This is a genomic window from Xanthobacter aminoxidans (assembly GCF_023571765.1).
Classification (GTDB): domain Bacteria; phylum Pseudomonadota; class Alphaproteobacteria; order Rhizobiales; family Xanthobacteraceae; genus Xanthobacter; species Xanthobacter aminoxidans.
In genome coordinates, this window is sequence record NZ_JAMJXC010000014.1 from 112,449 (window position 1) to 154,373 (window position 41,925).

A 41,925-nucleotide genomic window follows, 5' to 3' on the forward strand; every position below is an offset into this window, starting at 1 on the left:
GCCGCGCAGGGCGTGCGCGTGCTCGGCGTGGTGGAGCACCTCACCCCCGGCTGCGCCCATGAGGACGTGCTGCTGCTCGATCTCGTCTCCGGCGAGACCAATCGCCTGCATCAGGATCTCGGCCCCGGCGCGGCCGGGTGCAGCCTCGATCCGGCGGGCCTCGCCGCCGCCTCGGCGGGGGTGGAGCGGGCCATCGCCGATCGCCTCGCCGAGGGCGGCGACCTGTCCGACACGGTGGTGGTGCTCTCCAAGTTCGGCCGGCAGGAGGCCGAGGGTCGCGGCCTCACCTCTGCGTTCCATGCGGCGGTGGCGGCCGAGCTGTGCGTCCTCACCTCGGTCTCGCCCAGCATCACCGCCGAATGGGCGGGCTTCGCCGGCGACCTCGCCGAGCTGCGCCCGGCGGTGGCTGCGTCCATCGATGCGTGGTGGGGCGTGCCCGTTCCCGAACCGGCGGAATAATCAAACCCCGATATCGTCCAGGCTGCGCCCGCGCGTCTCGATGCGGTAGTGCCAGGTCACGACCGCGCCCAGCAACGAGGCGGCGATCAGCACGAACAGCAGCGTGCGTGTGCCGAGGTCGGCCAGCAGGATCGGGAACAGGAAGGCGGTGAGCACCGCCCCGATCTTGGCGAAGGCCGCGGCGAAGCCCGCGCCCATGCCGCGGATGCGGGTGGGGAAGACCTCGCCGGCGATCAGGTAGGTCTGCGCGTTGGGGCCGAGATTGGTCATGAAGTTGAACAGCATGAAGCCGATGACCACCATCGTGACGGCGCGGTCGCCGCTGTAATAGGTGGAGAGCGCGGCCACCAGCAGGCCCGCCGCGCAGCCGACGAAGCCGGCGATCTGCAGCGGGATGCGGCCGATGCGGTCGGACAGCGCCACCGCCGCGCCGATGCCCACGAGCAGCAGCAGGTCGATCAGCGCCGCCCCCTCCGAGGCGAGCAGGTCCGCCGAGACGAGATCACTCAAATTGCGCCCGACATCCGTCTGATGGCCGAACGCCGCGGCGAGGATGGTGGGGGTGAAGATGCCGATGCCGTAGGTGGACAGGTCCTGCAGGAACCATGGCACCGCGGCGAGCACGGTCGCGCGCCGGTTGTGCGGGGTCTTGAACAGGGCGGCCGGGGTGCGATCGTGGCCCTGATCGTGCGCTGCCCCACCGGCATGGCCGTGGTGGCGATGGCTGAGCGCGATGGATTTCGGATATTGCGGCGAGCGGGCGAGCAGGCGCTGCGCCGCCTGCTGGGCCTCCTCCACGCGGCCGTGGGCGAGCAGCCAGCTCGCGCTTTCCGGCACGAACAGCCGGGCCACCGCCACCGCCACGGCGGGCAGGATGGCCGCCGCATACATGAGGCGCCAGGCGGAGACGGCCTCGATGTTGGACAGGACGAGATAGCCGAGCAGGGTGCCGGTGAGCGCCCCCACCGCCTGGAAGCCGAAGGCGCTGAGCACCAGCCGTCCGCGCGCCACGGAGGGGATGCTCTCGGAGATCACGAGATGGGCGGTGGGATAGTCGCAGCCGAGCGCGATGCCGATGCCGAACAGGAACACCACGGTCCAGCCGAAGGAGGGGCTGACCGCCAGCAGCGCGAGGAAGATGATGAAGATCACCATCTCCGCCACGAACATAAGCTTGCGGCCGAACTGGTCGGCGAGGCCGCCCAGCAGCAGCGCGCCGAAGAGGATGCCGGCGAGGCTCGCCGCGCCCACCAGGCCGTGCTGGAAGGCGTCCATGCCGAATTCGCGGGCCATGAGGGGCAGCGTCACGCCCGTCATGAACACCACGAGGCCCTCGAAGAACTTGCCCGCAGCCGCCAGCCACCAGATGCGCCACTGCATGGCGGTCATGGGGGTGGCCGCCACCCGCGTGCCGTCGCGCCAGATCGGGGTCTCGTCGATATAATCCTGCACCGAGCGCTTGTGGTCGAACCCGCGTAGGTCCCGCATCTCGTTCATGGCCTTCCCCCACGCTCCAGCGTGACAGAAAGCGTGCGAGCCGTGAATTGCCTATGACGGTCGCGGGGCCGGCTACCGTCCCGGGGGCTGGCGGGCAGAAAGGGGAGCGGCTAAGAAAGGCGTTCACCGGCGTGCTGCCCGGCCGTTCCCGCGGCCTCTCAGCGCAAGGCGCGCCCCCTCCCGTCCGGCGCCGCAGGTTCCCATGGTCTTTTCCCGCGTCTCTGCTTTGTCCCTCGCGGCCCTCGCTGCGGGTCTCGCCCTCGCCGCCTGCCAGGGCAATCCGGATAGCTGGGGCACCGGCGTGGTGAAGCAGACGGACGCCTTCGGCGACTATTCGGAGACGGTGGTCTCCGTCCCCAAGCCCACCGCCGGGCCGCGCCAGTTCGAATGCACGGGCCCCTTCGCGCCCAACAGCACCGCCATCAACATCGCCGCCGACTTCGGGCAGGCGAACGTCATCACCGGCAACATCATGTCGCCGGACGGCAGCACCGCGCCGGGCATCATCCTCCTGCCCAACGATCCCGCCTTGAGCCTGGAGATCGCCTGGAAGGACCCGGCCAACATGGCCGCCCCGCGCCGGGTGGCCTTCACCGAAAGCTCGGCCTGGACCGTGAACGGCATCGGCATCGGCACCAGCCTCGCAGACCTTGAACGGGCCAATGGCAAGCCGTTCCGCATCCAGGGCTTCGGCGGCAATGCCGGCGGCGTGGTGGCCGACTGGCGCGGCGGGCGGCTGGGCAATCTGGGCGGCGGCTGCGTGCTCGGGGCGCAGCTGGCGCTTTCGGCCGGCGCCTCGGACGGCGCGCAGGCGCGCGTTTCCGGCCCCAAGGTCTACAGCTCGAACGATCCCGCCATCCGCGCCGCCAACCCGAGCGTGGGCGTGTTCTGGGTGAATTACCGGTAGGGGGAAGGGCGCCGATCGTCGCGAATTGCGAAACCAGCGCCGGCATTAAGATTAACGCTCTCTAAATACCGCTGAGCCCGCGCCGTCGCCTTTCCAAGAAGCGTGGCGGTTGTAGAGTGCCACTGCGCGCCGCGAACCTTGCTGCGCGCAGGAGACTTTGCCAATGAAACGCCTGATCCTTGGAGCGCTGCTGGGGGCCGTCTGCGCCGTCGGCGGGGCTTTCGCACAGGGGGCGCCCGCCAACGCCCCCATGGCCGGCGGACCCGCCGGCGGCATGAACGGTCCGCCCGCAAACATCGAAGAGTTGAAGGGCGTCCAGTGGCTGTTCGTGCAGGTGGCGGATTCCATCACCGTCACCGACAAGACCATCACGCTGAAGGGCGTCGCGCCGCAGGTCATCATGTTCGCCGACCGCCCGGAGCGGATCACCGGCGATGCCTCGACGGCGACCTTCATCAAGATCTGGAACGAGGGCAAGGACAGCTTCCAGAAGGACCCGCCCAACGCCACCCTCTCGGTGACGGTGAATGGCGAGCCCAACCTGTCGGTGATCAAGCTGTCGAATCCGGTGCTCACCGGCGACACGCTGACCTACGACTACAAGCTCCTGAGCGAGGACAAGCCCCTCGCCGGCACCAATGCCAGCCTGTTCATCGACTGGTGGCACTATCACCGCTGGTGGGGTCCCGGACCCGGCCGCTGGGGTGGTGGCGGCTGCTGGCGCGGCCCGCTGGGCGGCCTGCACTGCCGCTGGTGAGCCTGATCTTCCGCCGTTAGACGTTCGCCCCGCCCGCACCCCGCGGCGGGGCGTTCGCGTCTGTGGCCGTCTGCCATGATGGTGCCGTCTTGATGGTGCCGTTTCACCCCTGCGTGCCAGCACCCCCGCTGCCGCCGGACGTCGCTCCTCGAAGCCGTGAGAGACATCATGATCCGCCCCAGGGCCGCCCTGCGCCCGTTGACCCTCGCGCTGACCTTCGCCGCGGGCCTTGCGACTGCCGGGCTCGTGCAGTCGGCCTTCGCCGACCAGCCCAACATGCAGCGCGCGCTCGAGGCGCTGCGCACCGCGCGCGCCTTCCTGCAGCAGGCGGAGCCCAACAAGGGCGGCCATCGCGAGCGCGCCATCGACCTCGTGGACCGGGCCATCGGCGAGACCGAGGCCGGCATCCAGTTCGCGCGCTGACCCCGGCGCCGCCTTGTTTTCGGAAAGTTGCTGATGGCTGATTGGATCTCGTTCTGGAATGGTAGTCACGCCATCTATGTGAATGACCGGCACAAGGCGGTGCATTATGCGGCCATCGCGACCGATCTCGTCGGCTTCCTGCCGGGGCCGCACGCGCGGGTTCTGGATTTCGGCTGCGGCGAAGCCCTCGCCTCGGCCGAGCTGGCGCTGCGCTGCGCGCACCTCGTGCTCACCGATGCCGCGCCCGAAGTCCGGCGCCGCCTGAAGGGGCGCTTCGTCGCCGCCCCCAGCATCGACGTGCTGGCCCCCGAGGAGGTCTCGGCCCTGCCGGACGGCAGCTTCGATCTCATCATCTGCAATTCGGTGGCGCAGTATCTCTCGCGCGACCTGTTCGCCAGCCTCGTGCTGGAATGGCGGCGGCTGCTGGCGCCGGGGGGACGGCTGCTGATTGCCGACGTCATCCCGCCCCATGTGAGCGCGCTGGCCGACGCCGAGGCGCTGCTCAGGCTGGCGGCGCGGGAGAAGTTCCTGCTGGCCGCGGTCGCCGGCCTCGCCCGCACCGCCATCTCCCCCTATCGCAAGCTGCGCGCGGAACTTGGGCTGACCACCTACGAGGAGGCGGATGTGCTCGCCTTGCTCACCAAGGCCGGCCTCGCGGCGCGACGGGTCGAGCCCAATATCGGCCACAACCAGCAGCGCATGGCCTTCATCGGCGAACGCGGCGCCTGAAGCCCGCGCGGCGTCTGAGCGTCGGCAGTGCAAAAAGCCCGCGCGGCGCTTGAGCGTAGGCAGCGCATCGAGAGCCCGCGCGGCGCTTGAGCGTAGGCAGCGCATCGAGAGCCCGCGCGGCGCTTGAGCGTAGGCAGCGCATCGAGAGCCCGCGCGGCGCCTGAGCGGAGACAGCGCAAAAAAAGCCCGCGCGGCGCTTGAGCGTGGACAGCGCAGCAAGCCCCTGCGGCGCCTTAGCCGCGCACGGTGCTCCGGTGGGCGAAGGCCCAGACGCGGTAGCCGGTGAAGGTCCACATCATGGTGATGCCCGTGGTGAGGAACTGGGCGAGCAGATAGAACAGCCCCACCTCGTGCACGAACAGCCACATGAGCGTTTCGTTGAGCACGAACGCCACCCCCGCCACCACGATGAAGCGCGGCACCGCCCCGGCATGGGAGCGCGTGGCGTCGAAGGTGAAGCGGCGGTTGAGGACGTAGGACACGATGCCGCCCATGACGAACCCCACCGCCGAGCCGAGCACGGGGCCGACGGCATCCATCTCCACCAGAATGGCGAGCGTGGAGAAATGGGCCACGGCGGCGGTGAGGCCCACACCGACGAATCGGGCGAACTGGCGGATCAGGTCGCCATGGCGCGCGCGGTATTCATTGACCGTCCGGGCGAGGGAAGGCGGCAGCACAGGCGTCTCCGGCAGGAAAACGAACAGGAATCCTTCAGGCCGAGGCAGCGCGGGCGGGCGCCGGACACCCCGCGAGGATGTGTATTCCGGGCGCGGCGTCATCTCGGTGACATGGCTTCCGTCGCCGCAAATTATGGTCTAAGGAAGCCCATCAGCGCCAAGGGCCCGGGAAATTGCGCAGGTGTGACATCCGTGAGGTGTGACATCCGCGCCGCGTCCCGCCCGCGCGCAAGTCTGGGAGCAGGCCCCGGCCAAGCTCGTACCTTTCTGGGGCGCGTGACCCGCGGCCCTTTTTTTGCGCCCGGCGGGCGCTAGGAAGGGGCGGGCGCTGCGACGGGGCGGCTCCTGATGGAAACGGATCCCGTTGTCTTCGCCGGCTCAGCGGCGCGGGTGGCGGCGGTCGAGAGCTCAAAGACGGATATGCCGAAACGCACCGATATCGAAACCATCCTCATCATCGGCGCCGGTCCCATCGTGATCGGGCAGGCCTGCGAATTCGACTATTCCGGAACGCAGGCGGTCAAGGCGCTCAAGGAGGAGGGATACCGGGTCGTCCTCGTGAACTCGAATCCCGCGACCATCATGACCGACCCGGACATGGCGGACGCGACCTATATCGAGCCCATCACCGCCGAGATCGTCACCAAGATCATCGAGAAGGAGCGCGGCGACCGCTCCAAGGGCTTCGCGCTGCTGCCCACCATGGGCGGCCAGACCGCGCTCAACTGCGCGCTGTCGCTCAAGAAGATGGGCACGCTCGAAAAGTATGACGTCGAGATGATCGGCGCCACCGCCGAGGCCATCGACAAGGCCGAGGACCGCGAGCTGTTCCGCGAGGCCATGACCAAGATCGGCCTCTCGACGCCCAAGTCCCGCCAGATCAAGACCCTGCCCCAGGCGCTCGAGGCGCTGGACGAGGTGGGCCTGCCCGCCATCATCCGCCCGTCCTTCACCATGGGCGGCACCGGCGGCGGCATCGCCTACAACAAGGCCGAGTTCATCGAGATCATCGAGCGCGGCATCGATGCCTCCCCCACCAACGAGGTGCTGGTCGAGGAGAGCGTGCTGGGCTGGAAGGAGTATGAGATGGAGGTTGTCCGCGACAAGGCGGACAACTGCATCATCATCTGCTCCATCGAGAACATCGACCCGATGGGCGTCCACACCGGCGATTCCATCACGGTGGCGCCGGCGCTGACGCTCACCGACAAGGAATACCAGATCATGCGCGACGCATCGCTTGCGGTGCTGCGCGAGATCGGCGTGGAGACCGGCGGCTCCAACGTGCAGTTCGCGGTGAACCCCGAGGACGGCCGCCTCATCGTCATCGAGATGAACCCGCGCGTGTCGCGCTCCTCGGCGCTGGCGTCGAAGGCCACGGGCTTCCCCATCGCCAAGGTCGCCGCGCGCCTCGCGGTGGGCTACACGCTCGACGAGATCGAGAACGACATCACCGGCGGCGCCACCCCGGCCTCCTTCGAGCCCACCATCGATTACGTGGTCACGAAGATCCCGCGCTTCGCCTTCGAGAAGTTCCCCGGCGCCGAGCCGACGCTGACCACCGCCATGAAGTCGGTGGGCGAGGCCATGGCCATCGGCCGCACCTTCCAGGAATCGCTCCAGAAGGCGCTGCGCTCGCTGGAAACCGGCCTGTCCGGCCTCGACGACATCGAGATCGAGGGCCTCGGCCAGGGCGACGACAAGAATGCCGTGCGCGCGGCGCTGGGCACGCCCACGCCCGACCGCCTGCTCTACGTGGCGCAGGCCATGCGCCTCGGCCTCTCCGACGAGCAGATCCACGCCGCCTGCAAGATCGACCCGTGGTTCCTTGCGGAGATCCGCGGCATCGTGGAGATGGAGCAGAAGGTGCGCCGGCTCGGCCTGCCGGAGACGGCCGGCCAGTTCCGCCGCCTCAAGGCCATGGGCTTCTCCGACGCCCGCCTCGCCGCCCTCGCCGGCCTCCACGAGGGCGAGGTGCGCGCGCGGCGCCACGCGCTGGACGTGCGCCCCGCCTACAAGCGCATCGACACCTGCGCGGCCGAGTTCGCCTCGCCGACGGCTTATATGTACTCGACCTACGAGACGCCCTTCGCCGGGACCCTCGCCGACGAGGCGCAGCCCTCGGAGCGCGAGAAGGTCATCATCCTCGGCGGCGGTCCCAACCGCATCGGCCAGGGCATCGAGTTCGACTATTGCTGCTGCCATGCCGCCTTCGCCCTGAAGGATGCCGGCTATGAAGCCATCATGGTCAACTGCAACCCGGAGACGGTCTCCACCGACTACGACACCTCGGACCGGCTCTATTTCGAGCCACTGACCGCCGAGGACGTGCTGGAGCTGATCGCCCGCGAGAAGACCCGGGGCACGCTGAAGGGCGTCATTGTGCAGTTCGGCGGCCAGACGCCGCTGAAGCTCGCCAAGGCGCTGGAGGATGCGGACGTGCCGATCCTCGGCACCTCGCCCGACGCCATCGACCTCGCCGAGGACCGCGACCGGTTCAAGACGCTGCTCGACCGCCTCAAGATCCGCCAGCCGGCCAACGGCATCTCCTACAGCGTGGAGCAGGCCCGCCTCGTCGCGGCGGAGCTGGGCTATCCCATGGTGGTGCGCCCCTCCTACGTGCTGGGCGGCCGGGCCATGCAGATCATCCGCGAGGAGCGCGAGCTGGGCGACTACCTGCTGGAGACCCTGCCGGGCCTCGTGCCGCAGGAGATCAAGGCGCGCTATCCCAACGACAAGACGGGCCAGATCAACACCGTCCTCGGCAAGAACCCGCTGCTGTTCGACCGCTACCTCTCCGACGCCATCGAGGTGGATGTCGACGCTCTTTGTGACGGCAAGGACGTGTTCATCGCCGGCATCATGGAGCACATCGAGGAGGCGGGCATCCATTCGGGTGACAGCGCCTGCACGTTGCCGCCCTATTCGCTCTCGCCCGATACCCTCGCGGCGCTGGAGAAGCAGACCGCCGCCATGGCGCTGGCGCTGGGCGTCGGCGGCCTGATGAACGTGCAGTACGCCATCAAGGGCGACGAGATCTACGTGCTCGAAGTGAACCCGCGCGCCTCGCGCACGGTGCCCTTCGTCGCCAAGGTCATCGGCCTGCCCATCGCCAAGATCGCGGCGCGGGTGATGGCCGGCGAGAAGCTGGCGAGCTTCAACCTGGTGCAGCCCAAGCTCGGCCACATCGCGGTGAAGGAGGCGGTGTTCCCCTTCGCCCGCTTCCCCGGCGTGGACACGGTGCTGGGCCCCGAGATGCGCTCCACCGGCGAGGTGATGGGCCTCGACACCGATTTCGGCGTCGCCTTCGCCAAGAGCCAGCTGGGCGGCGGCACCAAGGTGCCGCAGTCCGGCACGGTGTTCGTCTCGCTGAAGGATGGGGACAAGATCCGCATCCTGCCCACCATGAAGATGCTGGTGGACCTCGGCTTCAAGATCATCGCCACGTCAGGCACCCAGCGCTTCCTGGAGGAGCACGGCGTGTCGGCGGCGAAGATCAACAAGGTGCTGGAGGGCCGCCCCCACATCGTGGACGCCATCAAGAATGGCGGGGTCCAGCTGGTGTTCAACACCACCGAGGGCGCGCAGGCGCTGGCGGACAGCCGATCGCTGCGCCGCGCCGCCCTCTTGCAGAAAGTGCCGTATTACACCACGCTGTCCGGAGCCATCGCTGCGGCGCAGGGGATCAAGGCCTATGTGGGCGGCGACCTGACGGTGCGTCCGCTGCAGGGCTATTTCGGTGCCGGGGGCGACAGCGCTCCCGTCAGCCCGCGGGGCGAAGCCTCCGTCGCCTGATCCCGCAAGGGAACACCAGAACGCGCAGGCTGCGGGAGCCTGCGCGCAGTCGTCGCGGCCGTCCGGCGTCTCAAGGCGCGGGGCGGGTGCATCGCCCGGGGGCCGCAGAGCGCCCGAACCGGGACAGTCGCCGCAGCCGGGGCGCCGAAAGGCACCGCGGGGCGGCTTTCTTTTCGGCGCCGGCACCACCTGAGGTGGGGCTCCGGCGCACCGAACCGTTTCAGGAGGTCTGACAAGGACCCATGGAGAAGATTCCGATGACGGCGGGCGGCTTTGTCGCCCTCGAGCAAGAGTTGAAGCAGCGTCAGCAGGTGGAGCGTCCGCGCATCATCAATGCCATCTCGGAGGCGCGCGCCCATGGCGACCTGTCCGAGAACGCGGAATATCACGCCGCCAAGGAGCAGCAGTCGCTGAACGAGGGCCGCATCGCCGAGCTGGAGGACAAGATCTCCCGCGCCGAGGTGATCGACGTCTCGAAACTCTCCGGCGACATCGTCAAGTTCGGCGCCACGGTGACGCTGGTGGACGAGGACACCGAGGAAGAGAAGGTCTGGCAGATCGTCGGCGACAGCGAAGCCGACGCCAAGGCCGGCCGCATCTCCATCTCTTCGCCAGTGGCCCGCGCGCTCATCGGCAAGAAGAAGGGCGCCTCAGTGGAGGTCGTCACCCCCAAGGGCGCCCGCTCGTTCGAGATCGCGGACGTGCGCTGGGCCTGAGCGGGGTTGGGAGTTTCGCGCCGCCCTCGTGCCTCGGCCGACTGGAGCGGAGCGGAAGGAGAGCCGTGGCCCAGCGCAACATGTCGCCGAAGGCGGCTTTATTCCGCGGCCTGGGGGCAATTGCCGGCTTCGCCGACCTTTCCCCTGGACCCCGGATCGGCGCTCCACCTGCGGTGGAGCTTGTCCGGGGAGCGGCGGAGATTCCTCACGCCTTCGGCAATCCGGCTTCCAGCGGCACGATCGGCGCGTCCTTGGACTGCTTGAGGGTGAGGGCCGTCTTCACGTTGCGCACGTTGGGCGCGGCGGTGATGTCCAGAACGAAGGTCTGGAAGGTGCGAAGGTCCGGCGCCACGCACAGCATCAGGAAATCCACGTCGCCCGAGAGCATCCAGGCGCTGCGTACCAGCGGCCAGCCGGCGATGCGCTCCTGGAAGGCATCAAGGTCGACTTCCGCCTGGCTGATGAGATGCACCATGGCGAAGGCCATGAGGTCATAGCCGAGCCGCTTCTCGTCCAGCAGCGCGCGGTAGCCCTCGATGATGCCTTCCTCCTCCAGCGCGCGCACGCGCCTGAGGCAGGGCGGGGCGGAGATGCCGACGCGCCGGGATAATTCCACATTGGTCATGCGACCGTCCCGCTGCAGCTCGTCGAGGATTTTCCAGTCGACAGCATCGAGGCGAACGGTCAAGGCACGGCTCCTTGGGGGCAAGGCTTGGGGCAGGGTGAGGCGCCGCCGCCGGCGCGGCGGACAGGGGCATTACGTCCGCGCACCTTAGTCTCCGTATGCGGCAACGCAACGAAATAATATTGCGTCGGTTGCGCTGCGAAGGGACAGAAGCTGCCGCCTTGTGGGCGGGGGAGGGAGCCCCTACATTCGGGCATAGCTCACGCTGCGGCCATCGGGCGGCCTGCCACACGGCCCGTTCCTTCTCTTGTCGCGGTTTCCAGCCTTTCGAGCTTCTGGTTTTCGAGGACGTCATGACCACCCACAGCGCCAAGGTCGTCATCATCGGGTCGGGTCCGGCCGGCTATACCGCGGCCATCTATGCGGCCCGCGCAATGCTGGAGCCGGTCCTGTTCGAGGGCATCCAGCCCGGCGGCCAGCTCACCATCACCACGGATGTGGAGAATTATCCCGGCTTCGCCGATCCCATCCAGGGCCCCTGGCTGATGGAGCAGATGCGCGCCCAGGCCGAGCACGTGGGCACGAAGATCATCGCCGACCATGTGAACACGCTCGATCTGTCCAAGCGGCCGTTCCGCCTGGAGACCGAATCGGGCGACACGTGGCTCGCCGACGTGGTGATCCTCGCCACCGGCGCCCAGGCGCGCTGGCTCGGCCTCGAATCGGAGGCGGCGTTCCGCGGCTTCGGCGTCTCGGCCTGCGCCACCTGCGACGGCTTCTTCTATCGCGGCAAGGAAGTCGTGGTGGTGGGCGGCGGCAACACGGCGGTGGAAGAGGCGCTGTTCCTCACCAATTTCGCCTCCAAGGTCACGCTGGTGCACCGCCGCGATGCGTTCCGCGCCGAGCGCATCCTGCAGGATCGCCTGTTCGCCAATCCCAAGGTGAGCGTGGTGTGGCATTCCGAGGTGGCCGACGTGGTGGGCGAGAGCGGCGACATCTCCAAGGTCACCGGCGCGCGCCTGCGCGACGTTCGGACCGGAGCCCTCACCGAGCTGCCCGCTGACGGCATATTCATCGCCATCGGTCATGCGCCTGCCACAGAGCTGGTCAAAGACCAGTTGAAGCTCAAAGAGAGCGGATACGTGTGGACTGCGCCGGATTCGACGGCAACGTCGGTGCCGGGCGTGTTCGCGGCCGGCGATGTGGCCGATGATGTCTATCGCCAGGCGGTCACGGCCGCCGGGCGGGGCTGCATGGCGGCGCTGGAGGCGGAGCGGTTCCTCGCCCACCACAGCGTGGCGCAGGCGGCGGAGTAGATCACCCGGGCGCGGCAGCCGCCCGGCACGGATCTAAATGGGTTCAAGGAAGGCCGCGGGGCTGGGGAGCCCGCGGCTTCTCCCGAGACAAGCGAAAAACAGCACCACCTCGCCGGCCGGACGCCGGTGATGCTCAAGGGGCTCGGGCCGGATGGATTGGGACAAGCTGAAGGTCTTCCACGTCGCCGCGGAGGCGGGCTCCTTTACCCATGCCGGCGAGACGCTGGGGCTCTCCCAGTCGGCGGTGAGCCGGCAGGTCTCGGCGCTGGAGGCGGAACTGAAGGTTCCGCTGTTCCACCGCCACGCCCGCGGCCTCATCCTCACCGAGCAGGGCGAGCTGCTCTACCGCACCGCCCATGAGGTGTTCCTCAAGCTGGAATCGGCGCGCGCCCAGCTCACCGACAGCCGCGAGAAGCCCAACGGCGACCTGCGCGTCACCACCACCATGGGCCTCGGCACCCACTGGCTCACCGCGCGGGTGGGCGAGTTCGTGGAGCTGTTCCCGGACATCCGCATCCAGCTCATCCTCACCGACGAGGAGCTGGACCTTGCCATGCGCGAGGCGGATGTCGCCATCCGCATGCGCCAGCCGGTGCAGCCGGACCTGGTGCAGCGCAAGCTCTTCACCGTGCATTTCCACGCCTATGCCTCGGCCGACTATCTCAAGCGGCATGGCCATCCGCGCACGCTGGACGAGCTGGACAAGCACCGCATCCTGCTGCTCGGCGGGCCGATCCCCTCCTATTTCCAGGGGCTGAACTGGCTGGAGCATGCCGGTCGCGACGGCTCCACCCCGCGCATTCCCGCCTTCGAGGTCAACAATGTGCTTGGCCTCAAGCGGGCGGTGGAGCGGGGCGTGGGCATCGGCACCCTGCCGGACTATCTCTCGGACGATTCGACCTCGCTGGTGCAGCTCTTCACCGATCGCGAAACGCCCAAGCTGGAGGCATACTTCACATATGCTCAGGAAATGCGCTCGGTGGCCCGGATTCAGGTCTTCCGCGACTTCCTGATTTCCAAGGCGCAGCGCTGGAATTACTGATTTATGACGTTCGATGGTGTCTTGGTAGGGCGGGCATTGCCTAGCCAAGCGCTGGGCACATGCCTGATATGCGGTCAGTATACATTGCATTCTGCCTATTCAGGGAGCATCTTTCCCTTGCGCTGATTGCACCTTGTGCGGTGCATCAGCTGTTCCCCTCTGGAAGGTTCGCTGCTCTGCAGCGATACTTGCCGGGTCCCCTCCAGGACCCGGCATTTTTCTTTTGGGCGGTTCATTTTTGAGGGTGCCGCAGCGGCTCTTTTCCCCCAATGTCGGTTGCCGGCCTCAAGGCCGGGGCAACTGGACCGGGGTGTGTCATGGCACTTCTCAAGCGTGGGCTCGCGGGCGAGCCGGTGAAGATCCTTCAGGCCAAGCTCGGGGTGACTGCGGACGGCCAGTTCGGCCCCGGCACCGAGGCGGCCCTCAAGGCCTACCAGACCCAGCACGGCCTTTCGGCGGACGGCATCGCCGGCCCGGACACCTTCACGGCGCTCGGCCTGCCGGAGCTGGTGCTGCTCACCGTGGGCACCAACGGCGAGGCGGTGAAGAAGCTGCAGACGGCGCTGGGCATTCCCGCCGACGGCGCCTTCGGCCCCGCCACCGCCAAGGCGGTGAAGGAGTTCCAGGAAAAGAACGGGCTGGACGCGGACGGCATGGCCGGCCCCGACACCCTCGCCAAGCTCCCGGCCTTCGCCGGCGTGTTCTCGCCGGAGGCGGTGGCCAAGTCCCAGACCGCGCCGGGCACCATTTCCATCGATGCCAAGCCCGCCGAGGCCGGCGCCACCGCCGCACCGAAGAAGAGCATCTGGCAGACCATCACCTCCTTCTTCTCCTGATCTGCGGAGAAGACGCGCGGGGAACAGGGGCAGGTCCCGGGCGTTGGCCCGGGATGAACCTTGCCCCTCTCCACCAGATGCGCTCCGGCGTTGAATCCCATACGGCCGCCCCCATGGGCGGCCGGTCCTCCTCTTCAGGCTTGGCCGCCCTCGCGGGCGGCCCGTTCCCCCCGACCGAGCCCGGCCGTCCGCCGGAGCCGCCCATCCTGCCGCCGGACCCGGTGGAGGACCCGCCGGATTTTCCCGAGCCCGGCCCGGACCTGCCCCCGCTTCCCGAGGGCGATCCCTCCCGCGAACCGCGCCGCGATCCCGACCCGGAGCCGCCGCCGCTGAGCGATCCCGTCGATCTGCCGGAGCCGCCGGCGCGCATGGCGTGAGGCCCGCTCTGGCGGGTGTCCGCGGCGGGGCTTATGCTTGGGCCTCACCACCCGACGCGAACGCGACATGCTCAGAGCCCTGATGGATCGACTGGTGAAGCCCGCCGCCCAAGCCCTCACACTCACCCTCACCATTGCCGGCCTGCCACTCGCCGCGGATGCGCGGACCGATCGGCCGGACCTGTTCGTGGACGTGGCGGGCGTGGTGCCGGACGCGGTGTTCGACGTGCGCTATTTCTCCACCGACAATTTCGTCGGCACGCGGGTGGACGGCTATGGCGCCGCCCGCTGCTTCCTCACCCGCCCGGCCGCCGAGGCGCTGGCGAAGGTGGCGGCGGAGGCGAGGAAGAAGGGCCTCGGTCTGCGCATCTTCGATTGCTACCGTCCGGCCCGCGCCGTCGCCCATTTCGCCCGCTGGGCCAGCGACCTCGCGGACGAGAAGACCAAGCCCACCTATTATCCCGATGTCGCCAAGAAGGACCTGTTCGCGGAGGGCTACATCGCCGCCCGCTCCGGCCATTCGCGCGGCTCGACGCTGGACCTGACCCTGTTCGATCTCTCGACGCGGCGCGACCTCGACATGGGCACGCCTTTCGATTTGTTCAGCCCACGCTCCTGGCCCGATTCCCCCACCGCCACCGCCGCCCAGCGCGCCAACCGCCGGCTGCTCGCGGGCCTCATGGCGCAGAACGGCTTCAAGCCGTTCGACAAGGAATGGTGGCACTTCACCCTGAAGGACGAGCCCTTTCCGGACACCTATTTCGATTTCCCCATCGAGTAGGGGCGGGGGAGCGAGTCAAACGGTCGTCATGCCCGGCCTTGTGCCGGGCATCCACGTCAGGCCGACGGGATGATGGCCGACGACGGATACCCGGCCGGTCCACGTGGATGGCCGGGACAAGCCCGGCCATGACGGCGGTTCGTGACCCGTCGAGGGCCGGCAGGGTGAGCGCCAAAGGGCGGGCCATGACCGCCGCGGCGTCCACCCCCCTCAGTGCGACGCGATCTCCTCCACCTTCAGTCGGCGGCCGAGGGTGTCGAAGAAATCGCCTTCGTTCAGCACCAGCCGGTTCTCGCGGATGCGCTGTTCCAGCGCGCGCAGGCGGCCGCGCGCCTCGGCGTTTTCCAGGGGACCCGTGTCCTCCACCTGCGCGAAGAAGGCGGCGCCGTCCCACGCCTGCCGGGAGCCGGCGAACAGGGCGATCATGCCGGCCCAGTCCACCTCGTCGCCGATGATGTTGAGGAAGGTGGAGGCGAGCGGCTTCACCTCCGGCTCGGCGATGCGCACCAGCACCACCAGCGCGGTGAAGCCGCCGTGGTCGGCGAAGGTGGCGGCGAGCCAGTCGTCGAAATCGGTGGCCATCGGCGTTCAGAAGTCCACGAGGGGCGTGTCGGGAAGATAGTGCTCGAACAGGTACCAGAAGGCGCTCTGCCTCGTCGTGGCATACCAGTCCTCGAAGGCCGCGAGGGCCGCAAGGGCGGCCTCGGGCGCCGCCTCGCTCTCCATCTCGAACAGCGCCACGGCGACCGGGGCAAAGCGCGCGAGCACCTCGGCGCGGGCCTCGCTGTCGTCGGACCAGCCGAGGCGGGCGCGCAGCAGGGCCTGTCCGGCGGCAACCGCCATCTCGGCATCGCCGATGCCGTCGAGGGCGGCGGCCAGCGACCGCATCAGGTCCGCCCGGCGCCAGGCATGGGCGCGCTCCCGCGCCAGTTCCTCGGCGCGGCGGGCGGCCTCGGCGCGATAGGCCGTCTCCGCCACATCGGCCGCGACCTTCGCGGCGTCGAGGCGCGCCAGCACGACGGCGCGGGCGCCGATGCGGGCCGCAGCGGCAGGATCGGGCGCGGCTTCGGGGGCCGGGGCGGGGAGGTCGGTCTCGGGGCTCATCGTCCCTTCCCGTAGCTGCGGGGGCGCGCCTCGGGCGCGGGGGGCTTCGGATTTGGCGCAGTGGAATTTGGCGCGAGAGGATTTGGCGGAAGAGAGTGGGAGTCGAACCCACCAAGGACCGGCTCGCGGCCCCTCCCGGATTTGAAGTCCGGACGCCCCACCAGGGACGCTTCTCTTCCCCGCGACGGCGCCGCCGCGGTCGTCTCCGGCGCATCGTCCGCCGCTCCGGCGAACAGGTCCAGCCGGAAGGGATTGATGCGCCTCAGATCGCCGCGACGCAAGGTGAGGCCGTGGCGGTCGAAGAATTCGAGGATCTGGATCGCCACCTTGCGCCCGTTGGCGACCTCGTCGCGGAAGGCGGCGGCGGTGAACTCGTCCTTCATGCGTTCGCCGGAGAGGCGGGTGATGATCTCCACCATCTCCGACACCACCGGGCGCAGGAAGAAGTGGTCGTGGGCCACCTCGTCCACCCGGCCCATGCGTCCGAGCAGCTTCATCAGGCGGCGCACCTCCGGCTCGGGCACGGCGAGGAGGCCGGCCATGTCGCGCACGCGGGGCGGGCGGAAGCGCTCCTCGCCCGTGAGCAGCGGCCTGATGCGCGCCCACAGCGCCTCGTCGGCGGCGGCGAGCTTCACCGAGAAGTCGGCCCGGCGCACCCAGGCGCCCTCCTGCCGGATGGTGCCGGCGGGCAAGGCGGCGAGCGCGGCGAGGAAGGCGGCGGCCGGCAGACGTGTCTCCAGCATCATGCGCAGCCGCTCGCGGCCGAGGCCGGGCAGGTCCGGGTTCTCCGCATGGAAGGCGTCGAGCGCGGCCATCACGCTGGTGGAGAAGGTGGAAAGCGTCGCCTGCGTCAGCGCCAGCGTGGTGGGGCCTGCGGCGAGGCGGGCGAGATCGAGCCGCTGCGCCAGCGCTTCCATTTCCTCAGTCGAGAGCGCCCGGTCGCGGCCGAAAGCGTCGAGATCGACGAAATGCGGCGGCACGGCGAGGAGCGCGGCCAAAGCCTCGGCCGGATCGCGGTGCGCCAGCGCATCGAGCTGGGCGATGCGCTCGGGCGTGCGGCGCTTGCGGCGCGGGCCGCGCAGATCAAGGAAGCGGCCGCCGCCAATGGTGCGCTGGGCGGAGGTGTCGCGGATGACGAAGCGGTCGCCCGCCGCCGCCGCGATGGGCGCCTCCAGCACCAATTGCACCTTGCCGGTGCCGCCGGGGGGGATGGCATCGCCGAGCAGCACGAGGCGCGCCCCCACCTCCCGCGCGGCATGGTGCAGGCGCACCGGCAGCCACTGGGCGATGGGCCGGGGCTCGCTGGCCAGTACCTTCAGCTCGGCGTCGATATGGTCGGCCGGGGCGTGCAGGGCAGGGTCCAGCACCACGTCGCCGCGGGAAATGGCGTCCTTGGAGATGGCCTCGCCGGCGAGGTTGATGCCGCAGCGGTCGCCGGCGACGCCGGTCTCGGAGACCCGATCCTGCGCGCGGATGGAGCGCACGCGGGCGGAGAGGCCGGAGGGGCTCACCGTCACCCGGTCGCCCGCCTTCACCGCGCCGGACAGCACCGTGCCCGTCACCACCGTTCCGGCGCCGGACAGGGTGAAGCTGCGGTCCACGGCGAGGCGGAAGCGCCCGCCGCCCGCCCGCCGGCCGAGGCTCCGCGCGGCGTCCACCAGCATCTCGCGCAGCGCATCCACCCCGTCGCCCCGCGCCGCCGCCACGGGCAGGATGGGCGCGCCGGCCAAGCCGGTGGGGGCGAGGAGGGCGGCGATCTCCGCTTTCACCGCCGCGAGGCGGTCGGCATCGGCAAGGTCAGCTTTGGTGAGGGCGACCACGCCCTTGTCGATGCCCAGCAGGTCCAGAATGGCGAGATGCTCGCGGGTCTGCGGCATCACGCCATCGTCGGCGGCCACCACCAGCAGCGCGAAATCGATGCCCCCCGCGCCGGAGAGCATGGTGTGCACGAACTTCTCATGCCCGGGCACATCCACGAACCCCAGCACGTCTTCGCCCACCGGGAGATAGGCGAAGCCGAGGTCGATGGAGATGCCGCGGGCCTTCTCTTCCTTCAGGCGGTCGGTATCGACACCGGTGAGCGCACGCACCAGCGTGGTCTTGCCATGGTCGATATGTCCGGCCGTCCCGATGATCACCTAGGGTAGCTCTCCCAGCGGAATGGCAGCGCGGCGCTGGGCGGCGGCGGCTTCTTCCGGGCTCAGCGTGGCGCTGACCGCGTCGAAGAAGCGGTCGGCGAGGGCGCTGTGGCCGGCCCGGGCGCGCAGCAGCCAGGCGAAGGCGGCGATCTTGTCGTGGGGCACGCCGGCACCGAGATGATAGGCGGCGCCGAGCATGGCCTGCCCGTCCGCGTCGCCCGCCTCGGCGCCCTTGCGCCACCAGCGCGCGGCCTCCACCGGATCGCGATCCGTGCCGAGCGCATTGTGGGCGATCATGCCGAGGCGCGTCATGGAGGAGCCGACGCCCTGCTCGGCCGCGGCCAGCGCCCAGCGGCGGGCCTCGGTGGTGTCGGGCGGCATCACCTCGCCCTCCAGCAGCATCCAGCTCAGCATGTCCTGCGCGGGGGCGTCGCCGTCCTCGGCTGCGGCGCGGTAGAGCTCGGCGGCGCGGGCATAGTCCTGCGCCACGCCCTGGCCCTTGAAATAGAGCGTCGCGAGGTTGCGCCGGCCCACCGGATCGCCGCCCTCGGCGGCCAGCTCCAGCCAGCGGCGGGCGAGGTCGAGATCCTGATCGACGCCGAGGCCGTCCACGAAGCAGGCGCCGATATTGTTCTGGGCGCGGGCATTGCCGGCGCGGGCCAGCGGCTCCCAGATGTTGAGCGCGGTCTCGTACTGGCCGGCGGTGGCCGCCGTCAGCGCCTCGGCCATGAGCTCCTCGGGGGAGCGGGTGTCGGCCACCGGCTCTTCCGGCGCCTCCTCGGTGAAGGCGGGCTCGGTGTAGGAGACCGCGGCATAGCTCGCCTCGGCGACGTAGGTCTCGACGAAATCGGGCGCCGCGACCTCGGGTGCCGCGACATGCGGCGCAGGTTCGGGCGCGGGGGCCTCGACGGCGGGTGCGTCCGACGTGCTGGGCGCGCGGGCGAACACGATCTCCTCGAAATTCAGCTCCACCGCCGGGGCTTCCGGCTCGCGCGCGGGCGGCTCGTGGGCGACCGGCTCCGGCTCGGAGACGGGGGCAAAGGGGTTGTCCTCGCGCATGCGCTCGCCGAGGCGGGGTCGGCGCGGCGCGGGGGCGACGGGATGTTCCTCGGCCGCGGGGCGCGTGGGGGCAAGGCCGCTGGCGATGTCGCCGAGCAGCGCGTCGAGGTCCACCTCGGCCTCGCTCACCGGGCGGCGCTCGCTGGCGCGCTGCAGGCGGGGCATGGGCGGATGCACATGGGGCGGCCGGGGCGGCGCGCGATCCTGCGGCGCATCGGTCGGCGCTTCCGGCTCGTCCGGTCCCCCGCCCTTGCCCTTCAGTCGGTCAAGCCAGCTCATGTGCCCCCTCCAAAGCGGTCACGGACGCGACAAGCGCCGCTTCGTCATCTAGGCACCTCACATCCAGCACCAGCGCCTGATCGTCAATCCGTCCGATCACCGGAACCGGCAACCGGCGCATGGCATCGGCCAACCGGCCGATGGCGCCGCCGCTGCCGTCGCGGGCGCGGATGGCGAGGCCCACGCCCTCCAGCGTCTCCAGCGGCAGCGCCCCGGAGCCGATCTGGCTGCGGCACGGCACGCTCTCTACGGTGAAACGAGCACCAAGGATGCGCTGGAGATGCGGCGCCAGTCGGGCAGCTTGGGCGGCGAGATCCTCGCGCGACCGGGTGAGGTAACGAAGTGTGGGAAGGCGCGCGGCGAGGCGATCGGGGTCGCGGTAGAGCCGCAGGGTCGCCTCGATGGCGGCGAGGCGCACCTTGTCCACGCGCAGCGCCCGCTTCATGGGATTCTTGTTGATGCGGGCGATGAGATCGCGCCGCCCCACGATGAAGCCGGCCTGCGGCCCGCCGAGCAGCTTGTCGCCGGAGAAGGTCACGATATCCGCGCCCTCCGCCAGCGCCTCCCGCACGGTGGGCTCATGCACGAGGCCGTAGCGGGAGAGGTCGGCCAGCGTGCCGGAGCCGAGGTCGTTGACGAGGGGCACGCCGCCGGCACGGGCGATCTCGGCGAGGTCGCGGGGCGGCACCTCGGCGGTGAAGCCCTCGATGCGGTAATTGGATGTGTGGACCTTCAGGATCACCCCGGTCTCGGGCGCGATGGCGTCGCGATAGTCGCGCGGATGGGTGCGGTTGGTGGTGCCCACTTCAGCGAGTTCCGCGCCGGCCCGGCGCATGATCTCGGGCATGCGGAAGGCGCCGCCGATCTCGATCAGCTCGCCGCGCGAGACCAGCGCCGGCTTTCCCGGCGAGAGGGTGTTGAGCACGATGAGCACGGCGGCGGCGTTGTTGTTCACCAGCGTCACGTCCTCGGCGCCGGTGAGTTCGCAGATGAGGCCGCGCACATGGTCGTCGCGCTCGCCGCGGCGGCCGCCGTCGAGGTCGTATTCCAGCGACACGGCATTGCGCATGGCGCGGGTGGCGGCCTCGATGGCTTCTTCCGCGAAGATGGCGCGGCCGAGATTGGTGTGCAGCACGGTGCCGGTGAGGTTGAACACCGGCTTCAGGCTGGGGGCGGCGGCGACATCGAGGCGGGTGAGGGCGGCGGCGGCGATCTCCTCGGGCGTCGCGGGGGCGCCGGCACCGGCCTTGAGCGCGGCGCGGCGCTCGTCGAGGGCGTCGCGCACCGCCTGCGTCGCCGCCTGCCGGCCATGGCGCTCCACGGCGGCGCGGGCGGCCTCCGCCTTCAGCACCTGATCCACGGAGGGAAGCAGGCGCAAGGGCGGGGCGGGGGAGAGGGCCGCCGGTGCGTTCGCCATCTCGCCGCCCTCAATAGCCGAGGAGGAAGGGGTTGAAGGCGGCGCGCCGATACGGGCCATCCTTCTGCTTGATGTCGAGGGCGAGGCTCGCCACGTCGTCGGCCACCGGATCGAGGCCGTCATCCTGGGTGAGGTAGAACACCTTGGAATAAGCGTGGCAGGTGTCGCAGGTCTCGGCCTTCACCGCGCCGTTGCCGCCCTCCATTTCCTGATAGCCGATGCCGGCAGTGGAGCCGCACGCGGTGCAGCGCACCCGCACATAGTTCCAGAGCGTGCCGCACAGGGCGCAGGCGCAATAGCGGGCGCCGTGGGAGGTGGGCCAGTTGACGATGAGGCTGCCCACCGGCGGCCCGCCGCAGGTGGGGCACACGCCGTCGCCCACCGGAACGAGCCTAGCGGCATCGAGCTGGGACGCGAGGCGGGCGAAATGGGCTTCCAGCGCCGCCGCCACATAGAGGTGCTCGGCCAGCGCCTCCTCGGGGATGGAGGAGGCGAGCACGTTGCGGATCATCTCGCCGCGCGCCACGTCGGAGGCCATGCGCACCCGCTCCAGCGCAGTGCGGGCGGCCTCGGGCTGCTCGATCTTGGTCGCTTCCGCCAGCGCCCGCTCGAACAGGGTGTCGAAGGCGGCGTCGGTGGTGAAATGGCTGCGGTCGAGGGGCGGCATCTCGTTGGCGCGGGCGCGCTCGACCTGCGCCGCCTCCACCGGCTCGGGCGCGGGCGTCGCGGCGATGGCGGCGTGCTGCGCTTCGCTGAGCCCGGCGAGGAAGGTGAGATAGGGGGCGAGGGGATTGTTCTGCGCCAGATGCCGGAACCGCGCCGCGCGCCGCGCGAACAGGGTCGAGGGGTCCGGCAGATAGGCGAAGGTCGGCGCCGTCACGCCCTCCAGCACGGAGGGATCGGGAATCGGGGGCGCCGAACTGGGGCCGAAGGTACGCGACATGATGACCTCACGAACCTCACGGGTCACGTGCACCGGACATGAACCTCCCGGTCGCACGCGGCGGCCGGGAGGCCATTATAGGGAAAAGGCCTACTCCGCGGGAGTCCCGCGGGTCCCCGACTTGCGGGAGCTGACCAGCTCGCGGAACCACTTCCTGTGGTGCCGCCACGCCCAGCCGCCCGTTACCTGCCCCCGGGTCATGGCGCTGATGGTGCCCTTGACCCAGATGGCAGCGTATACGTGGACGATCCACACGCAGATGATCGCCACCGCCGCCAGCGCATGCACCAGAAGCGCGATGCGCTGCTGCTCGATGGTGGTGTAGGAGGCGAAATAGGCCTGCCAGATCACCACGCCCGAGGTGATGAGCACCATGATGAGTAGGCTCATGCCCCAGAACACCATCTTCTGCCCGGCATTGTACTTGCCGAGTTCCGGCAGCTTCTCCTCATGGCCGGCGATGACGTCGCGGATGCGGCGCATCCAGGTGCCGTCCTCGCTCTTCCACAGGTTGGCCTTCCAGAAGCGCAGGAACATGCCGGCGAAGGAGAAGAAGAGCACGACGCCGATCCAGGGATGGATGGTGCGCGTCATCTGCCCGCCGCCGAACAGGCCGGTGAGGAAATAGAGGCTGGGATGGAACAAGGCGAGGCCCGAAATCGCCAGCAGGATCAGGCTGATGGCCGTCACCCAGTGGTTGATGCGGGCGCCCACCGTGTAGCGGTCCACCTGCACGGGGCGACCCGGATGAACCGCGTCGCCCGTTTCCAGATCGTAGGGTGCGCTCATGAGCGACCTCCGGACGACAGCTTTTCAGCCGCCAGCTTCTCGGCGTTCGCCTCGTCTTCCGGCGACACCTTGTTGGCGCCGTTGACGAGGTAGTGCAGCGCGCCGGCGAGGGCGGCGAAGCCCATGACGCCGAGGCCCACATATTTGGTCACGCCCTTCCACGCCTCGACGATGGGGCTGATGCGCGGATTGTCCGGCAGGCCCGCATAGATCGAGGGCTTGTCGGCGTGCTGCAGCACGTACATGACGTGCGTGCCGCCCACGCCGGGCGGATCATACAGGCCCGCATTCTTGTAGCCGCGGGACTTCAGATCCTTGATGCGGCCCTCGGCCCACTGCTTCATCTGCGTCTTGGTGCCGAAGACGATGGCCTGGGTGGGGCATGCCTTCTGGCAGGCGGGACCCTGGCCGACCGCCACGCGGTCCGAGCACAACGTGCACTTGTAGGCCTTGTGATCGACCTGCGAGATGCGCGGGATGTTGAAGGGGCAGCCCTTCACGCAATAGCCGCAGCCGATGCACTTGGCGTGGTCGAAGTCCACGATGCCGTTGGAATACTGCACGATGGCGCCGGGCGCCGGGCAGGCCTTCAGGCAGCCCGGATCGGCGCAATGCATGCAGCCGTCCTTGCGGATGAGCCATTCGAGATTGTCGGTCTCGGGGTTCACCCATTCGGTGAAGCGCATGAGCGTGAGCGACGCCGGCGTGAGGTCCGGCGGGTTGGTATAGGTGCCGTTGAAGGTGCCGATCTCCTCATGGAGCTCGTTCCATTCGAGGCACGCCGCCTGGCAGGCCTTGCAGCCGATGCACTTCGACACGTCGATGAGCTTGGCCACCGGCTCCTTGAACTCGACCTGCGAGGGGGAACCGGAGGCCGAGCGGCGGACGAGGTCCGCATCGCTCAGCTTGGGCGCCACGGGGGCGGTGGTGGGGTTCGGAATCGGAGGAAACATGCTGGTTCTCCTTTTCCTTACGCCACCGGCCCGGTGGAGGGCTCGATGTTGACTAGGAACGCCTTGAACTCCGGCGTCTCGATGTTCGCGTCACCCACGAAGGGGGTCAGCACGTTGGCCGGGAAGCCCTTCTTGGCGGCACCGACGAAGCCCCAGTGGATGGGGATGCCGACGATGTGCACGGGCTTGCCATCCACCATCAGCGGACGGATGCGCTTGGTCACGTAGGCCTTGGCGAAGACGGAGCCCCGCTTCGACCACACGCGGACCCAGCCGGCGTTCTGGATCGACTTCTCCTTCGCCAGTTGCTCGGAGATCTCCACGAAGAACTCGGGCTGGAGCACAGAATTCACGTGGTTGTTCTTCGTCCAGTAATGGAAGTGCTCGGTGAGCCGGTAGGAGGTCGCCGCATAGGGGAACTCCTTCGACGCCACGTCCGCGAACTGGGCGAAGTCGTCCTTGAACACGCGCGCCACCGGGTTGCCCCGCACCTTGGGGGCGATCAGGTTGGCGACCGGGCTCTCGAACGGTTCGTAATGCACCGGGAACGGTCCGTCCCGCATCATGCCCCGCGTGAACAGGCGCGAGACGCCTTCCGGGTTCATGATGAAGGGGCCGACATCCTGCGGCTTGGCGGTGGGGGCGATGTCGGGCACGTCGTAGCCCGTCCACTTGGCCCCGTCCCACCAGATCAGCTTGCGGGTGTCGTCCCACGGCTTGCCGTCGATGTTGCACGACGCGCGGTTGTAGATGATGCGGCGGTTCGCCGGCCAGGCGAACGACCACTTCAGATACGCGCCGGTGTCGTCGGGATCGGAATTGTCCCGGCGCGCCATCATGTTGCCCGCCTCGGTGTAGCAGCCGGAATAGATCCAGCAGCCCGCCGCGGTGGAGCCGTCGTCGCGCAGCACGCCGAATGTCGGCACCTGCTTGCCCGCCTCAAGGACCTTCTTGGTGGGGTCGTTGGGGTCGAGCACGTCCGAGACCACGTAGCCGTTGAGCTCTTTCGCGAGCTCGTCGGGCGAGGGCTCGTGCGGGTCCTTGTAGTTCCACGTCAGGTTGACGATCGGATCGGGGAACGCGCCGCCGTCCTTCTTGTACATCTCCTTCAGGCGCAGATGGAGCTGCGCCATGATGTAGATGTCCGTCTTCGCCTCGCCCGGAGGGGTGCCGGCGGCCCAGTGCCATTGCAGCCAGCGGCCGGAATTCACCAGCGAGCCGTTGTCCTCGGCGAAGCAGGTGGTGGGCAGCTGGATGACTTCCGTCTGGATCTTCGACGGATCGGCCTGGTTGTAGACGCCGTGGTTCTCCCAGAAGCGCGCGGTCTCGGTCTCCAGCGGATCCATGATCACGAGGAGCTTGAGCTTGCCGAGCGCCTCCGCGAGCTTGGCCTTGTTGGGGAAGGCCTGCAGCGGGTTGAAGCCCTGGCAGAAGTAGATGTTCATCTTCCCCTGCTTCATCAGCTCGAACGCGCGCAGGATGTCGTAAGACGGCACGTCGAGCTTCGGCAGGTAGTCGTAGGCCCAGTTGTTGTCCGCCGTCGCCGACGCACCCCACATGGCCTTCTGGAACGACACGAAGAACTTCTTGTAGTTCTGCCAGTAGCTCATCTGGTTGGGACGCAACGGCTTGAAACCGCGCGTCGACATGTAGGCGTTGAAGTCCGGCTCCTTCTCCGTCGGGATCGTGAGATAGCCCGGGATCAGGTTGGACATCAGGCCGATGTCGGTGAGGCCCTGGATGTTGGAATGCCCGCGCAGGGCGTTCATGCCGCCGCCGCGCACGCCGATATTGCCCAGGAGCAGCTGGATCATCGCCATGCAGCGGATGTTCTGCGAGCCCTTGGAATGCTGGGTCCAGCCGAGCGCGTACATGGAGGTCATCGTCTTGGTGGGCGACGAACACTCCGCCATCATCGACGCCACCTTCAGGAACTTGTCCTTGGGCGTGCCCGTGATGCGCTCGACCATCTCCGGCGTGTAGACGGAGACGTGCTGCTTCAGAAGGTTGAAGACGCAGCGGGGATGCTGGAGGGTCGCGTCCACGACCGCATAGCCGTCGGGGCCGATCTCGTAGTCCCAGGTGGAGCGGTTGTAGTCCCGCTTCATCTCGTCATAGCCCGTGAACAGGCCGTCCTGGTACCCGAAACCTTCCTTGACGATGTAGCCGACGTTGGTGAACGCCTTCACATAGTCCCACTGAATCTTGTCGTTCTGGATCAGGTAGTTGATGACGCCCAGCAGGAAGGCGATGTCGGTGCCTTGCCGGATCGGGGCGTAATAGTCCGCTACCGCGGCCGAGCGCGTGAAGCGCGGGTCCACGACAACGAGCTTGGCGCCACGGGTGGCCTTCGCCTCCGTGACCCACTTAAATCCGCACGGGTGCGCTTCGGCGGCATTGCCGCCCATGATGACGACCAGATCCGTGTTCTTGATATCGGTCCACGAATTGGTCATCGCGCCACGGCCAAAAGTTGGGCCCAAACTGGACACCGTGGGGCCGTGTCAGACGCGCGCCTGATTGTCGAAAGTCAGAATTCCGGTTGAGCGCACCACCTTGTAGGTGGCGAACGCGGTTTCATTGGTGGTGGCGGAGGCGGCGAGGAAGCCGGTGGTGAGCCAGCGGTTCACCGTCACGCCGTCCTGGTTCTTGGCGATGAAGTTGGCGTCGCGGTCCGCCTTCATGGCCTTGGCGATCTTGTCGAGCGCCTCGCCCCAGGAAATCTTCTCGAACTTGTCGGAGCCCGCGCGCCGGATCATGGGCTGCTTGAGGCGCTGCTCGGACTTCACGATGTCGAGCAGGGCCGCGCCCTTCGGGCAGAGCGTGCCGCGATTGGTGGGGTGGTCGGTGTCACCCTCGATATGGGTGATGTCCGCCTTCTCGCCCTTGGCAAGATTGCCCTTGGAGAAGATGAGGATGCCGCAGGCCACCGAGCAGTAGGTGCAGGTGTTGCGCACCTCGGTGGTGTTGACGAGGCGGAACGGCTTGATGGTGGAGGCCAGGGCCTCCTCGATGGGACCGAATCCCAACGCGCCCAACGTCGTTCCCGCCACGCCCGCGCCCGCCGTTTTCAAAAACTGGCGCCGCGAGAGCTCCATGTTCATCGAAGGAAGCCTCCGACCTTTCGTGCCCCGACCGGGGACGGTTTCGGACGGCCACGGGGCCGCTCCGGGAGCTGGATCACCCAGCGTGAGCGGACGGTATTTTGGAACTGGAATGATGTCAATTTGGGTCGGCGCAACTCCGCGTGTTTGAACGAAAATCGCCTTCTTGTCGCATGTTGCGATGCGGCACGCCGGCGGTTGCCAGTTGCCTCTAATGACGCAACGGAAGGCGGTTTTGCGGCGCGGCCTGATTGTGCGCTGCCGAAGCATGGCCGACATCACGGAAAGGAGCGTTGACCGCGCTTGCAACCCTGACGCAGAGTGCCCGCGTGAAGGTCGGTTTGGCTCCCGCGGGTCGGGGCGCACACTCTATCCAGCCGGATACAACATATCCCGGACCGCAGCGTCGCTCGCGGGGCCGCGGGAGCGTATCCGCGCGTCTAGGGATGGTCGGGTCTCTGCCTGTGCGCGACGTCTCGGGCGCGGTGGCGCTCGCCCTCGTGCTCGCGGCTGGACCGGTCCTCGCCGCGCCCGCCCTCGCGGAGGCGGAGCGCGCTACGCCGGGCCTCCTCTCGGCGGTCGAAGGCCACCCGCCTGCCCCCGCGCTCTCGCTCGGCGCCCTCGACGGCGCGCCGGTGGCTCTTGCCGCGGGCGATCCTCCGACCATCGTCCACTTCTTCGCCACCTGGTGCGCGCCCTGCCGCACCGAGCTTCCGGCCCTCGCCGATTTCGTCCGCTTGAGCGGCGTCCGGGTGCTGCTGGTGGATGTGGCCGAGCCCGCCGACCGCATCCGCCGCTTCTTCGCCGAGGGGACGGCCGGCGCCGCGCCCGGTCCCGTCCTCCTCGACCAGAACCGCGCGGCGGCGCGGGGGTGGGGCGTCAGCCTGCTGCCGGCGAGCTTCGTGGTGATCTCGGGCCGTCTCGTTCTCGCCCGCGAGGGTGAGGTGGATTGGGCCGATCCTGAAACCCGCGCCGCGATCCGCGTCGCGGCGCCGCCCCCGCAAAAAAACCAACCAAAAGAAGCCCAGGGAGAACAGACCCGATGACCACCCGTCGCGACTTTCTGAAAGCCGGCGCCCTCGCAGGCGTCTCCGCCGGTGCCGCCGCGCTGCTGCACCGCGCCGCCTTCGCGCAGGCCGCCGCGCAGACCACCCCCGCGGCGCGCGTGTTCGCCCCCACGGTGGGCAACTGGCGCAGCTTCCAGATCACCACCACGGTCGAGATCCTGAAGCCGGCCGGCACCGTGCAGGCCTGGCTGCCGGTGGCCTCCTTCAGCAATCCGGACTGGTTCAAGCCTGGCGAGAACACCTGGACCACCAACGCCAAGACCGCGAAGATGGTGCGCGACGCCCGCTCCGGTGCCGACATGCTGCACCTCGCCTGGGCCGAGGGCGAGCCGGCGCCGAAGGTGGAGCTGGTCAGCCGCGCCACCAGCCGCGATTTCGCCGTGGACCTGACCAAGCCCGGCAAGCCCGCCCCGCTCACCGCCGAGGAGCGCCGCCGCAACACCGCCGCCACGGACCTCATCCCCACCGACGGCATCGTCAAGGCGACCTCCGACAAGATCGTCGCCGGCAAGGCGTCCGAGCTGGAGAAGGTCCACGCCATCTTCGAGTGGATCGTCGAGAACACCTATCGCAACGCCGCCACCCGCGGCTGCGGCATCGGCGATATCGCGGCGCTGCTGAAGAGCGGCGATCTCGGCGGCAAGTGCGCCGACCTCAACGCCTTGTTCGTCGGCCTCGTGCGGGCGCAGGGCATTGCGGCGCGCGATGTCTACGGCCTGCGCGTGGTGCCCTCGCGCTTCGGCTACAAGAGCCTCGGCGCCAATTCCGAGATCGTCACCAAGGCGCAGCACTGCCGGGCCGAGGTGTTCCTCTCCGACTTCGGCTGGACCCCCATGGACCCCGCCGACGTGCGCAAGGTGGTGCTGGAGGAGCCCCCGGGCAAGCTTGCGCTCGACGACCCCAAGGTGGTCGCTGCGCGCAAGGCGCTGTTTGGTTCGTGGGAGGGCAACTGGTTCGCCTACAACACGGCGCACGATGTGGCGCTGCCCGGCTTCGACGGGCCGCACCTCGGCTTCCTGATGTATCCGCAGGCGGTCAGCGCCGGCAGCCTGCTCGACTGCCTCGATCCGGACAATTTCAAATATACCATTCGCGCCGCTGAAATCGCGGTGTGATCCAGACGCCGGTCAGGGCGTGATCCTCGCCGTGGTGGCGCTCAGCGTCGCCCGGCGAGGACATTCTTTCCAAACATGTCCCTGCGCGGCGTGATCGGCCGCGCGGCTGCTCCCTTCATGGAACCCGCGCCATGCTCGATGTGCCCAACCCGCCCGTCCGCCTCACCAGCCTCGCCCATGGCGGCGGCTGCGGTTGCAAGCTCGCGCCCTCGGTGCTGCAGGAGCTGCTGGCGGGGCAGGCGAGCGGCGGGCCGTTCGAGCGGCTGCTGGTGGGCACCGAGACGGGGGACGACGCGGCCGCCTACGATCTCGACGGCGAGACCGCCATCATCGCCACCACGGACTTCTTTATGCCCATGGTGGACGACCCCGACCATTTCGGCCGCATCGCCGCGACCAACGCCATTTCGGATGTCTACGCCATGGGCGGCGAGCCGCTGATGGCCCTCGCCATCCTCGGCATGCCTTTGGGCAAGATCGACACCGCGACCGTGCGCGCCATCCTCGCGGGCGGGCAGGCCATTTGCGCCGAGGCGGGCATTCCGGTGGCGGGCGGCCATTCCATCGATTGCCCGGAGCCGGTCTACGGCCTCGCCGTCATCGGCCGGGCGCCCAAGGCGCGGCTGCGGCGCAATTCCACAGCGCGGGCGGGGGATGCGCTGATCCTCACCAAGGCGCTGGGCGTCGGTGTCTATTCCGCCGCCTTCAAGAAGGAGGCGCTCTCCGCCGCCGCCTATGACGAGATGATCGCCTCCGTGACCAAGCTGAACCGCGTGGGCGCCGCGCTCGGCAAGGAGGCGGCGGTGAGCGCCATGACCGACGTGACCGGCTTCGGCATTCTCGGCCACGGGCTGGAGATGGCGCGCGGCTCGGGCGCGACGCTGGTCATCGAGCGCGCCGCGCTGCCCTGGCTGTCGGACGCGGAAACGCTGGTGCAGCAGGGCTTCGTCACCGGCGCCTCGCACCGCAACTGGGCGAGCTACGGCGCCGAGGTGGATCTGCCCGGAGGCACACCCGACTGGCAGCGCCACCTCTTCACCGACCCCCAGACCTCCGGCGGCCTGCTCGTCGCCTGTGCGCCCGAGGAGGCCGACCGTCTGCTGGCCGACATCCGCGCGGCGGGCTATCCGGCGGTGGTACGCATCGGCCGCGTGGAGGCCGGGCCGGGGCGGGTGCGCATCGCCGGCTGAGGCGACAAGCGGGGGCGCTGGCGGGACGCCGGCGCAGGAATCAAGGAACCATGCGGCGTGGCAGGTCGTTCTCCCGGCGAAAGGAGAACGGACATGCCCTTCACCGACGCCTTGAACATCTATTCGACGGCGCCCCGGCGCCCGTCTCCCGTGGTGCTGCCTTCGCCCAACGTGGCCCGCATCTACGCAACCGCCATCGCCGGCGGCATCATGTTTCTTCTCGCGTCCGGCGTGCCTGCGCCGGCCTCGGCCCAGAGTGCGACGCCGCCGGCCCAGACCGGCGCCTGCGAGGAGCCGCCCCACACCGCCGCGACGCCCCCCGCGCGCGGTGCCGATTCCGGCACCAAGCCGGGCAGCGAGGGGTCCACGGGCTGGACCGGCGGCACCGGCGGCTCCCACACTGGCCTCACGCCCCAAGCGGGTACGCCGGCCTCGCCCACCCGCCAGCCGGACACGGTCTCGGGCGTCAATCCGAAGCCGGAGACGCAGGGCAAGTGCTAGGGGGCGCGCGTGCTGCGCGTCCAGCGGATGACGCCAAGGTCGTAGCCGAGCTGGTGGCGCACCACGGCTGCGTCCGCGTCTGACGCATCGCCCGTGCGTGCCTCCACCCGCCGGACGAGTTCCTCCGCCGGCACGTCGAGCCAGAGTCCGGAGAACGGCACGCCGGCCTCCCGAGCGACGCTTTCGATGGCGTCGCGCTCCTCGGGGCGGGCATGCACGGCATCCACGATCACCGTGTAGTCGCTGGCGAGGACGCGGCGCGCCAGTGTCCGCAGCCGCTCATAGACGCGCGGGCTTACCTCGGCCGCATAGGCTTCCGGGGGCAGCTTTTCCGTTTCCGCTACCTTGAAGAGGCGCTTGCGCTCGATATCCGAGCGCAGCACGACCGCGCCGGGCGCCCGCGTGCCGAGCCCGGGGGCCATCTTGGCCGCCCATGTGCTCTTGCCGCTGCCGGACAGTCCGCCCACCGCCCAGAGCGTGGGCCGGGAGGGGGCAGCCGTCGCCACCGCCCCATCACCGAACGGGACCGGTCCGGGCTGCGGGGTGCCGAGGAGGGCAATGGTCTGCCGGAAGAAATGGGCGACCCGCGCCTGCGCCTGAGCCCGCTGTTCCCCCTCCAGATGCGCCAGCCCCGCCGCCTCCACCTTCGCCCGGATTCCGGCGCGCAGGCTGAGGAAGAGCGGCAGCGCCGCGAGCCCGTCGAGCTGCGCGTCGTCGCTGGCCCAGAGATAGCGGTTGAAGATCGCGTTGGCGGCGTCGCGCAGGCCCCTCTGCCACAGGTCCATGAGCAGGAAGGCGAGGTCGTAGAGGACATCGCAGGTGGCGATGGCGTCGTTGAACTCGATGGCGTCGAACAGCACCGGTTTGCCATCGAGGAGCACGATGTTGCGCAGGTGCATGTCGCCATGGCAGCGGCGCACGAAGCCCGCTCCGGCACGGTCCGCCAGCAGCGGCCGCACGCGCGCCAGCGCCGCGCGCGAGACTTCGGCGAGCCGCGCCACATCCTCCGCCGGGAACAGGTCCGGCCGGGCGGCAAATTCGGCGATGGTGTCTTCGAGATAGGTGGAGAGCGCGCCGGCGCTGTCGAAGCCCCCGCGCTCGGGCGCGGCGGCGTGGGCGTTTACCACCATGGCCGCGACGGCCTTGACCAGATCGGGCGTGAGGTCGCCGCGTTCGGCGATGCGATCGAGGGTGAGATCGGTGTCGAAGCGGCGCATCTTCACCGCATACTCCACCGCCTCGCCGTCGCCGCCGAGCGCGAGGCCATGGGGCGTGCGCACGATGGGCACCACGCCGAGATAGAGGCCGGGGGCGCCCGCGCCCGATATCTCCACCTCGGCGGCGCAGGCGGCGCGGCGCTTCTCCAGCGTGGAGAAATCCATGAAGGGGAAATAGACCGCGCGCTTCACCTTGTAGGCGAACGGCCCGGCGAGGAAGACGGCGGCGCCGTGGGTGTCGATGCGGACGACCTTCTCCGCAAGCCCATGGGTCGCGGGATCGGCGAGGAGGGCGAAAACGGCGCCCTGATCGGCGACCACATGGTCGCCGGCGCTCTTTTGGGGCGGTTGCGCAGGTGCTGTCATGGGGGCCTCGCACTGCACTCCCCTCTCCCCTTGCGGGAGAGGGGCCGGGGGTGAGGGGTGAGGGCTGAAGGGCGGGGGGGCTTGGCGGCCGCGTCCACAGCCCCCCTCATCCGTCACGCGGCTTTGCCGCGCGCCACCTTCTCCCGCGAGGGGAGAAGGGTAAAGCCCGCCTGCTCCCCTACGGCGTGATGGCCACCTTGAGGACGCCGTCGCGCTGGTTGGCGAAGAGGTCGTAGGCGGCCTCGATCTCGTCCAGCTTGAAGCGGTGGGTGACGAGGGCGCGGGCGTCCACGCGGCCGGAGGCGACCACGTCCATCAGCCGGCGCATGCGCTCCTTCCCGCCCGGGCAGAGCGAGGTGATGATGGCATTGTCGCCGAGGCCCGCCGCGAAGGCATCGAGCGGGATCTTCAGGTCGCCCGAATAGACGCCGAGGGAGGAAAGCGTGCCGCCGGGGCGAAGCACCCGGAGTGCCGCCTCGAACGTCTCCTGCCGGCCGAGCGCCTCGATGGCCACGTCCACGCCGCGCCCGTCGGTGAGGCGCAGGATTTCCTCCACCGGATCGACCTTGGAGAAGTCCACCACGAGGTCGGCGCCCATGGCGCGGGACATCTCCAGCCGCGCGGCGACGCGATCCACCGCGATGATGCGCGTCGCGCCCATGAGCTTGGCGCCCGCCGTCGCGCACAGGCCGATGGGGCCTTGCGCGAACACGGCCACCGTGTCGCCGATCTTCACCTTGCCGCTCTCGGCACCGGCAAAGCCGGTGGACATGATGTCCGGGCACATGAGGACCTGTTCGTCGGACAGCGCCTCCGGCACCGCGGACAGATTGGTCATGGCGTCGGGCACGACGAGATATTCCGCCTGCGCGCCGTCGATGGTGTTGCCGAAGCGCCAGCCGCCCATGGCCTTGAAGCCGTGCTTGGTGCGCGGGCCGTCCTGCGAGCACTGGCCGCACAGGCAGGCGTTGGAATAGCCCGAGGGGGTGATGGCACCGGCGATGACGCGCTGGCCTTCCTCGAAGCCCTCCACCGCCGAACCGAGCTTCTCGATGATGCCCACCGGCTCGTGGCCGATGGTGAGGCCCTTCTGCACCGGATACTCACCCTTCAGGATGTGCACGTCGGTGCCGCAGATGGTGGTGGTGGTGATGCGGATGAGCGCGTCGAGCGGGCCGACATCCGGGATGGGCTTTTCATCCAGCACGATGCGGTTCTTCTCGACGAAGATGGCCGCCTTCATCTTCGAGCGGCCGGGGCGCTGGCGTTCCACATAGGCGGCGGGGGAGAGCATATCCGTCATGGCGTTCCTGCCTTTCCGTCGGGCCGCGAGCACGGCTGCCTTGCGGTACGTTGATATTGGTCCGGTGGCGGCGGGGCATTGATGCCCGTCAACGCGGGCGCGGCTTCGGGACCGGAGCCGCGCAGTGTAGACTGGAAGAAGCGGCCCTTTTCGGGCCGGCCGATCATTTCAGCCGGGGATTTTCATGACCGAAGACAGCGAGGCGGCGCAGATCGCGCCTCAGGCCATTGCGCGCTGGACAGGGCTGCCGGAGGACGCGCCGCTGCGCATCTCGCTCACGCGGGCCGATCTCGACAATCTGCTGCTCGGCCTGCGCACGCTCGCCATCGGCCAGAGCGAGCTGGCGGCGGCGCTGGTGGCGCATATCAACCAGGACCCCGGCGAATGCCACGAGGCGGTGCTGCGGGCGGGAGACCTCTCCCGCGCCGCCTTCGGCCGCATCAACGGCTTCGCCGGCGCCATCATGGCCGGCGCCGTGCCGGAGGGATGAGCCCGCGCGGCCCAAGCCCGCGCGGCGTCTGAGCGTGCCAGCTTAAACTTCAGGCCAGGGCGCGCTCGCCCTGGACCGCTGCGCCGGTGCGCGCCTTCTCCACCAGATGGCCGGCGAGGCGGTGGGCCAGCGCCATGATGGTGAGGGTCAGGTGCTTGTCCGGCAGCACGGGAATGACGCCGCCGTCGCAGACATAGACGTTGTCCAGGTCGTGCAGCTTCAGGTCCGCATCCACCACGCCCTTGTCCGGATCGGCGGTGGTGGCGGTGGTGCCGGCATAGTGGATGCCGGTGCCGGTGTTGTCGCGCGAGGGATAGATGGAGGTCGCCCCGGCATGGCGCAGCACCTGGCGGCCCCAGCCGTTCATGGCCTCCATCATGGCTTCCGCGCGCGGGGTGGCGGAGAAGTCCACCGCCACATGGCGCACGCCGAAGCGGTCGCGGGTCGTGCCCGGCCGCACCCGGTTGGCGGGGGTGGGCTCGCCGGCGCAGAACAGGCCGAGCGTCACGTAGGAATGGAACATGAAGCGGGCGAGCCGCTCCTTCATGAAGGGCGGGAAGCGCTTCATGCCGGCGAGATAGTGCGGAATGTCAGGCACGCCGTGGATGGCGTGGCCGATGAAGGGGAATTCCTCCCCGTCCGGCAGCCAGCCGCGCGACATGAGGATGAGCAGGTCGCCATAGCCGATGTCGAAGTCGCGGCCCTTGCCCCACAGCTTCCACAGCGAGGTGGACAGCACGGCCTTGGGATTGTCCTGCAGCCGCAGGCCGAGCTGGCCGGCGGCGTTGCCCATGCCTTCGGGCGCGGCTTCGTCGGCGGAATTGAACAGGATGCGCGGGCTCTCGATGGCGCCCGCCGCGAGCACCACGGCATCGGCGGTGAGCACGCGCGCCTCGCCGGTGGCCATGTCGCGATATTCGACGCCCATCACCCGCTTCGTGCCCGGCTCGCGCAGCAGCCGCACCACCTTGGCGCCCTGGCGCAGCTCGTAATTGGGCAGGTTCTCGATCTCGGGCAGCAGCCGGGCGGTGAACTTATAGACCGCGCCGGTGGGGCAGCCGGAGGTGCAGATGCCGGTTGAGACGCAGGCGTTGGGGCTGTCCGGCCGGGTGTCGATGGCCTTGCGGTTGGGGATGGCGTGCGAATAGGGCTCGTCCATCGCGTTCACCGCGTCGACGATCATCATGTCGGCGGGGCGCAGCGGCTTGGGGGGCACATAGATGCCGTCCGGCAGCTCCTCCAGATGCTCCTCGGTGCCGCAGACGATGATGCGCCGCTCCACCGCCTCGTAATGGGGGGCGAGGTCGGAATAGGAGATGGGCCAGTCCCGGAAGTCGCGCGCGGAGAAGCGCACGCTCACGCCGTTCCAGAGGTTCTGGAGGCCGTTGACGGCGAGGATCTGGTAGTGGTGGAAGTTATTGTCGGGCCAGCCCGTGGAGCCGTCCGCGCCCTTCTCGAACAAGGGATGGACGAACAGGCTGTCGTGCGGCTCGGCCGGCCACACCGTGTTGGCGCGGATGCCGAAATCGAGCTGGGTGCCCGGCGGGTCCACGCGCTTGAAATGGTCGTCGGCGAGGCGTCCGCCCTGCTCCAGCGAGACCACGTTGAGCCCGGCCTTCGCCAGCTCGTAGGCCAGCATGCCGCCGCCGGCCCCGGTGCCGACGACGATCACGTCGCAATGGGTTGCCTCAGTCACGCGCGCCTCCCGAAGCCGTCCCGGCCAGCGGCCGCTCGCCGACCAGCGGCCATTCCCCCACCGAGCCCAGGAAGCTGGGCGAGGCGAAATGCACGTACTCGAAGAAGGTGCCCACCGCCTCCGCATCCTCGGCGAGGTGCTCGCGATGCACTGCGCCTTCGGGGAAGCCGGAGCGTTCGGCGATGCGCCGGAAGGCGGTGTTGAGCTGGGTGTTCAGCGCCGCGATGCGGGCAAGGTCCGCCACCATCGGCTCCAGCGCCGCGTGGTAGGGGCCGAGCGGCAGGAGGGCGACGACCAGCGCCTCGAAATCGAGGGGGGCGTCGGGAGAGGTCTCGCTCATGGGGTCTCCTCAGGCCGCGTGCAGGCGGCCGAGCTCGCGCAGCGGACGGCCGCTTCTGAGGTGGCGCTCGATCTCTTCCAGGCTCACGCCGTTGGTTTCCGGCACCAGCCACTGGGTGAAGGCGAGGCCGGCGACGCACACCACGGCATAGAGGCCGAACACGCCGGCAAGGCCGAACTCGGCCACCAGCACGGGGAAGCTGAACACCACGATGAAGTTGAAGCCCCAGTTCACCAGCGAGGCGATGCTCATGCCCAGCGCCCGGCAATCCAGCGGGAACACCTCGGACATCATCACCCACGGCAGCGGGCCGATGGCGATGGCGAAGGAGGCGATGTAGAGCACGAGGCCGGCGAGGGCGAGCACGCCCAGCGAGGGGCTGCCAGTGGCGGCGGCGATGGCGATGGCGCCCAGCGACACCGCGGTGCCGGCGAAACCGATGAGCAGCAGCAGGCGCCGGCCGAGCCGGTCGATCAGCATCATGCCCACCACCGTCATCAGCACGTTCACCACGCCGATGCCGGCGGTGGCGAGGATCTGGGTGGTGGTGGAGCTGAATCCCGACAGCTCGAACACGGTGGGCGCGTAATAGATCACCGCGTTGATGCCGGAGAGCTGCTGCAACAGGAACAGGCCCATGGCGACGATGAGCGCCGGGCGCACGCGGGGTGAGAGCAGGTCGGCGAAGGTGGCCTTGCGGCCCTCGTCGGCGGCCGCAGCGGCGCGGATCTCCTCATATTCGGCGGCGACCGCGGGGTCGCTCTCCGGCCGCTCGCGCATGCGGGCAAGCGCCGCCTTCGCCTCGGCGCTGCGGCCGCGCATGGCGAGCCAGCGGGGCGTGTCGGACAGAGCGAAGATGCCGCCGAACAGCAGCACCGCCGGCACAGCGCCCATGGCGAACATCCAGCGCCAGTTCTCGTCGAAGGCGTAGCCCACCACATAGGCGCCGAGGATGCCGAGGGTGATGGCGAGCTGGTAGATGGAGACCAGCATGCCGCGCTCCTTGGCCGGCGCGCTCTCGGAGATGTAGAGCGGGGCCATCATGGCGGCGACGCCCACCGCGAGGCCGATGACGAGGCGCGCGAGGGTGAGGGTGATGAGCCCGCCGGCCAGCGCGCTCAAGAGCGCGCCGCCGATGAACAGGATGGCGGACCACAACAGCAGCTTGCGGCGCCCCGCGGCGGCGGCGAGCCGGCCGCCCACGATGGCGCCGATGAAGGCGCCGAAGGGCACCGCGGCCGTCATCATGCCTTCCGCGACGGGATCGATGCCGAGGTCCCTGCGCAGCGGTGCGAGCGCCCCGGCGATGACGCCCTCGTCGAAGCCGAACAGCGCCCCGGCGAGGCCGGCGATGGCGGCGATCAAATAGATCATGGCGCTTCCCTTCGCGCTTGTCCGCCCGCCGGACAGCCCGGCGGCGCGGCCCCCTGTGTCGTGAAGGCCCGATGTCCGGGCGTCAGGCCAGCACCACCCGCGCCACCTTGCGGACGGCGGCGATGATGTCGTCCTCGTCCTTGGTGGTCAGGGTCGAAGCGATGGTGAGCAGCGCGCCGCGGGCGTGCAGGTTGTCGCAATGGGGCAGGGCGCCGGCGGCGTAGCTGTAGCTCTCGCCGAAGGCATTGGACGGGTGGGTCCAGGGGAAGCCGTCGCGGCTGTCCGAGCGCTTGTGCACGAGGCTCGGGATGTTGGAATACCAGTGCATCCCCCACTCCCGCATGGCGAGGCAGGCGAGCGAGCCGGCCGGACCGGCGATGCCCTCCGCGCGCAGCGCGTCGACGAAGCGGCGGGCGGTGGCCTCGTCCTTCAGCGTCATCAGCAGGAACGGGCCGGTGTCGCCGGAGGGGTCGGGCACGGTGCGGAAGCCGAGGCCGGGGATGTCGGAGATCGCATTGCGGATCCGCCACTTGGATGCGCGCATGGCCCCGGTGATCTGCGGCAGCTTGCGCATCTGGGCGAGACACATGGCGCCCGTCAGCTCGGACATGCGGGCGCCGACGCCCCAGAGCTGGCAGCTCTCGTCCGAGGTGTCGAGCCGGCCCTTCTCGTTGCGGGGATAGCCGAGATCGTGCAGCGCGACGATGCGGCGGAACAGGTCGTCCCGCTCCGTCACCACCATGCCGCCGTCGCCCGAGGTCATGTTCTTGTTGAGCTGGAACGAGAAGATGCCGATGTCGCCGAAGGTGCCCACGGCCTTGCCGTTCTGGCTGGAGCCGGCGGTCTGGGCGCAATCCTCGATCAAAGCGATGCCCCGCTCGCGGCAGATGCGGGCGACGTCAGCGACGCGGCCGGGTGCGCCGCTCATGTGCACCATCAGCGCGGCGCGGGTGTTGGGGCCGATCTTGCGCGCCACGTCCGCCGGATCGAGGGTGAAGCAGTCGTCCACGTCCACGAGCTTCGGGATGGCGCCGGCGCGGACCACGGCGGCCACGCAGCTCACCCAGAGATAGCCGGGCACCAGCACCTCGTCGCCGGGGCCGATGTCGAGGGCCGACATGGCGATGGTCAGCGCGGCGGTGCCGGAGGAGACGCCCAGCGCGTGCTTGTGGCCGAAGGCGGCGCACCATTCCTTCTCCAGCGTGTCCACCATGTGCTGGAGGTCGGGGCCGTAGAAGCGGAAGGGGCTGCGGGCGCGCACCACGCGCGAGACCAGTTCCAGCTCTTCCTCGCCGATCCAGTGGGCGCCCGGCAGCTCCCACGGCAGGGGCGCGGTGCGGACCGGTTCGCCGCCCTCGATGGCCAAGCGGTTGGCGTGTTCGTGTGTCGCCGCGGAAACGGTCACGGGGTACCCTCCCTGACGGCAGCTCCGGCGAGATGCCGGGCCTATCGCCGCTCGATTTTTTGTACTTATGCTCTACTGTAGGTCGCGCTTACAAGTCCCGCAGGCCTCTCCATCTCGCGCACGTTATCAGTGCGCTACCCCCATACCCGTCGGATCACATGGCAACCTTGTTCCTCACGGCGGGCCTCGTGCTCCTCAACGGCATGCTGTTCGGCTTCAGCACGGCCTCCATCGCCGGCGTGGTCGGGACCATTTCCGAGGCGTTCGCCCTTTCCACCCGCGCCACCGAGATGATGGTGACGTCGCTGCTGGTGGGCTGCTTCGTCGGCGCGGTGCTGGCCGCCCCCATCTCCCAGCGCATCGGCCGGCGCCCCTCCTGCCTGCTCGCCGCGACCCTGGCCTTCGCCGGCTACGCGCTGGTGCCGCTGGGACAGGCGATGGCGCCGGGCGTGGGGATGCTGGTGGCGGCGCGCATCCTCATCGGCCTCGGGGTCGGCCTCTCCTCCATGGTGGTCCCCATGTATGCGGCGGAGGTGACGCCGGCGCGCCATCGCGGCGCGGTGGTGTCCCTGTTCCAGCTCGCCGTCACCATCGGCATCCTGCTCGGCTATGCGGTGCCCCTCGCGCTCACCGGCCATGCCAGGTGGGACCAGATGCTGGGCGGCGGCGTGCTCATCGCGGCGGCCTGCGCGGGCGCCGTGCTGCTGCTGCCGGAAAGCCCGCGCTGGCTCCTCTCCCGCGGCCGGATGGCGGAGGGCGAGGCGGCCGCGCGGCGGCTGGGCCTTGCCGGCGAGATATCCATGGGCGAGGGCGAGAGCGCGCCGGCCGGCAACTGGCGCGCCGTGCTGGGCCGGGGCAGCACCAGGGCGGTGCTCATCCTGTGCAGCGTGCTGTTCGTGCTGCAGAACTTCTCCGGCATCGACGGCATCCTCTATTACGCCCCGCACATCTTCACCGAACTCGGCTTCCCGGCCGGCGTCGCGGCGCTCGCCGCCACCTTCGGGCTCGGCCTCGTCAACGTGCTGGCGACCATGGCGGCCATGATGCTGGTGGACCGTCTCGGCCGCCGCCCGCTGCTGATCGCCGGCTCGGCGGCCATGGCGGTGAGCCTCGCCGTGGTGATCGGCGCGGCGCTGGCCGACTGGCCCTATGTGGCGCTCGCGGGCCTGTGCGCCTACATCGTCGCCTTCGCCCTCAGCCTCGGCCCGCTGCCCTATGTGCTCATGTCCGAGCTGTTCCCCTCGGCCATCCGCGAGCGGGGCATCGCCGCCGCCTCTGCGACGAGCTGGCTGTTCAACGCCATCGTGGCGGCGAGCTTCCTCTCGGTGGTGGAGGGCATCGGCCTTGCCGCCACCATCGGCATCTTCCTCGTGGTGTGCGTCGCCTCGCTCTTCATCTCCCTCGCCTATGTGCCGGAAACCCGACAGAAGGAACTGGAGGACATCGAGACCGACGTGCTCGCCGGCAAGGCCCTGCGGCACCTCGGCGCCTGACCGTTTGAGCCTCGCCCGGAATGGGCTAGAGGAGGGGCGGAGCAAGGCCGCGCAGGGGGAGCCAGATGCCAGCGACGTACGAGGTTTCGGGGCTGCTGAGCTTCACCATCGCCATCCTCGTCTACTTCCTCGGCGCCGGCCTCAACGAGATCATCGCCCCGCTCAAGCGCTGGAACATCCCGGAGGCCGTCACCGGCGGCATCCTCGCGGCGCTCGCCACGCTTTTCGCCTACAAGGTGGTGGGCCTCGCGGTGAGCTTCGACCTCAATGCCCGCGACCTGCTGCTGCTGTATTTCTTCACCGGCATCGGTCTCAATGCCCGCGTCTCCGACCTTTCCACCGGCGGCAAGCCGCTGGTGATCCTGCTGCTGCTGACGGTCACTTATCTGGTGCTGCAGAACGTCGTCGCTGTTGGCGGGGCGGCGGTGCTCGGCCTGCCTTATGGTGTGGGGCCGCTGCTGGGTTCGGTGTCGCTGGTGGGCGGCCACGGCACCACCATCGCCTGGGCGCCGCTGATCTCGCAAAGGTTCGATCTCCCCAACGCGCTGGAAATCGGCATCGCCAGCGCCACCCTCGGCCTCGTCATCGCCAGCCTCGTGGGCGGCCCGGTGGCGGGCCTGCTCATCGCCCGCTTCAATCTGCGCGGCACTGGCGACGACGCCCCCATGGTGGGCCTGCCCGACACCCCGGCCGAGCCCGAGGGCGGTTCGGTCAACTACAAGAACATCCTCGTCACCATCCTCGCGCTCAACCTCGTCATCATCATCGGCTATGCGCTGGAAGGCGTGGTGGAGAAGACCGGCCTCAAGCTGCCCATGTTCGTGGTGTGCATGCTGGTGGCCATCGTCATCACCAACATCCTGCCGAAGCTCGCGCCACGCCTGCCGTGGCCGGCCCGCACCCCGGCGCTGGCGCTGGTCTCCGACCTGTCGCTGAAGATCTTCCTCGCCATGTCGCTGATGAGCATGCAGCTCTGGACGCTGGGCGGCCTCGGCCCGGCGCTGGCGACCGTGCTCGGATTGCAGACGCTGGTGGCGGTGGCTTACATCCTGTTCGTGGTGTTCCCCGCCATGGGCCGGAACTATCAGGCGGCGGTGCTGGCGGCGGGCTTCACCGGCATCAGCCTCGGCGCCACGCCCACCGCCATCGCCAACATGACCGCCGTGACCCGCACCCACGGCCCGGCGCCCATCGCCTTCATCATCCTGCCGCTGGTCTCCGCCTTCTTCATCGACATCGCCAACGCGCTGGCGATCGGCTTCATGCTGAGGTGAGGGGGCGTTCTGCGCGTCCGCGATGCCGCGGCGGATATCCGGCCCCCTCATCCGTCACACGGCTGCGCCGCGCGCCACCTTCTCCCGCGAGGGGAGAAGGGAAAAGTCTGCCAGTCGCTTCAGTGCCTTGAGGTGAGGCCGGCCCGGCTCCCCTCTCCCCTTGCGGGAGAGGGGCTGGGGGTGAGGGGGAACCTCTCTCCGCGGCCGTCCGCCCTATCCCCGCGTCATGCCCGGCCTCGTGCCGGGCATCTTCCGTGATTGGGGTCAAGCGGGTTTGGCGCCGCTCCAGTCGGTTTTGTCCCTTGCGATGGCGTTGAGGATGACGAGCATCTTTCGCATGACGGCGACGAGGGCGACCTTCCCCGGCC

General features: G+C 69.3%; 36 protein-coding genes, 1 tRNA gene and 1 pseudogene (1 of these 38 cut by a window edge). 19 read left to right on the forward strand and 19 right to left on the reverse strand.

The window, feature by feature from the left end; translation table 11 throughout:
- Positions 1-459, forward strand: partial view of a DUF2478 domain-containing protein gene (locus EJ105_RS19625; RefSeq protein WP_250167678.1) — the 3' portion only. Its footprint begins 93 nt before the window's first position; only the last 459 of its 552 coding nucleotides appear in the window; the start codon falls outside the window, past its left edge; its stop codon occupies positions 457-459.
- Here the strand turns inward: EJ105_RS19625 and EJ105_RS19630 are convergent, their stop codons facing one another.
- Entirely contained in the window at positions 460-1,956 is a 1,497-nt protein-coding gene (locus EJ105_RS19630; protein WP_250167679.1) for an MFS transporter, read from the reverse strand.
- 202 nt (positions 1,957-2,158) lie between these two features.
- Between EJ105_RS19630 and EJ105_RS19635 the strand changes: the two genes are divergently transcribed.
- From EJ105_RS19635 to EJ105_RS19650, 4 genes are all read left to right on the forward strand, one after another.
- Positions 2,159-2,863, forward strand: coding sequence for a hypothetical protein (locus tag EJ105_RS19635; protein WP_250167680.1), 705 nt, complete (start codon positions 2,159-2,161; stop codon positions 2,861-2,863).
- Between the two features lie 163 nt (positions 2,864-3,026).
- Positions 3,027-3,620 (forward strand): hypothetical protein, encoded by a 594-nt coding sequence (locus EJ105_RS19640; protein WP_250167681.1) that lies wholly within the window; start codon positions 3,027-3,029, stop codon positions 3,618-3,620.
- 168 nt (positions 3,621-3,788) lie between these two features.
- Positions 3,789-4,043: a hypothetical protein gene (locus tag EJ105_RS19645; protein ID WP_024277506.1), complete on the forward strand. Its 255-nt coding sequence runs from the start codon at positions 3,789-3,791 to the stop codon at positions 4,041-4,043.
- A gap of 33 nt (positions 4,044-4,076) precedes the next feature.
- On the forward strand, positions 4,077-4,772 hold the full coding sequence (locus EJ105_RS19650) for a class I SAM-dependent methyltransferase (protein ID WP_250167682.1): 696 nt from the start codon (positions 4,077-4,079) through the stop codon (positions 4,770-4,772).
- A gap of 233 nt (positions 4,773-5,005) precedes the next feature.
- Here EJ105_RS19650 and EJ105_RS19655 read toward each other — a convergent pair whose 3' ends face one another.
- Positions 5,006-5,452, reverse strand: coding sequence for a GtrA family protein (locus EJ105_RS19655; RefSeq protein WP_051679019.1), 447 nt, complete (start codon positions 5,450-5,452; stop codon positions 5,006-5,008).
- 420 nt (positions 5,453-5,872) lie between these two features.
- Here EJ105_RS19655 and carB point away from each other — a divergent pair, with 420 nt between their 5' ends.
- Positions 5,873-9,247 carry a carbamoyl-phosphate synthase large subunit gene (gene carB / locus EJ105_RS19660; protein WP_250167683.1) on the forward strand — a complete coding sequence of 1,125 codons (3,375 nt, stop codon included), beginning with the start codon at positions 5,873-5,875 and terminating at the stop codon, positions 9,245-9,247.
- Between the two features lie 242 nt (positions 9,248-9,489).
- On the forward strand, positions 9,490-9,963 hold the full coding sequence (gene greA / locus EJ105_RS19665) for a transcription elongation factor GreA (protein ID WP_029557132.1): 474 nt from the start codon (positions 9,490-9,492) through the stop codon (positions 9,961-9,963).
- Positions 9,964-10,168: 205 nt separating this feature from the next.
- On the opposite strand, the gene EJ105_RS19670 is transcribed toward greA, so the two are convergent.
- Positions 10,169-10,651: an Lrp/AsnC family transcriptional regulator gene (locus EJ105_RS19670; protein ID WP_029557133.1), complete on the reverse strand. Its 483-nt coding sequence runs from the start codon at positions 10,649-10,651 to the stop codon at positions 10,169-10,171.
- Positions 10,652-10,941: 290 nt separating this feature from the next.
- Between EJ105_RS19670 and trxB the strand changes: the two genes are divergently transcribed.
- The 5 genes from trxB to EJ105_RS19700 all read left to right on the forward strand — a co-directional run bounded on the left by trxB (position 10,942) and on the right by EJ105_RS19700 (position 14,940).
- Positions 10,942-11,904, forward strand: a complete 963-nt coding sequence (gene trxB / locus EJ105_RS19675; RefSeq protein ID WP_250167684.1) for a thioredoxin-disulfide reductase — start codon at positions 10,942-10,944, stop codon at positions 11,902-11,904.
- Between the two features lie 151 nt (positions 11,905-12,055).
- The gene (locus EJ105_RS19680; RefSeq protein ID WP_024277513.1) at positions 12,056-12,946 is read left to right on the forward strand and encodes a LysR family transcriptional regulator; all 891 of its coding nucleotides are present in this window, start codon (positions 12,056-12,058) and stop codon (positions 12,944-12,946) included.
- A gap of 317 nt (positions 12,947-13,263) precedes the next feature.
- Complete coding sequence (locus EJ105_RS27855) at positions 13,264-13,782, forward strand: peptidoglycan-binding domain-containing protein (protein WP_284145543.1); 519 nt, start codon at positions 13,264-13,266, stop codon at positions 13,780-13,782.
- A 53-nt stretch (positions 13,783-13,835) separates the two neighbouring features.
- The gene (locus EJ105_RS19695) at positions 13,836-14,159 is read left to right on the forward strand and encodes a hypothetical protein (RefSeq protein ID WP_250167685.1); all 324 of its coding nucleotides are present in this window, start codon (positions 13,836-13,838) and stop codon (positions 14,157-14,159) included.
- 67 nt (positions 14,160-14,226) lie between these two features.
- Complete coding sequence (locus tag EJ105_RS19700) at positions 14,227-14,940, forward strand: M15 family metallopeptidase (RefSeq protein ID WP_250167686.1); 714 nt, start codon at positions 14,227-14,229, stop codon at positions 14,938-14,940.
- 210 nt (positions 14,941-15,150) lie between these two features.
- Here EJ105_RS19700 and EJ105_RS19705 read toward each other — a convergent pair whose 3' ends face one another.
- The 10 genes and pseudogenes from EJ105_RS19705 to fdnG form a co-directional block, all read right to left on the reverse strand.
- Positions 15,151-15,522: a hypothetical protein gene (locus EJ105_RS19705; protein WP_029557137.1), complete on the reverse strand. Its 372-nt coding sequence runs from the start codon at positions 15,520-15,522 to the stop codon at positions 15,151-15,153.
- Positions 15,523-15,528: 6 nt separating this feature from the next.
- Positions 15,529-16,044 (reverse strand): hypothetical protein, encoded by a 516-nt coding sequence (locus EJ105_RS19710; protein WP_250167687.1) that lies wholly within the window; start codon positions 16,042-16,044, stop codon positions 15,529-15,531.
- A gap of 83 nt (positions 16,045-16,127) precedes the next feature.
- Positions 16,128-16,223, reverse strand: a tRNA-Sec gene (locus EJ105_RS19715).
- Positions 16,224-16,358: 135 nt separating this feature from the next.
- Positions 16,359-18,182 (reverse strand): annotated as a pseudogene (gene selB / locus EJ105_RS19720) (selenocysteine-specific translation elongation factor); the annotation flags it as partial.
- On the reverse strand, positions 18,183-18,911 hold the full coding sequence (locus tag EJ105_RS19725; protein ID WP_169123859.1) for a tetratricopeptide repeat protein: 729 nt from the start codon (positions 18,909-18,911) through the stop codon (positions 18,183-18,185).
- Between the two features lie 595 nt (positions 18,912-19,506).
- Positions 19,507-20,937 carry an L-seryl-tRNA(Sec) selenium transferase gene (gene selA / locus EJ105_RS19730; protein WP_250167688.1) on the reverse strand — a complete coding sequence of 477 codons (1,431 nt, stop codon included), beginning with the start codon at positions 20,935-20,937 and terminating at the stop codon, positions 19,507-19,509.
- Between the two features lie 10 nt (positions 20,938-20,947).
- Entirely contained in the window at positions 20,948-21,880 is a 933-nt protein-coding gene (fdhE, locus tag EJ105_RS19735) for a formate dehydrogenase accessory protein FdhE (protein ID WP_229645368.1), read from the reverse strand.
- A gap of 90 nt (positions 21,881-21,970) precedes the next feature.
- Positions 21,971-22,669 carry a formate dehydrogenase subunit gamma gene (locus EJ105_RS19740; RefSeq protein WP_229645369.1) on the reverse strand — a complete coding sequence of 233 codons (699 nt, stop codon included), beginning with the start codon at positions 22,667-22,669 and terminating at the stop codon, positions 21,971-21,973.
- Complete coding sequence (fdxH, locus tag EJ105_RS19745) at positions 22,666-23,622, reverse strand: formate dehydrogenase subunit beta (RefSeq protein ID WP_029557144.1); 957 nt, start codon at positions 23,620-23,622, stop codon at positions 22,666-22,668. Before fdxH ends, EJ105_RS19740 begins: the two co-directional genes overlap by 4 nt.
- A gap of 17 nt (positions 23,623-23,639) precedes the next feature.
- Positions 23,640-26,726 (reverse strand): formate dehydrogenase-N subunit alpha, encoded by a 3,087-nt coding sequence (fdnG, locus tag EJ105_RS19750; RefSeq protein WP_250167689.1) that lies wholly within the window; start codon positions 26,724-26,726, stop codon positions 23,640-23,642.
- 446 nt (positions 26,727-27,172) lie between these two features.
- On the opposite strand from fdnG, the gene EJ105_RS19755 reads away from it, so the two are divergent.
- From EJ105_RS19755 to EJ105_RS19770, 4 genes are all read left to right on the forward strand, one after another.
- Positions 27,173-27,772: a TlpA family protein disulfide reductase gene (locus tag EJ105_RS19755; RefSeq protein ID WP_250167690.1), complete on the forward strand. Its 600-nt coding sequence runs from the start codon at positions 27,173-27,175 to the stop codon at positions 27,770-27,772.
- Positions 27,769-28,908, forward strand: coding sequence for a transglutaminase-like domain-containing protein (locus tag EJ105_RS19760; protein ID WP_250167691.1), 1,140 nt, complete (start codon positions 27,769-27,771; stop codon positions 28,906-28,908). The genes EJ105_RS19755 and EJ105_RS19760 overlap by 4 nt, the downstream gene beginning before the upstream one ends.
- A 131-nt stretch (positions 28,909-29,039) precedes the next feature.
- On the forward strand, positions 29,040-30,098 hold the full coding sequence (selD, locus tag EJ105_RS19765; protein WP_250167692.1) for a selenide, water dikinase SelD: 1,059 nt from the start codon (positions 29,040-29,042) through the stop codon (positions 30,096-30,098).
- Between the two features lie 93 nt (positions 30,099-30,191).
- Complete coding sequence (locus tag EJ105_RS19770) at positions 30,192-30,599, forward strand: hypothetical protein (RefSeq protein WP_250167693.1); 408 nt, start codon at positions 30,192-30,194, stop codon at positions 30,597-30,599.
- Here the strand turns inward: EJ105_RS19770 and EJ105_RS19775 are convergent.
- Together EJ105_RS19775 and EJ105_RS19780 are read right to left on the reverse strand one after the other, a co-directional pair.
- Positions 30,596-32,182 carry a bifunctional aminoglycoside phosphotransferase/ATP-binding protein gene (locus EJ105_RS19775; RefSeq protein WP_250167694.1) on the reverse strand — a complete coding sequence of 529 codons (1,587 nt, stop codon included), beginning with the start codon at positions 32,180-32,182 and terminating at the stop codon, positions 30,596-30,598. The genes EJ105_RS19770 and EJ105_RS19775 overlap by 4 nt on opposite strands.
- Positions 32,183-32,360: 178 nt before the next feature.
- A complete protein-coding gene (locus tag EJ105_RS19780; RefSeq protein ID WP_250167705.1) occupies positions 32,361-33,476 on the reverse strand; it encodes an NAD(P)-dependent alcohol dehydrogenase in 1,116 nt (371 codons plus the stop codon).
- Between the two features lie 193 nt (positions 33,477-33,669).
- Between EJ105_RS19780 and EJ105_RS19785 the strand changes: the two genes are divergently transcribed.
- Complete coding sequence (locus EJ105_RS19785) at positions 33,670-33,975, forward strand: hypothetical protein (protein ID WP_024277534.1); 306 nt, start codon at positions 33,670-33,672, stop codon at positions 33,973-33,975.
- Between the two features lie 49 nt (positions 33,976-34,024).
- On the opposite strand, the gene EJ105_RS19790 is transcribed toward EJ105_RS19785, so the two are convergent.
- From EJ105_RS19790 to EJ105_RS19805, 4 genes are read right to left on the reverse strand one after another with little or no spacing between them, the layout of a single operon-like run.
- On the reverse strand, positions 34,025-35,671 hold the full coding sequence (locus EJ105_RS19790; protein ID WP_250167695.1) for a GMC oxidoreductase: 1,647 nt from the start codon (positions 35,669-35,671) through the stop codon (positions 34,025-34,027).
- Positions 35,664-36,011, reverse strand: a complete 348-nt coding sequence (locus EJ105_RS19795) for a hypothetical protein (RefSeq protein ID WP_250167696.1) — start codon at positions 36,009-36,011, stop codon at positions 35,664-35,666. Before EJ105_RS19795 ends, EJ105_RS19790 begins: the two co-directional genes overlap by 8 nt.
- Positions 36,012-36,020: 9 nt before the next feature.
- The gene (locus tag EJ105_RS19800; protein ID WP_284145553.1) at positions 36,021-37,421 is read right to left on the reverse strand and encodes a sugar porter family MFS transporter; all 1,401 of its coding nucleotides are present in this window, start codon (positions 37,419-37,421) and stop codon (positions 36,021-36,023) included.
- Between the two features lie 46 nt (positions 37,422-37,467).
- On the reverse strand, positions 37,468-38,790 hold the full coding sequence (locus tag EJ105_RS19805) for a DegT/DnrJ/EryC1/StrS family aminotransferase (RefSeq protein WP_029557157.1): 1,323 nt from the start codon (positions 38,788-38,790) through the stop codon (positions 37,468-37,470).
- A gap of 32 nt (positions 38,791-38,822) precedes the next feature.
- On the opposite strand from EJ105_RS19805, the gene EJ105_RS19810 reads away from it, so the two are divergent.
- Both EJ105_RS19810 and gltS read left to right on the forward strand, forming a co-directional pair.
- Positions 38,823-40,283, forward strand: a complete 1,461-nt coding sequence (locus EJ105_RS19810; RefSeq protein WP_284145544.1) for a sugar porter family MFS transporter — start codon at positions 38,823-38,825, stop codon at positions 40,281-40,283.
- A gap of 65 nt (positions 40,284-40,348) precedes the next feature.
- Positions 40,349-41,557 (forward strand): sodium/glutamate symporter, encoded by a 1,209-nt coding sequence (gene gltS, locus EJ105_RS19815; RefSeq protein WP_250167699.1) that lies wholly within the window; start codon positions 40,349-40,351, stop codon positions 41,555-41,557.
- Positions 41,558-41,925: the final 368 nt, after the last annotated feature.

What these genes read in the sequence shown, in the direction of transcription:
- EJ105_RS19630 (WP_250167679.1), bottom strand. Translation starts at nt 1,956, where the DNA reads ATGAACGAGATGCGGGACCTACGCGGGTTCGACCACAAGCGCTCGGTG.
- EJ105_RS19635 (WP_250167680.1), top strand. Translation starts at nt 2,159, where the DNA reads ATGGTCTTTTCCCGCGTCTCTGCTTTGTCCCTCGCGGCCCTCGCTGCG.
- EJ105_RS19640 (WP_250167681.1), top strand. Translation starts at nt 3,027, where the DNA reads ATGAAACGCCTGATCCTTGGAGCGCTGCTGGGGGCCGTCTGCGCCGTC.
- EJ105_RS19645 (WP_024277506.1), top strand. Translation starts at nt 3,789, where the DNA reads ATGATCCGCCCCAGGGCCGCCCTGCGCCCGTTGACCCTCGCGCTGACC.
- EJ105_RS19650 (WP_250167682.1), top strand. Translation starts at nt 4,077, where the DNA reads ATGGCTGATTGGATCTCGTTCTGGAATGGTAGTCACGCCATCTATGTG.
- carB (WP_250167683.1), top strand. Translation starts at nt 5,873, where the DNA reads ATGCCGAAACGCACCGATATCGAAACCATCCTCATCATCGGCGCCGGT.
- greA (WP_029557132.1), top strand. Translation starts at nt 9,490, where the DNA reads ATGGAGAAGATTCCGATGACGGCGGGCGGCTTTGTCGCCCTCGAGCAA.
- trxB (WP_250167684.1), top strand. Translation starts at nt 10,942, where the DNA reads ATGACCACCCACAGCGCCAAGGTCGTCATCATCGGGTCGGGTCCGGCC.
- EJ105_RS19680 (WP_024277513.1), top strand. Translation starts at nt 12,056, where the DNA reads ATGGATTGGGACAAGCTGAAGGTCTTCCACGTCGCCGCGGAGGCGGGC.
- EJ105_RS27855 (WP_284145543.1), top strand. Translation starts at nt 13,264, where the DNA reads ATGGCACTTCTCAAGCGTGGGCTCGCGGGCGAGCCGGTGAAGATCCTT.
- EJ105_RS19695 (WP_250167685.1), top strand. Translation starts at nt 13,836, where the DNA reads ATGAACCTTGCCCCTCTCCACCAGATGCGCTCCGGCGTTGAATCCCAT.
- EJ105_RS19700 (WP_250167686.1), top strand. Translation starts at nt 14,227, where the DNA reads ATGCTCAGAGCCCTGATGGATCGACTGGTGAAGCCCGCCGCCCAAGCC.
- EJ105_RS19705 (WP_029557137.1), bottom strand. Translation starts at nt 15,522, where the DNA reads ATGGCCACCGATTTCGACGACTGGCTCGCCGCCACCTTCGCCGACCAC.
- EJ105_RS19710 (WP_250167687.1), bottom strand. Translation starts at nt 16,044, where the DNA reads ATGAGCCCCGAGACCGACCTCCCCGCCCCGGCCCCCGAAGCCGCGCCC.
- EJ105_RS19725 (WP_169123859.1), bottom strand. Translation starts at nt 18,911, where the DNA reads ATGGCCGAGGCGCTGACGGCGGCCACCGCCGGCCAGTACGAGACCGCG.
- selA (WP_250167688.1), bottom strand. Translation starts at nt 20,937, where the DNA reads ATGGCGAACGCACCGGCGGCCCTCTCCCCCGCCCCGCCCTTGCGCCTG.
- fdhE (WP_229645368.1), bottom strand. Translation starts at nt 21,880, where the DNA reads ATGTCGCGTACCTTCGGCCCCAGTTCGGCGCCCCCGATTCCCGATCCC.
- EJ105_RS19740 (WP_229645369.1), bottom strand. Translation starts at nt 22,669, where the DNA reads ATGAGCGCACCCTACGATCTGGAAACGGGCGACGCGGTTCATCCGGGT.
- fdxH (WP_029557144.1), bottom strand. Translation starts at nt 23,622, where the DNA reads ATGTTTCCTCCGATTCCGAACCCCACCACCGCCCCCGTGGCGCCCAAG.
- EJ105_RS19755 (WP_250167690.1), top strand. Translation starts at nt 27,173, where the DNA reads ATGGTCGGGTCTCTGCCTGTGCGCGACGTCTCGGGCGCGGTGGCGCTC.
- EJ105_RS19760 (WP_250167691.1), top strand. Translation starts at nt 27,769, where the DNA reads ATGACCACCCGTCGCGACTTTCTGAAAGCCGGCGCCCTCGCAGGCGTC.
- selD (WP_250167692.1), top strand. Translation starts at nt 29,040, where the DNA reads ATGCTCGATGTGCCCAACCCGCCCGTCCGCCTCACCAGCCTCGCCCAT.
- EJ105_RS19770 (WP_250167693.1), top strand. Translation starts at nt 30,192, where the DNA reads ATGCCCTTCACCGACGCCTTGAACATCTATTCGACGGCGCCCCGGCGC.
- EJ105_RS19775 (WP_250167694.1), bottom strand. Translation starts at nt 32,182, where the DNA reads ATGACAGCACCTGCGCAACCGCCCCAAAAGAGCGCCGGCGACCATGTG.
- EJ105_RS19780 (WP_250167705.1), bottom strand. Translation starts at nt 33,476, where the DNA reads ATGCTCTCCCCCGCCGCCTATGTGGAACGCCAGCGCCCCGGCCGCTCG.
- EJ105_RS19785 (WP_024277534.1), top strand. Translation starts at nt 33,670, where the DNA reads ATGACCGAAGACAGCGAGGCGGCGCAGATCGCGCCTCAGGCCATTGCG.
- EJ105_RS19795 (WP_250167696.1), bottom strand. Translation starts at nt 36,011, where the DNA reads ATGAGCGAGACCTCTCCCGACGCCCCCCTCGATTTCGAGGCGCTGGTC.
- EJ105_RS19810 (WP_284145544.1), top strand. Translation starts at nt 38,823, where the DNA reads ATGCCGGGCCTATCGCCGCTCGATTTTTTGTACTTATGCTCTACTGTA.
- gltS (WP_250167699.1), top strand. Translation starts at nt 40,349, where the DNA reads ATGCCAGCGACGTACGAGGTTTCGGGGCTGCTGAGCTTCACCATCGCC.